The sequence below is a fragment of the Ruegeria sp. TASC047 genome (assembly GCF_059612445.1).
The window spans coordinates 1-56,041 of record NZ_JBXWQP010000001.1 but is presented as its reverse complement, the minus strand read 5'-3'; the positions used below and the strand labels follow the sequence as shown (position 1 = coordinate 56,041).

Below are 56,041 nucleotides of genomic sequence, written 5' to 3'. Positions count from 1 at the left end.
CCTTGCTGCGGCTGCGCCATGCGATCTGGCCGCAAATGGCCCCGGTCGTGGCTCGCGACACGATCTTTCGGTTCGAGTTGAACCTGCGAGAGTCGCTGATCCTTGGGGTCGTCGGGGCAGGTGGTATCGGGTTCTACATTCAGACCTATGTGCGCTCGTTCCAATACGACAAGGCGGCGAGCGTGACGATTGCAGTGGTCATCATGGTGATCGCCATTGAAGGGATCAATGTTGCGCTGCGCCGCCGATTTGCCTGATCCTGTTGAGGTCGGATGAGTTCATGGAGCTGCTAGGCATAGATATCGATGGGTGTCCCATCACGCACCATTGCGTAGACCTCTTCGACCTGCCGGTCGTTGACCGAGATACATCCAGCCGTCCAGTCCCGCTTGTCCATTGGATCGATACCCTTTCGGGGGCCTCCATGGATGAAGATATCACCGCCGGGCGACTTGCCCTGCGCCTCGGCAAAGGCAACGTCCGCCTCGTTCGGGTATGAAATTCCAACTGACAGATGAAACAGACTGTCCGGATTGCGGCGGTCGATGGTGTACGCACCTTCAGGCGTGCGTCCATCGCCCTCGAATTGCTTGTGTCCTTCCGGCGCGAATCCCAAGCCGACCGGATAGGTGCGCAACACGCCTTCCGCGCCATCAAGCACCAGCAGTCTTTGCGACTTGTAGAGGCGCACGCGCGTCACTTCTGGACCGTTGTACGAGCGGAATTTACTCGCACATCCTGCAAGGAATGCGCCCACACCGCCCAACAAGAACAGTCTTCTTGGAATTCTCGCTAACATCACTGCTCGATGCCTCTTTGCCGAGGTCTGCTATGGCGTCTTGATACAGCGGTTGTCGTCCCCGATCAATGTCCGTGAGCCAGTGCAGCCTTTGCCATTTCTTCGCCAACCTCTTCGCCACCACGCGGTCTGTCGTCGTTGTCGCGCGCCCGCAGCAACCGCAAGGCGTTGGCGACAACGAGAAGGGAAACGCCGACATCGGCCGCGATCGCGCCCCACATCGAGGCCATGCCGAAGGCTGTTGCCACCACGAATGCGGCCTTGGTCGCAAGAGACAGCCCGATGTTCTGCTTGATAATTGCCATGGTCCGGCGGGAATGCCCGATCAGCCATGGCACTTTGCCAATGTCGTCTGTCATCAGCGCGATATCGGCCGTTTCAATTGCGGCGTCCGATCCCACGGCTCCCATAGCGATGCCGTAATGCGCGCGCGCCATCGCCGGAGCGTCATTCACACCATCCCCGATCATCGCGACAGTGCCATATTGTGTCACCAGTTCCTCAATGGCGGTGACCTTGTCCTCGGGCAGGAGTTCGGCGCGCACCTCGTCGATCCCCACTTCAGCGGCAACCGCCTTTGCCGTTGCCGCGTTGTCGCCGGTCAACATCACGATCTTCTTGACCCCCTGCGCATGCAGACGGGCAACGATACCCTTGGCATCGGGCCGGATCCGGTCGCGCAGTTCCAGCACACCGCTCACTCCATTGGCATCGCCGATCGCAACCAGTGTGCTCCCCGCCCCTTCGATCCGATCGCGCAGGTCTGTCGGGATGTCCCCGCCAAGGCCCTTTTCCTCGGCAAATCGGTCCGAACCCAACCAGATTGATTGTCCATCAAGTTCGCCCTCAAGACCCCGCCCGGGCACTGTTCGGGTCTCATCGGCGGCAGTGATTTGCATCCCGTCCTGCTCCGCCCGGGCAAGGATGGCGTGCGCAAGCGGGTGCGAGGAGCGTGCCTCAAGGGCGATGGCCCTCGCCATCAGATCGCGCTCAGTTATTCCGCCAAGCGGGTATATGGCCGCAACTTCAGGTTCTCCCATGGTGATCGTGCCGGTCTTGTCCATGGCCAATGCCGTCGTGCGACCGGGCGCTTCGACATAGGCCCCGCCCTTGATCAGCACACCATTGCGCGCCGAGGCGGCAAGAGAGGCGACGATAGAGACCGGCGTGGAGATCACCAGGGCGCACGGGCAGGCGATGACCAGCAAAACCAGCGCATTGTAGAACCAGAAACCCCAGTCGCCGCCAACAACAAGCGGCGGAACCAATGCAATGAGAATGGCGAGCACCATCACGACCGGCGTGTAGATGCGCGCGAACTTGGCCACCCATTGTTCGACCTCAGCACGGCGTGAATGCGCATCACCCACCATGCGGATAATCTTGGACAAGACCGTGTCGGAGGCGGCTTTCGTTGCCCGCACAGTCAAGGTGCCTTCGCCATTGATCGTGCCGGCGTAGACGTCGTCGCCCGCCTCTTTCGGCACCAGGGCACTTTCGCCCGTAATGGGGGCCTGATCGACGGCCCCTGCCCCGTCGACAACTTCCCCGTCGAGGGGAATACGGTCGCCACCTCGCACGATGAACCGCGCACCAACAGCGACAGCTGCCGCGGGAACGTCGGCTTCAGAGCCATCGTCGTAGAGCACCCGGGCTGTCGGTGGTGCGAGATCGAGAAGCGCCGAGACGGCATTGCGAGCGCGCCCCACGCTCCAGCTTTCAAGATACAGCGAGAGCGAAAAGAAAAACGCCACCGTTGCGGCCTCGAAAAACTCGCCAAGCCCGATGGCACCGGCCACCGCCACGACCATCAACAGGTTCATATCCGGTGAAAAACGGCGCGCAGATGACCACGCCTTGGGTGCGACAAGCCAAACGCCAAACAGTATTGCGGTAGCAAAAAGAGCGACTTCGACCATCGGCATCGCTGACTCGCCGTGACCGGAAAAGATTCCGATCGCGCCAGCGATCCCGGTTTCGATGAGGTGGAACGCGAACCCGGCAGCCCAGAAGCTGCCGCTGAGCATCGTGAAAAGCTTCTGCTTCTTCAGATGAGCCGCCTGATCCGCACTGGCGTCTTCGGCATCCCAGGGTTTGGCAGTCATGCCCGTTGTCGCGACGATATCGATGATTTTGTCGGAACTTGGATTCGTTCCGCCGTCCAGAACTGTCATCCGCGCGTTGATGACGTCGAATGCGAGATACTCCCTGCCACCGACCTCGGGACCCACCACCCGGTTCAGAATTGAAACTTCTTCGGCGCAATCCAAGCCGCTGACATGAAAACTGCGGCCCTCGATCGCGTCGGCCTGCGCTAGCTGTGCGACGTTCCCGCTGCCGCAACTCCCGCAGGCATCGTCGTCTGAAGGCGGATGATCGTGAGCGTTTTTAGCGCCGTCATGTGGCATGAAATGTCCTCGGATTCGCAATAGTGCAGAGTGCATACGCCCTACAGTAACTAGAGGTTCAAGCAAAAAGTTCCGGTTGTGAGACAGTCGCACGATTCATGGGGCGAACGCAGCCGGTCTGGATCGAAACCACTGAGCGACCGCCACTTTTCTCAGAAAACCCGCCTATGTCCCTGCCTTTTCATTGCGCCGCATGCCGCTGGATGCGAGAAAGACGCATCAAGGAAATCCAACCAGCAGGTCTGTCGGTTTATGTACAAACAAAGCGCAATATTTCTCTTAACCGTTTTGGCGCTCGGGGCCTGCTCGGAGACTTTCTCGAATTCACAGGATGCGTCGTCACGTCCGCCCTTGCCGGAAAATATCGTAGAATTGGCAGCACCAAACCAGGACCTCGCGACCGCGTACTTGCGGCCCGAGGACAACTGCTATTGGTACATGCATGCGGGTCCGGTTGAAACAACACCTTTGCCGCTCAGGACTGCTGGCGGCAATCCGATCTGCATCAAGCCGGCAACCTAGCTGCGGGCGGTGACACTATCTTCGGCAGAGTAGAGGTAGGCCGTCGAACCGAACGCGACCTTGGGATAGAGCTCGTTGATATGCGCCATGACCATTCGGACACATCCCGAGCTGGCCCGCCCGCCAATTGACCTCGACTGCGGCGATCCATGGATCCGCAAGTACGTGTCGCGCTGGCCGACAAACAGATAGAGTGCACGCGAGCCTAGGGGGTTCGTTGGACCCGGCTCCTGCCCGTTTTCGAACTGGGCGTATTCCGGATTGCGTTCGATCATGGACTTGGTTGGCGTCCAATGCGGCCACTCGACCTTGCGTCGGATCGTGTAGGTCCCCGGCTCGTAAAGATTGCCGCGGGCAATTGCCACGCCATAGCGCATCGCTGTGCCGCCCTCTTCAATATGATAGAGATACCGCGCTACTGCATCGACATGGATGTCCCCGGGCGTCAGACCAGCCCGCGCTTCAACCCGACGCGGCAGGAAGCGCGGTTGCAGACCCCAGGGGTTCGAGGTCTCAAGATCGAAATTCGCAGGGGTTACCTGCGCATCCCAAGCCGCTCTTTGCGACGCTGTCGGCCAAGTACTCGCGAGCACGGGAGATGCGATCGGTGTCGAAAAGAGTGCCGCGCTGGTCGCTATGAAATGTCGTCTCGTAAGCATCGGTTCCAGTCTCAGTTGTCTTGGCCAGATGGCGCACCCCATACTACTGACAGTACATTCTACATATAATTGTATTTCAATAAGAAAGTCTGTTTCACACGCGCTTGTGTAACGTCGGCAGCATCTCGAAGCGCGCCATGCAGACATTTCCGGTGGACCACACGAACCCTGCCGGTCACCAGTGTTAACTGAACCTTTTCAAAGCCAGATGCATGCAGGTCGACTTGCTGTGATCGCTATGTCAGCCTAGCCGCATGGAACGATACTTCTCCACGGATATGCCAGGTGTTCATTTCGTGAGAAACGTCCTGTTGTTTAGTCTCGCAGCGCTGGTTCCAGTTCTCTGTCTCTATGTCTTCCTCGCCCCGGGTTTTGGTTCAGCATTGCTCGGAGGGGGTCCCGCGCTTGGACGGTTTCTCAGACAGGTTGCAACCAACGGTCTGCCGGTCGACTTTGTCATCAACTATGTGAGCTTCTTCCTATTTGCCGTTGCGCAACAGCGAACGGGACGTCACCGCGATCCAAGCATGTTTGTATTGGTGGATATCGGGGTTCGGGTCTTTCTGTTTCTCGCACTGCACGCCTTAATCTACACATTTTCGGCGGATTGGTTCGGGTCGTTTGGTGGTAGTCGCAAAACGGCCTTGAGCGTGGTTGCGCCGACGCTTGCGCGCTCTGCTTTCTTTGAAAACATCTCGGGTGTTTATCTCTACGCCACGATGGTGAGTGCGCTACCGCTGTACATCACAACAATCAAGCAGTCCCAGGTCCTACGGCCATACGTTAGACTTGGCCCACGGAATTTTGCCGTGACAATTCTTGCAATACTGAGCTTTGGGCTTTCGGTAGCGTTACTGACGGTCGTCGCCGAAACTATCGCATACTTGCAAGGCTAGGTGGCCGAATACGTGATCTGAGCCTGGCGATTTTGCCGTTCTCGAGCGAATGCGAGGAGCCATAGCCCGACGAGAGCAGCGCTCCACAAGGCGTTCCAACTGGCCATTGACAGAGTGAGAAATTCCCATGCGACCTCGTCACACATCACCAGAGTTGATGGACCTGATGATGCCGACGGAAGGAGGTCCGATCCGGAGAGGTTCGACAGATCCAATCCCGACCCCGTGCATGATGTCGGACCCTGCCACCAGTCTCGTTCGACACCGGTGTGATAAACGCCAATGGCGGACGTGGTAGCCGCGGCTGCAGCGCCGACGACCAGAAGACCTACAGTTGACAATCCGACGGCCAGGAGCGCGCCGACAGCAATTGCCACGCCATGCGGATATCTTTGCCAGATGCACATCGCGCAAGGTGCATAGCCAAGCGCCTGAAAAACAAATGCGGCAAGCAGGAGGATAGCGGATCCACCGGCAGCGAGCATGCCAAGTTGTTTACCGGTCACTTGTGCTACTTCCATTCAGTTGGATGTGGGACTCAGCCTGTTTGAGAGAGTGACGAGGTCTTCCCTCCCCGTTTTTCGCCCTGCGTGGCTATTTGTCGGTCAGCAGCTTTTTCCGGGCGGCATAGTCGTCTGCGTCGATCTCACCTTTGGCGAAACGCAGGTCGAGTTCGCTCAAGGCATCAGATTTTCCCAGTTTGTGGTCTCCGACGCTAGAGTTCCGAACGAACCAAATGACACCAGCGACCACCAGGCCCAGTACGATGATCCAGAGGATCGGACCGAACATCATACCCATTCCATATCCCCAACCCGACATGTGGCCATAGCCGTCCGGATCAGCCATGGCAGGTGTGGCGAACACCGCTGCCAGTATCCCAAGTCGATGCATTATCTCCTCCACGTGCACTGCTTATCGCTTGATAGCGATGCCAAAAGACATACCTGCCCAACCTCCTGATTTCACGATGAGAAATGTATCAGTTTGTAAAGTTGACCTGCGCCACGACTTAACGATACCCAATATGAGGTGTGGGCCAACTAAGGGCGTGGCATGGATTCCAAAAAGCGATCGACCCTTTTTACGCTCGGCGCGATTGTCGCGGGATATGCGGCCTTGCGCACCGTTCCCTCCCTTCTGCCAGAAAAGTTGGAACTCGAGCCGCTCGAAAACCCAACCGGATTCCGAAAGTATGTCGCGGGCGATACGTCGGGCGGGTTTGATCTCTTTGTGGGGCTGGAAACACCAGAGAGTGCCGCGATTGTCGCGCGTAAGGAAGCCGCTTTCCAACGTGTTTCAGACAATATCTGCGGCGCACTCTATGGTGAACTCGAAACAAACGTGGCCAGAGTGCCGATGGCGTCATTCTCAGACTACTACTGTCCATACTGCCGCGTTCAGACCAAGCGGCTGGCGGAGATGACAAATTCGAAGCCGAATGAAGTCGCGGTGGCCTGGCATGAGCTTCCTCTGCTGGGTGACGGCTCAAACCTCGCTGCCAAAGCAGCCTTGGCAGCGAAACGTCAAGGCGCATATGTCTCGTTTCACGAGAGACTGATGAAAACACCGTTCCAGGCATCGCCTGCATATCTGTCCCGCCTCGCCGACGATCTTGGTATCGATAAGGATCAATTGGTTTCGGACATGGAGAGTGCCGAGGTTGTCCGAGAATTGGAAGACAGCTCCGCTCTGGCGCGCCTGTTTACCTTTGTTGGCACACCGGCACTCGTCGTTGGCCGTACCGTCGTTCAAGGACAGATCAGCGATAGGATGCTCCGAGAAATTATCGATTTGGAACGCGAGGAGGGTTGGGATGCAGCCTGTATCTCAGTGTGATTACATCGACCACGAAAAGATTTTTTGCCGAGGGGAACGATGAGGATTGGAGACCACTTGAATAGAAGACATTTCCTGGCGCTTGTTGCGGGTATTAGTGTGATGCCCAGTCTTGCTCGGGCGGTGACCCGCGACATCTGGTCGGCTCAGGAGGTTGCTGACGCTCTTGAAGACGATGCCATTTCCCTGATCGATGTGCGTACACGCGCAGAATGGACCGAGACCGGGCTGGCGAAGGGTGCATGGCCTATCAGCATGCACGAGCGAGGTTTCGAGCAACGGCTATTTGCGGCCCGCGATCTTTCTGCTGAAAAACCCGTCGCTCTGATTTGTGCCACTGGGGGTCGCAGCGCGCGGCTGCTCGCGGCCCTCAAGCGCGCCGGATACCCGGGCTTTATCGACGTCTCGGAAGGCATGCTTGGGTCTCGCCGCGGCCCTGGATGGATCGCGCGCGGCTTGCCGATAACCGATCTTGAGACCGCTCTCGCTGCGCTCCCTGAAGCGCTACATTGAATGGGGACGCGCGCCAGAGCTTCCCGGTTTTCTTTGTGCATCCTAGCGCTTGTCGTCTCTTTTCTTGCTCTCACCCTTCCCGAGGGGGCTCGTGCCGCGGAGTCGAACATCTTTTCGAACCCGGCGGTCAACGCTCGACTTGCTTCGGCTGAAGACGGTGTCGCCCCGGACGCTGTCTCTGTCTCCCTTGGGTTGGTCCTTGAATATGGTGACGGTTGGAAAGGGTATTGGCGAACGCCTGGTGAAGTCGGGCTGGCTCCGGAAATCGACTGGGCGGGCTCATCCAATCTTGCTTCAGCGGAAATCCTCTGGCCCGCACCGGATCGGTTTGAAGCCTTCGGCATCGAGAATTTCGGGTATTCCGGCGAAGTGGTCCTGCCAATCCGGGTGATGCTGGAAGACCGAGGCGAGCCTTTAGAGTTGCGCGCCCGTGTGGAACTGTTGACTTGCTCCAACGTTTGCGTGCCTCATACCTTCGATCTCGCTTTGGATCTGCCCCGGGGCATTGGTATCGATCGCAAATCCGCCAACGCGATCGCAGCTTTCGTTTCTCAGGTGCCGGACGCGCCAGAAGAAAGCGATATCGAGATCGATACAGTCGCCCTGGATGCAAAGACCACCTCACTATTTGTGACCGCGCAGAGCAGCCAACCGTTTCAGACGGTCGATGTCTTTCCCGAGTTCGGACCGCTTGTGACTTTCGGCAAACCGGATGTCCGGCTCAGCCGTGACCGATTAGAGCTTTGGGCACGGGTTCCCCTGAATGCGTGGTCGGACGATCATGCAGCGCCCATCGTGACCGTCACGGACATTGGTCGAGCGGTCACGGCTCCCGTGGTGTTGAGTGCGGACATCCCTGCCCCGCCATATACCCGTGAGGCGTCTGGGAACGGCGCGCTTCAGTTGGTCTTGATTGCAGCGATAGCTTTCCTCGGAGGGCTGATCCTCAACGTAATGCCCTGCGTTCTTCCCGTCTTGTCGATCAAGCTCGCCTCGGTGCTGAAGACGTCGGAGCAGTCCCGGCGCGTGATCCGCAATGGCTTTCTGTTTTCAGCTCTTGGTGTTCTGACATTCGTCTGGATGCTCGCAGTGCTTGTTCTCGTTCTCAAATGGATCGGCGTTTCGGTCGGCTGGGGTATCCAGTTTCAGAACCCCATTTTTATCACCTTGATGTTCATCGTGGTCGCCGCTTTCGCCGCAAACCTGTTCGGCCTGTTCGAGATCGCCTTGCCAGTGGGCATTCAGGACCGCCTCGGAGCGGGGAGCGATCGCGCCGGCTATGCTGCCGATTTCGGGACCGGCTTGCTTGCGGCAATTCTTGCCACGCCATGCTCCGCTCCGTTTCTCGGGACGGCGATTACATTCGCTCTGGCCGGTAACGCGGTCGACGTGCTCGTCGTCTTCACGGCACTCGGCATCGGCCTGGCTTCGCCTTATATTCTGATCGCTGCGCGCCCTGCAATGATCGAACGTTTACCACGTCCCGGACGCTGGATGCTGTTTGTCAAGATGTTGCTCGGCGTTCTCTTGCTCGCGACCGCCGCCTGGCTTTTGTTCGTTCTCGTTGGTGTCGCTGGCTGGCGCGCGGCGGTGCTGGTGGCCGCCTCCGCCTGCGTGCTCATTCTTCTGGCCATGACGGAATGGTCATCCGTGTCTCTTCGGCGCATTTTGATGGCCGCCAGCCTCGCCATACCGCTTGTCGGTGTCGGACTGCTTTCTTCGCAGCAACGCTCCGTGGCTTCGACCGGGACCACCTATTGGCAGGCATTCATTCCGCAGGACATCGCTCGGCACGTAGCGGAGGGCCACACGGTTTTTGTGGATGTCACCGCTGATTGGTGCCTCACTTGCAAGGCCAACAAGACGTTGGTTCTGGATCGTGGATTGATTTCTGACCGGCTTGGCGACGAAGCGGTTATCGCGATGCAAGCCGACTGGACGAGACCTGACGCCGAGATTGCGAGATTCCTGGAACGTCATGGCCGGTACGCCATTCCGTTCAACATCGTGTTCGGGCCAGAAGCCCCATCCGGCATCTCTCTGCCGGAAATCCTGACCCAGACGCTGGTGCTCGACGCGCTCGACCGTGCATCGGCAAGAAGCGTCGCACGCGATTGAGGAGGCTATTTTGCTGCCTTGTTGGCAAGAGAAGAGACGGTGCGCCCGTCTGTTGGATCGCCCGCCAAGTCGCTGAGGATAGGACAATCCGGACGATGGTCGCCGTGGCAGGATTTTATCAGATGCGAGAGCGTCTCTCGCATCGACTGAAGCTGCGTGATTTTTTCGTCAATCGCGGTCAGATGTTCCTCTGCAATGGCCTTGACCTGCGCGCTTTCGCGGCTTTCGTCCTCATAGAGGCTGAGCAGGGTCCGGCAGTCCTCGATTGAAAACCCGAGGGCGCGGGCACGACCGAGAAATGCAAGCTTGTGCACATCCATCTCGCGAAAGGCCCGGTAGCCGTTACCACTACGTTGCGGGCGAACCAGACCGATATCCTCGTAGTAGCGAATGGTCTTGGGCGGGATACCAGAGCGTTCCGCGACTTCTCCAATATTCATGGGGCTCAATCTCCTATTCTGCCGGTTGGGTCTGGGCCTGCGTGAGTGGCGTCCCGGTCTTTGGCGTTTCGTTCATCGCGGGGGCAATACGGCGCAGGCGCAGCGCATTGGTTAGGACCGAAACCGACGACAGCGCCATCGCGCCCGCGGCGAAAACAGGGGACAGCAGCAACCCGAAGGCGGGGTAGAGTACACCCGCAGCAACCGGGATTAGCGCCACGTTGTACCCGAAGGCCCAGACGAGGTTCTGTCGGATATTCGACATCGTCCGCTTCGACACCTCGACCGCGTTCACCACGCCGCGCAGATCGCCTGACATCAGCACCACATCGGCGGACTCGATCGCCACGTCCGTGCCCGTGCCGATCGCGATGCCCACATCTGCATGCGCAAGTGCGGGCGCATCGTTAATACCGTCGCCCACGAAGGCGATCTTGCGCCCCCCTGCCCTGAGGTCTTCGAGTGCGGCAACCTTTCCGTCCGGCAACACGCCGGCGATGACCCGATCGATCCCGGTCTCGCGGGCGATGGCCTCGGCCGTCTCCTGCTTGTCACCGGTGATCATGGCGACCTGGAAGCCTCGGTCGTGGAGAGCGGCAATCGCGTCACGGCTCGCGGGTTTCACGGGATCGGCAACCGCGATGACGGCGGTCAACTTGCCGTCGACGGCCGCATAGAGCGCGGTACGACCCCGACTGGCCAAGTCTTTTTCGTTGTCGACAAGGGACGCGATGTCGACGTTCTCGCGGATCATGTAGCGATCCGCACCAACCAAAACCTCTTTGCCATCGACCATGGCCGTGACCCCGTATCCGGTAATGGACCGGAAGCCGGACGCGGTGGGAACAGCGATGCCTTCGCTGCGCGCGCCTCGGACGATGGCTTCGGCAATCGGATGCTCTGACTGCTCCTCCACTGCAGCGATCAGACCCAAGACAGATTCGCGGTCGAAGCTTTCTGCGACGACGACATCGGTCAGCGTTGGTTTGCCCTCTGTCACCGTCCCGGTCTTATCAAGCGCGATGACATTGACGGTTGAGAGTTCCTGAAGCGCGTCTCCCTTGCGAAACAGAACACCCATCTCGGCTGCGCGTCCTGTTCCCACCATGATCGAAGTCGGCGTGGCAAGCCCCATGGCACAGGGGCAGGCGATGATCAGCACTGACACTCCCGCCACCAGCGCAAAGGTCAATGCCGGGTCAGGGCCGACCAATAGCCAAACAACAACTGTCAGGGCTGCCAGGGCCATGACGGCGGGCACGAACCAAAGCGTTACCCGGTCCACCAGGCCTTGGATTGGCAGTTTGGCGCCCTGCGCCTCTTCGACCATTCGAATGATCTGCGCGAGCGTCGTGTCAGAGCCTACGCGTGACGCCCGGAAAGTAAGGCTGCCGGTGCCGTTTACCGTGCCGCCGGTGACGGTTGCGCCTGCGGCTTTCGTTACGGGCACAGGCTCGCCTGTTATCATGCTCTCGTCAACGTTGCTGGTCCCATCAACGACCTCACCATCGACGGGAATCCGCTCGCCAGGGCGCACGAGGATCGTGTCGCCAATGCCGAGCGCATCGACGTCAACCTCGACGGTCTCACCATCACGCAGGACGCGGGCGGCACGGACCTGAAGTCCCAAGAGCGACTGGATTGCCGCGCCAGTCCGTCCCTTCGCTCGGGCTTCGAGCCAGCGTCCGATCAGGATGAGCACGACAATAACAGCAGCGGCCTCGAAATATACTGCGCGCACGCCCACAGGCAGCACGCCGGGAAGGAAGGTTGCGACCACCGAATAGGTCCAAGCGGCCCCTGTGCCTACAGCGACAAGACTGTTCATGTCCGGGGCACCGCGAAGTAGCGCCGGAATACCCTTCAAAAAGAAGTGCCTGCCAGGGCCGAAGAGAACGATCGTCGCCAGAACGAACTGGATGACCCAGGATGTCTGGGTCCCGATGCTGTTCGCGATGGCCATATGAAAGGCCGGGACAAGGTGTGCGCCCATCTCCAAAACGAAGACCGGGAGTGTCAGAGCCGCCGCAAAGAGGACGTTGCGGCGGAGTTTATCCGCTTCTTCCGCCTTGCGTTCGACGCGCGACTGGCTGGCGTTCGCTTCCGCGACCTCGGCCGGGTAACCAATGGCCGCTGTCGCAGCCATTAGATCAGCAGTCGCGACTGCACCTTCAAGGAATTCAACGACGGCTGTCTCGGCGGCGAGGTTCACGGTCACGGACAAGACACCTGGCACGTCAGCCAGCGCCTTATCGACCCGTCCGACGCAGGAGGCGCAGGACATGGATGCGATGTTGAGGGTGACCCTGGCAGTCCGCGCAGGGTAGCCCAGCGTCTCCAGCGCCTGAGCAGCGTCTTGCAGACGGGCCGGGTCGTTGACGGACAGCCGTGCCGATTCAGACGCGAGGTTGACGGAGACATCGGAGATGCCTTCCAGCGCCGAAAGGGACTTTTCCACACGACCAACGCAAGACGCGCAGGTCATGCCTTCGATGCCAAGAGTGACTAGCGGGTTCTGGATCATGTCGGTTCGCCTCATCTGAGTTCACAACTGATATAGGGCTTCCAGTGACTGGAAGCTCAATAGGGCAGGTGAATTTTTTTTACGTTGCCCTACCCGTCGTCTTCCACTTGACCTTCCACCTGCTGGAACCTCTATCTTGAGCCCAAGTCAGGAAAGGACCTCATGTGAAATTCCACGTCCCAGACATGAGCTGCGGCCATTGGACCGCTGCAATCACCAAGGAAATCGCAGTTCTCGATCCTGCAGCTCAGGTTTCAACCGACCTCGACGCACGGACGGTTGAAGTCACAACATCACAAACCGACGGGGCCGTGATCGAAGCAATCAAGTCTGCGGGATACGAGGCGGCTCCGGTCTAAGATCACTGGCCTGCTGCGCGCGCTTCCTCTGCGAGACGAATCATCTGGTCTGCCTCGATGACACCGGGAACGAGGGCATCACCGATCACGAAGGATGGTGTTCCATTGAAACCGATCGCGCGGCTCAGTTCCATCGACGCTGCGATATGCGCATCAATCTCTGGAGACTCCATGTCGCGCCGCAATTGCGCAACATCCAGTCCAACCTGCTCGGCCACCTGAATGACTGAAGCTTCTTCCGCCCGTCCCGCCATTCCCATGAGCGCCCAGTGGAACTCTTCGTACTTGCCCTGCTCGCGTGCGGCGAGCGCTGCCCGTGCCGCAAAGACGGACCCGTCGCCCAGGATTGGCCACTCCCGATAGACCAGCCGGACATGCGGGTCTGCTTCCAACAAAGCTTCGATATGCGGCTTCACGCGGCGGCAATAAGGACAGTTGTAGTCGAAGAACTCGACAACTGTCACATCGCCTTCTGGATTGCCGAGCACCGGCGCATTCGGGTCGTTTTCCAGTAGATCGCGGTTCTCGGATAGAACGGTTGCAGCGGCTGTGGCCTGACGCTGCTGCTCGCGTTGCTCTATGATCTGAACCGCCTCCAATACAATCTCGGGGTTCTCGCGAATAGCCTCAAGCACGAGTTCCTTGACGCGATCCTCGCTCAGACCGTCGGCCTGAGCGGCGAGCGGGACAACGAGGGCCGCCGCCGTTATCAATGCCCATACCAACTTCATGTCAATTTCCCCTCTTCCGTGTCTCGCCTTCGGTCCGCACCGCTTGCATTTCCTGTATTCGGTCGGGCCAGGTCGACTTGATGTATCCAAGAATGTTCCAGATCTCCTGATCGGAAAGCTGATCCCCGAAGCCTGGCATACCGCTATCGAACTCCATGCCCTGAGCCGCCATCAGTGCGCGGCCACCAAGCTTGCTGTACTCAAAAAGAACCTGATCCCCGTGATGCCAGGTGTGTCCTGTCTCGTCATGCGGCGGGGCCGGTAAGCGACCGTCCTCGCCGGGGCTTTGCCAGTCCTCCTGTCCTTCGAGTCTTGCACCATGACAGGACGCACAATTCTCGGCGTAAAGAGTTTGGCCCGCCGTGAGATCCACGTCTCTCGGCATGACACCGTTATCGGAGCCTGCCGCATTGGCCATCCAGAAAAGGATCCCTGCTCCAATCACGGCGAAAGAAACAGCGCCGATAATGGCGATGCCCCGGTTCATGCCACGTCGATCCAGGTCATCATGCCCGAAGCTGCGTGCGACAGCATATGACAATGTAGCAGCCATTTGCCGGGGTTGTCGGCCACGAACGCGATGTCGCGGACCTCGCCACGATCCAACAGCGTTGTATCCCGAAGCGTCCCAAGACTCCCGTCAGGTGCAATCTCATGAAAATGCACCCCGTGCAGATGCATGGCGTGGGGGAACGCCGTGTCATTGGTGATCTTCAAACGCACCGTCTCACCGCGCGACAAGGCCGCGAGCGGTGCGCCGTCCATGCCGCCGACCGCTCCGTTGAACGCCCAGAAGTTGCCGGACTGCATCATGTCGCGCATGGACGACATCTGCCCGCCCATCATCGCACCCATCATGCCGCCCATGGCACCGCCCTGCATGAGCAATTCAAGTTTTGTGGCCTCGGCCAGATCGGGCATCGCATGGACATTCGGGGGCAGCGCGCGGGGAGCGTCCCGGCGCGCACGAGTAGCGTCTCCAGTCACTTCGAAAGCCACCTGCGAGAAACTCTCGTTGCGGTCGATCTGCACGATATGTCCGGCGCCACCAGTTTCCGCGGTCACATCTACAATCAGATCGACCCGCTGCGCGGGCGCCAGGACGATATTCCCATCGATCGGCCTTGGCTGGGCGAGGGGCATGCCATCGAGCGCAACAATCCAGCCTTCGAGACCATCGAGCGCCAGCTGAAAAACGCGCGCATTTGCAGCGTTGATCATGCGCAGGCGCAGACGTTCGTGCCGCTTGACCGGCAGTGCAAGGTTATAGGTTCCATTCGTGGTGATGTAGTTGCCAAGCCGCCCGGCATGGCTCAGATCGTGCATCGCCCCGAAGGTATCTGCGATCTGCGCGGTCTCAGGATCGACAAGCCAATCGTCAAGGATCAGAACCTCGTCACGGTCGATATCAATCGGCTCCGGCTCTTCGACGATCAGCGCGCCATGAAGGCCGCGTGCTACCTGTTCGAACGACCGGTTGTGTGCGTGGTACCAGTAGGTGCCCGCATCGGGTGCCACGAAGTCGTACTGAAACGATGAACCGGGTGCGATGGCGTCCTGGGTGAGACCTGCAACTCCATCCATCGCGTTGTCGATGCGGATACCGTGCCAATGGGTGGAGGTCGCGTCGGGCAAGTCATTGATCAGACGCCTTTGAACGCGCGCGCCTTGCGCCACCCTGATTTCCGGACCCGGCGCCGTTCCTTCAAAACCCCAGATGCGGGTCTGCCCATACTTCTGTGGTAGAAGCTGGACATCTGCGACCCGCGTGTGCAGGTCGATCGGGGTGGCTGCCCAGCCACGTCCTGCGCCAAGCGTTGCGAGCGCGGCACCTGCGGCGATAAACTTTCTGCGGCTAAGGTTCAGGGTCATCAATAACTCTCAATTTTCGGACAGGTCGTTGTCCAGGATGTAAGTGGCCATGGCGGCAAGGTCAGCATCGCTCAGAAACGCCGTTCCGTAGTTCACGACTTCCGCCATGCTCCCGCCGAACACATCACCCTCTGGCGTTATCCCGGTGCGAAATGCATAGGCCAAGCTGTCTGCGTCCCAACCAGCGGCCTGCAAATCGGTGGGCAGTATCGAGGGTGCGCTTTTGCCGCCCGGCAGGCTGTCGTTTCCGGCGAATATCCGGTCTGCGATCCGGGCCCCTGCAAAGTTTCGGTCCGTGTGACAAGCACCGCAATGCGCAGCCCCTCTCACCAGCCATTTGCCGCGGTTCCAGGCATCGCTGCGTTCTTCAACCGGATCGGTGTTCGGCTCCGACAAGTAGGCCGCCCGCCAAAGCTTCAGCCCCCAGCGTTGATCAAATGGAAAACTGGCCTCGTGCGCTGGTGACGGCTCCGGAACAGCCGGCACGGTCTGAAACGCCGCCCAGAGATCGGCGATGTCCTGATCTGAGAACTGCGCGTAAAACGGATATGTGAAGGTGGGGTAGTACGGCTCACCCTCCGGCGACACTCCTTGCCGGACCGCGCGAGCAAAGTCGGAGATCGTCCAAGCTCCCATCCCGTGATCGGGATCGGTTGTCAGGTTTGGTGGGTAGAAGGTCCCGAAGTCCGTCACAAGCGGAGCGCCCCCGGCCAGCGGTGCGACTCCTGCCTCGAAATTGGTATGGCAGGCAATGCATCCGGACGCGCGCGCCAGATATGCCCCCCGGTCCACGTCGCCTTCGAGGACCTCAAGTGAATCGGGCGGCTCGATCCCGATTGGCCAAGCAACGAGGGCTACACCTCCCGTTACGCCAACAGTCGCAGCCAGCAAGAGTCCTCGGAATAGTAACCGCACAGGTCAGTTATCCTCAGCCCGGAACTTCTGATGACAGGCCGAACACGTCTGCGTCACGGCCATGAATCCGGCATTGACCGGCATCTCCGCCAGCATTTCAGTGGTCATCATCTGTCCTGGTGCGCCACTCATCATGCCTTGGCCCGTTCCCATCATCCCCTGGCCGCCGCCCATCATGTTCTGACCGGTTCCCATCATTCCCTGGTCTGTACCCATCATGCCACTGCCGGGCATGTCCCCGGGGCCGGCAAGGCCATTGTCTGCGGCCAGCTTCATGCCCTCGGCACTGGTGCGCAGGGCTTCCGCCAGAGCAGCAAACTCTTCCCAATCCTCCCAGATCGCATCGAGCGCCTCCGACGGCGCTCCATTTGACCCTTCTGGAAACAGCTCGGTCATCTGGGTGCCCGCGTGACCGATCATCGTGTCAGCCGCATTGCGCACGACGTCCGGGTCATAGGCGGTCTGGCCACGCATCATGGGCGTAAGGCGCTTCATCGCGTCGCCCATTTCGCCCATTGCATCCATCCGCTCTTTCATCACCCCGGTCGCGCCGGAATGCGCGAGTGCCGCCAGTCCGACGGCCGAGATGGCAGCGGCCATTGCCCAAGTCTTCAATTGCATTTTCCTCTCCTCATTGTTCCTCAATTGATCCCGTTCGCGCGCTGCAATTCGCGCACATAGGCCACGATCATTTTCACATCGCCATCGGTCACGCCTTCGACTGGCGGCATGTTGCCAAAGCGCCAATGGTGCGCGCGGACGCCATTCTTGGCCGCAAGCAGAAAAGCCGCATCGCCGTGGTGGCTCGGTTCATAAATCTTGTGAACAAGGGGAGGTGCGACGCCATCCTGTCCGGCCGCATTCGCGCCATGACACTCCGCGCATTTCGCCTCGAAGGCCATTTTGCCGATTTCTGCATTCGCCGAAAGCGTTTCCGGCACTGCGACATCGACCATTGCTGGACCAGTTCTTTCCGTGCCCGCCGCAACATCCGGCTCATCGCCTTGTCCCGACCACCAAAAGCCCAAGCCCAGCAATGCTACCAGAGCAAACGCGATAAGAGTGTATCGTCCCATCAGATCAGCTTGACCTGAGCACCGACTGGTGTCCGGTCGTACACCTCGATGATATGCTCGTTGTACAGTCCAATGCATCCGCTAGAGGATCGCCGTCCGATCTTCCGCGTATCGTGGGTGCCGTGAATTCGATAGTACTGCCACGACAAATGCATCGCACGCGCCCCAAGCGGATTATCTGGCCCTGGGGGCATGTAGGCCGGCAGAGACGGATCGCGCGCTCGCATGGACGGCGTTGGTGTCCAATCGGGTGCGGGATCCTTGAAAGTGATCTCGGTATAGCCGCGCCGGGTGAGTTCGTCGGTCATCGGCACTGAGGTCGGATAGATGAACATCTCACCTTCCGTAGTCCATTGCTGTAGGACGCGAGAATTGGTGTCGGAAATAATGATGCCCTCGCCCAGCCGGTCGAAATGATCCTGCCAGTTGTGCGATCTAAATCCCGATGCATTGCGCCGGACCCCATCCGTGGCTTGAGCCGTTGCCAAGGCGGGCGTGAATAGCACCATTGCGCCCAAACTGCCCGCGAACGCGCGTCTGGACATCAGGAATCGGTTTCTTGCTTGCATGGTTCTGCCTCATTCCATGTCGAACGCCTTGTTTTCTATCGGACATGGAAGATTTCAGGAACGTTTGGCGCTTTGGTTTTTTGTAATGATATGTATCAACACCGCAGCTGGAAAGCTGGTCAGGTTCCGTGTCCTGGCACCTCCAATAGGTCTTGAGACCCCCGATCCAAGCGCTCCCCGACGTCGGACGTGTCGGTCAGAGGCAGCACCACGCGAGCGCGCAACCCGCCTGCATCGCGGTTCGACAAGTCTATGGCACCGCCATGCTCCAAAACGATACTGCGCGCGATAGAGAGCCCGAGGCCATGGCCGCCTGTTTCAAGAGATCGGGATTGCTCGATCCGCTGATAGGGCTGGAACACGTCTCTGATGCTATTGTCGGGGATCCCGGGTCCGCAATCGTCGACCCGTATTTCGACACCCGCATCAGACACATCCCACGAAAGAACAGGGTTGCGCCCATAACGTTGGGCGTTGTCGATCAGATTGCGCAGAGCGCGCCGCATGGCCAAAGGCTTGATCTGGACCGCCGCCTCGGGTCCCCTTTGCAGGTCGAGCTCGCCCTCTGTGGTCTTGTGGATTTCAGACAGGTATTCCGCCACGTCGAGACGCTGTAACTCTTCGCCCTGCCCCACGCCGCGGGCATAGGCGAGCGTGGCTTCGACCATCTCCTGCATTTCCTCGAGCGATGTCGCTATGCCATCCTTTGTCTCGGGATCGTCCACCATCTCGGCCCGGACCCGCAGCGCTGTCAGGGGCGTTCGCAGGTCATGCGCAAGTGCCGCAAGCATTTGGGTGCGGTCCATGACAAAACGCGCAAGGCGCGCCTGCATGTCGTTGAAGGCGATTGTCAGATCCCGAACTTCTGTCGGGCCGACAGGCGCAATCGGCCCCTGTCCTCCCCCCCGACCGAATTCCTCCGCAGACGCAGCAAGCTCGTTCAGAGGGCGCGTCAAGCGCGTCAGAACAAACCAGAATACGGCTAGGAGCAACACCACCGACGTCAGCACAAATGACAGCGTGGACGCCCAGGACCACTGTATCGGCGGACGCTCGAACCTTGTTGCGACGTTCAACCAGCGGCCACCCGCAATTGCGATCGATACCTCCATTTCGATGGCCGCCAAACGTCCTTGCATCATTTCGGCGTGCATCTCGGCCATTTCTGGCGACAGGTTCGGCAACGGGAGAAGCCCCTGTTCGATTTCATGGACCTCGACACGGATGTCCCGACTGTACCCATCGTTCAAAAGCGCGCGAATTCGGGCCTCCACGGCACCGTTCTCGTCATGGTGCGTATGCGTGACCGACGGTTCATCACCAAGTTCGAAGCGCACCAGCGGCGAGGTCGCCGCCGCGACAATTTCATCGCGTAAATCGGGTGGAGCGGCTTCGATGAGGCGGGCAACATTGGCCGCACGCCCCGCCGCCTCGCTCCCGATGGCCGCCTGTACTGCCAGAGAACGTTCATCCACGAAAAGCCAAAGCCCAACGACCTGGGCGACGAACAGGACCGACACAACGAGGATGGCGATCTGCGAGCGAAATCCCATGCGCATTAGCTCTCCAGATCCACGTCGCAATTAAGACAATAGCCGCCATTGCGCACGGTCGTGATGATCCGCGGCCGCAAGACATCCGGTTCGATCTTCCTGCGCAGTCTGGAGACCTGATTGTCTATTGTTCGATCGAAAGGTCCAGCGATGCGCCCGGCGCTCAACTCGAGCAGCTCATCCCGGCTGATGACGGCGCGTGGACGTTCCAGAAAGACCGACAGCAGCTTCGCTTCTGCAGTTGTCAGAGTGTTTGCCGTGCCGTCCTGTTTGGTTACCTGGCCGGCGTCATGGTCAAAGGTTACTCCGGCAAAGCTCGCGCGTTTTCCTGCAAGCGTGCCGCCGTGTGGTGCATCGCCCGCACGGCGCAGGATGGCATTGATCCTGGCCAGAAGCTCTCGCGGATTGAAAGGTTTTGCCAGATAGTCATCGGCCCCCGTATCGAGCCCATTGATGCGATCATCATCTTCGCCGAGCGCGGTGAGCATGAGTATAGGGGTCATCCGATGCTCGCGGCGCAACCTCGCACAGGCAGCCAGACCGTCTTCTCCGGGCATCATGATATCCAGCACGATCAGATCGATAGTTTCCTTGCCCAGATGGTCATCCATTTCGGACGTGTTGCTCGCGCCGGTGGCCTGCATCCCGTTTTTCTGAAGATAGCGCGTGACCGATTGCCGGATCTCGGCATGATCATCGACCACGAGGATATGCGGCGGGGCGGACATGATCAGTCGATCTCCGTCAGTCTGACCCGGCGCATGGCAATGCGGTCGCCCGTCTCGTCAGGCTGGGTCCAGGCGATGAAGATGTCACGGCCCAGCCGAGCCATGGTTGGGAAGTTCACGGACGCACCTGCCGAATTTGTCGCCAGCACCTCCTGTGCAACACATCCGGTTTCCTTTTCCGCACGGCACAACATGAGCGCTTCATTCCCGTCGGTCCATTCTACCCAGGACACCAACGCGGTCCCGTCCTCGAGCAGCTCGACATCGACCCGGCCGACTGGATTGCCGAGATCGACCCGGACAGGCGCGCCAAAGCTGCGGCCCGCGTCGTCAGAGAAGGCCACTTTGACAGCCGCAAGGCCGTTCGCGCCTGTAAACCATGCGACGGCCGCGTCATGGCCATCGGTAGCAATTGCCGGACCATTGACCGGGCATCCCGCCAACTCCCACCCATCATTGTGAACCGTCACGGGCCTTTGCCATCCATCAACCGTCAGCCGCGCGACGGAGATATCCCGAATTTCTCCATCCGTCCGGTCTCGATAGGCGGCGAGTATGGTGCCTTCCCCGGTCGCGGCGAGGCTTGTCTGGCAACAGGAGCAGGTCTGTAGATCGACGGCAACGTCGCCGCCAATCGCGCCATCGCTGGTCAGCGTCGTTGCCCGCAATTGCATGGCGTCAGACACTGTGGATGCTTCGTCGCGCCCAGCCCCATAGGCCCGTCCATCGAGCCAGATGACGGCCAGGCTGTCCGCACCCGCAGGCAGCATCGACACGAACCCGTGCTGCGCGAAAGACCTGTCTTCATGCGGGATCAGCGGTTCGCTCCAAGACGCGCCACCGTCGCGCGACAGCGCGATCTCGACTTGATAGTCAAAACTCGATGGGCCGATTTCACGCAGCCAGTGAACCGCGATCGTGCCATCGTCGAAGAGGGCGATGCCGGGAAAGTCGGCCCAGTTTACAAAGAGATCGGACCCCTGATTTACAAGGCGTGGTTCGGACCAGCCTTGCGCGAACCGGCGGCCCATCATGACTTTGGTTTGATCCCCTTCGTGCTCGAGCCAGCTCATGTAGAGCAGGCCATTGTGGCTCGCAAGAAACGGCTCATGCGCGCCCGGTTTCGACGGCAGACCGACGTCTTCAACCTGATCAAAAAGCGTAGCATGCGTCTGAGCCGTTCCGACTTGCGGCAGCACGAAGCCACTCGCCGCGATCACCAAACCAAGGAGCCCGCACAAAGCCTTCGCGCTTCGCAGGCCCTGCGAGCGTCTATGATCTCTGGTTTTCGTTCGGCATGTCATAACGCGCAGAATAGATTGATCTTTCCCAAATGACCCGAACTTCCTTTGTCGCAAAATGTATCAAACCGATTTTGAGCCTTGACCTTCCAGCGACTGGAAGCCCTATGTCACGTCTCATGATTTGCGCGATACATCAGAACCCTGACCAGGACGCCAGGCAACCGCGGGGTTGGCCGTGATGTTTCGTCTTGCCCTTCTGCTCCTTCTGGTGCTTGCGCTCTCCGTTTTAGCATTGCCGGATGTTCTGGGCTTTGACATCGATCTTCCCGAACGCGAGGATCTTGAGCGCTGGATTGATGCCGCGGGACTTCTAGGTCCTATACTAGTGGTCGCGCTCATGACTGCGGCAATCGTTGCAAGTCCGTTGCCCTCCGCTCCGATCGCACTCGCTGCTGGCGCCGCATATGGTCACACGTTCGGGACGCTACTTGTCGTTTTCGGAGCGGAACTCGGGGCACTCGCCGCCTTTTTGCTGGCGCGCGGGCTTGGTCGCCCCTTTGTCGAACGCCACTTCGGCCAAAAGACAGGCCCGCACTTTCTCGGGTCGCAGAACACCCTGACTTTTCTGGTGTTCGGAAGCCGGCTGCTGCCGTTCCTTTCCTTCGACATGATCAGTTATGCGGCCGGGCTGAGTAAACTGCAGCTGTGGCGCTTCGCGCTTGCGACCCTGGCCGGAATCATCCCAGCGAGTTTTCTTCTCGCGCATCTCGGCAGCGAGGCCATGAACGGGGATGCTCGCACCGCAACGTGGACGGCGGTCGCGCTCGGCGGGTTTACCGCATTGTCCCTGTTTGTCGCGATTTGGCGTGAACGCCGCCCTACAAGGAAAGAGAGCTGACATGGCATCCCATTCTCACACCGGACACATGCCCACATCAGGCAAGGCGCTTGTCATCTCCGCCTGGCTGACGGGTATCTATTTCGTCATCGAACTGGCCGTTGGCCTTTGGACTGGTTCAATTGCTGTCCTGTCCGATGCCTTTCACACACTTTCGGCGGTCGGTGGGGTTCTCGTAGCCATTGTTGCGCAGCGTATCGCTCGCAGGCCTGCTGATCCGGAACGCAGTTTCGGCTGGTATCGCGCCGAGATCATCGGTGCGCTCGTCAATGGCGGCTTTCTGTTGGGCATGGCCCTTCTCGTGATCTGGATGGGCGTCATGCGGCTCGGCAATCCGATCCATCTGCCGACGGGTCCCATGCTCTGGGTGGCCTTCGGTGGATTGGTCACCGAGATCATCTCGCTCGGCCTTATGTGGCAATCAAGTAAAGACGATCTGAATGCCCGTGGCGCGCTCTGGCATATCATCCAGACCTTCGTCGGCAGCCTTTTGATCATCGTGACCGCCGTGGTCATCAAGTTCACCGGTTATTTGGCAATCGACCCGATCCTCGGCGCTGCGTTCGGCGTCGTGCTCCTCTGGGCCTCCATCGGAGTGATCCGCGAAGCGGTTCACATCCTTATGGAAGGTACCCCGGAAGACACAGACCTTCCGGCCGTCATCGCCGATCTTCGCGAACAGGCGCACGTCCTCGATGTCCATCACGTGCATGCCTGGACCCTGACAAGTGGCAAACACGCGTTTTCCGCCCACCTGCGCCACGCAGATCCCGCTGACGCCGCGGAGATCCTCGAAAACGCCTACGACCGTCTCACCCACGCGCACGATTTTCACATGGTCACGCTGCAATTGGAGACCAATTGTCTCGACGAGGCGCATGCCCAAGATCTCGACATATCCAATACACACGAAGCAAGCGAAGAAGAGGCAACGCCTTCATCGTCAAACCCGCATGCGAGCCATGGTAAAGGGATGAAATCGCTGGAGCCTGAAAGGTGATTGACACCATCCTTGTTGCGGAACCCGAAATTCGCCTGACGGCCTTTCTGGGCGTATTGGCCGCCATGGCACTCTGGGAAATTGCCGCTCCGCGCCGGCGCCGGGACTTTCCGCGTGTGATCCGTTGGACCAATAATCTGGCGCTGGTCATCGTTGACACGGTGATCCTGCGTCTGACCTTCCCCATCCTTGCCGTCGGATTGGCCGTGACGGCCGAAGATCGTGGCTGGGGGTTGTTCAACAATCTCGACATCCCCGTCTGGGGCGCCGCGCTCGCCTCGATGCTGCTGCTCGATCTCGCCATCTATCTGCAGCATGTGATGTTTCACGCTGTCCCCGCTCTCTGGCGGCTGCACCGCATGCACCATGCCGACCTCGATTTCGATGTAACAACCGGGCTGCGCTTTCACCCGGTCGAGATAGCGATCTCGATGGCGATCAAGCTCGCAGTCGTCGCGGCACTTGGCCCACCAGCCTATGCGGTTCTGCTCTTCGAAGTGATCCTGAACGCCACTGCCCTCTTCAATCACGCCAACATCAATCTGCCTGTTTCGATTGATCGCTGGCTCAGATGGGTCCTTGTCACGCCGGACATGCACCGCGTGCACCACTCCGTGGACCCAAGAGAGACGAATTCGAACTACGGCTTCAATCTGCCCTGGTGGGATCGATTGCTCGGCACTTATGTCGCTCAGCCCGCCAAGGGTCATACCGAAATGCAGATTGGTATCGAGCAGTTTCGCACAAAGCGAGATCTATGGATCGACAGAATGCTGGTTCAGCCAATTCGGGGGCCAGCAAGCGGGCATGCGCTCGACATATCCAGTCAAACGTTGACGCATGAAGAGAACACTCTCGACGACAAGTCCGAAGAGGCTATTGTTCAGACCAACACTGAAAAGGATTGACGCATGAACAGACGAACTTTTCTGATGTCTGGTGCCGCCGTGGTACTGGCGCCCCCCGTATTCGCTGATGCGGCCTCCATCATCAGGGTTTTGAAGACCCCGACATGTGGGTGCTGCACAGCTTGGGTTGAACATGTTCGCCAGGCTGGGTTCGAAGTCGAAGCGCAGGATGTCGATCAGGATGCGCTTTTTGCGTTCAAAGACCGAATGCAAATCGCACCGGAACTCGCTGGATGTCACACTGCGATGGTAGGCGATTACTTCATTGAGGGCCACGTGCCCGCCTCGGACATCAAGCGGCTTCTGGCAGAACAACCGGTGGCGCGCGGGTTGACGGTCCCCGGCATGCCGATGAGTTCGCCCGGTATGGGCGGTCCCGGGGCCGGTGACGCTTTTGATACCTTGCTTGTGGGGTCCGACGGCGCGACCTCCGTCTTTGCCAGCCACAGCTAGGTGGCGGCCCGGAGGCGATATTCACCGCGTGACGGGTTGATGACGTGTCCTGCATCCACGAGCACACGAAGCGCGCGGTAAGCCGCTTCATGGCTGAGCTGCAATAAGGCCGCGAACTCCACAACGGTACTGTCGAGCAAACCGGCGACAAGACCAGCCAACACCCGGTCTTCGGCGCGCCGGATCCCGACGATTTCAAGTAGTTGCCGCTGCGCCTGTATATGCCGCGACGCCTGGCGCCCGTAGGACAGTGCAAAATCTGCGTCCGCAAATGCCGCCAGAACTGCTGCCTTGTCGATCCGAATGAGGTCGCCTGCCTCGATGACGACCGCGTCACAATGATACTTTTCCGAAAAAATGGACGCTTCGGCGAAACTCGTACCCGCTGTTGCGCGGTGGATGACGAAGCGCTCGCCGTTCGGCCCCACACGTTCAAGATGCACGCGTCCGCTCAGCACAACGAAAAGGCCTTTCGTGACCGATCCTTGCTGGAATAGCGTCTCGCGCGACACAGCGCTAACGCGATGCAGCGCGATATCCGGCAGACGATTGTATGGATCTGGTAGCATATGATTGAAATCATATCGGACGGCGGTCGCCTCTGCTAGACCTCGTGAAAATGCAATTGCACAACGGATCCGATCATGCGCTTTGTCCTCGTCCTACTGTCCCTCTCACTCGCGGGCCAGGTTTCCGCGCAACATGGCCATGGCCATACAGGACATGCGATGGCTGGCCCGCAGGAAACCGGCCAATCTACGTTTGCCGCCTTGGCCGAGATCGTGACGATCCTCAGAGAAGACCCCGAAACGGATTGGGACTCCGTCGATATTGCCAGTCTCAGACGCCACCTTGTCGACATGGATCTTTTGACGACCGAAGCCGAGGTCATCTCCGTGCCCCGTCCCGAGGGCGCTCGTTTCGAAATACGCGGAACTCCGCGCGTACTTGAAGCCGTCCGGTCCATGGTGCCCGCGCACGCACCTTTCCTGGCAACTAACACCGGCTGGGAGGTTTCAACCGAGGATCTCGGTGACCAAGTCATTCTCATTGTCGATGGCGATGCCGCACAGATTCAGGGACTTGGCTTTTTCGGGATGATGGCGATTGGTGCACATCATCAGGAACATCATCTGATGGTGGCCAGGGGTGCTGCACCTCATCGCTAGTTGGACGAGATCGCTCGTCTGCGCGTCCGCGAATGCGGGCCTCGCTTACAAAACGTTACACGTGCACCGTTGACCCTCCTGCGGAGTTGCCTCGTAGAATACGTGACATGAGCACCATGGCCGAGGACACCACACGCCGGGATTTTCTCTACTACGCCACAGCGGGAGCGGGCACCGTGGCTGCTGCGGCTGCCGTCTGGCCGCTCGTGGATCAAATGAACCCTTCCGCTGATGTCCGTGCGCTTGCAACGATTTCCGTGGATATCTCCGACCTTCCTCTCGGGACACAACTGACCGTCAATTGGCGTGGGAAACCGGTATTCATCCGGCATCGGACAGAAGCGGAAATTGCTGAGGCACGCTCGGAAACTGTGTCTGCACTTCCGGACACCGACGCTCGAAACCCCAATCTTCCGGCTGATACAACCGCGAATGACGATAACAGATCGATCCCCGGCCACGAAGCCCTTCTGGTCATGATCGGCGTCTGCACGCATCTGGGATGTGTGCCCCTGGGAGATGGTGCCGGGGACTTTGGCGGTTGGTTCTGTCCCTGCCATGGGTCGCATTACGACACCGCGGGAAGGATCCGCAAAGGTCCGGCACCCGAGAATCTCCACATTCCGCCGCTGTCGCTCTCAGGGGACATGGTGCTGACCCTCGGATAGTGGGCGCAGCGCGTTCACCCCTAAAAACAGTCCGGTCCAGACGCAATGCCGCCGAATGTATCGGCGGGCATTTAACAGACTTGCCGTCCCCATCCAGATTAGCGCGCCGACCCAAACCCAGGTCCAGATCGGATGCGGCACGCCAATACGCCAAGAGCATCGCCGCAATGGGCAGACCGCAGGCGATTAACACACTGGGAGGCAACGACAGGAAGTCTGATCTCGCGGTCGATGCTGTGGCGTTACCCCGCGCAGCAACTGAGTTTGGCCACATCCTTGTCAAAGGTCTGGGCCGCCAGTTTCAGTCCCTCTACCGTAGTCAGGTACGGGAAGATCGTTTCGCCAAGCGCCTTGGTGGTCATGCCGAACTTGAGCGCCATGGTCAAAGTCTGGATCGTATCGGAGCCCTCTGGTGCCGCGATCTGGCCGCCCAGCAGGCGGTCGGTCTTGGCGTCGGCCACCAGCTTGATCACGCCGCGGGTGTCGCGGGCCGCGGCGGCGCGCGGGACGTTGTCGAGCGTGATCACGCTGATCTTGACCTCGTAACCCGCCGCCTTTGCGTCGGCCTCGGTCAGGCCGACACCGGCCACTTGCGGGTCGGTGAACACGACCCATGGCATCGCCGCATTGTCATAGCGCATCGGCTCCAGTCCAAGGGCATTGTTGATTGCCACCTTGGCGCCATAGGCCGCCATGTAGACGAACTGGTCGCGGTCGGTGACATCGCCCGCGGCCCAAACGCCGGCCCGTGTGGTGGCCATGTCCCGACCGACCTTGATAGAGCCGCGTGCGTCGGTCTCTATCTCCAGGTCCTCCAGCCCGAGGTTCTCGGAATTGGCTATCCGGCCAGTGGTCATGACCAGCCGTTCGGCGGAAATAACCTCAGTCTTGCCATGCCGTTCGACAGTCAGGCTGACACTACCCGCAGCCTTCGTGACCGAGACGTAAGCAAGACCGGTCTCGACCGCGGTTCCTTCGGCCTTCAGCGCCTGCGTCAGCGCCTCGGCCACCTCTGGCTCTGCGCCGGGCAGAAGACGCGAGCGGGTCACTAGAATGACTTTCACCCCCAGCCTAGAGGCCATCTGCGCCAGTTCGCAGCCGATATAGCCGCCGCCCAGCACGATGATGCTTTCGGGCCGGTCGTGCAATGTCAGCAGGCCGGTGGAATCAAGCGTCTCCACGGTGTCGATACCCTGGATCGCTGGCATATGCGGGCGCGAGCCGGTGGCGATCAGAATGCGCGGGGCGGAAATGACCCGTCCGGCGACGGCGACGCCACCCTCGACCAATCGCGCCGGGCCGTCCTCGATATAGGTGACCTTCTCATAGGCGGGCAGCAGGTCGATGTATTTCTTGTGCCGCATCTCCGCGACCAGATCGGTGGTGCCTTTCACCACGGAGGGCCAGTCCACTGCGTGGGTGCAGGGCTCGATGCCCGGGAACCGGGCGGCGGACGCGCCGCTGTGCACCGCCTCGGCGGCGCGGATCATCGCCTTGGACGGCACGCAGCCGACGTTCACGCAGGTGCCGCCGATTGTGCCGTGCCCGACGAGTGCCACCCGCTTGCCGGCCTCGGCCGCGGTGATCGAGGCGGAGAACCCGGCCGAGCCGGCGCCAACGACGATCAGGTCATAGCTGTCGCTGCGGGCGTCTTTGGTCGAGCAGCAGTCATGCGCTTTGACGATCTGGTCCATTTTGATTTCCTTTTTCTGACAACCGCAGCCGTCCTCGTGGCCCGGTCAAAACTCGTTTCACACCATCGACCCGATGTCGGAGGCATAGCTGGGATAGGCGAAGATCATCGCCTTGATCTGATTTGCGGTCTGCCCGGCACCCATGGCCATGGCGAAGAGATTGATCTGCTCTTCGGCCCCTGGCCCGATCAGGTGCGCTCCGAGTATTTGCCCGCTGCCCTGTTCGACAAGAACCTTGAATCCGGTGTGTTTCGCGCCGACGCGCATGGATGAATACCAGCCCTCGGTCTTCTCGAAATGCACATCGAATTTCAGCCCCTGCTCCCTGGCCGCCGCTTCCGACAAGCCGACCGTGGCCACCATCGGCAGGGTGAAGACCACTGACGGGATCGGCGGGTATTTGATCTCCCTAGCGTCCTCTCCGGCGAGCAGATTTTTGCCTGCGATACGTCCCTCCGCCGCCGAAACGGGGGTGAGATTGAGGCCGCTATCAGCGCAATCGCCGGCCGCGAAAATGGCCGGGTTGGTTGTACGCATTGCGGCGTTCACCTTTATTCCACGGCGTGAGTATTCGACGCCGGCTGCCTCGAGGTTCAGACCGTCGATATTGGGCACCCTACCCGTGCCATGCACCACCAGATCGCAGGTGACGGTTTCGGTGCCGTCGGGACGTTCCACCGTGACGGTGAATTCGTCGCCCTGCTTTTCGATCTTCGCCATCTTCGCCTTTGTGCGCAGGTCGATGCCCAACTCTGCGGTCGCCTCGACCAGTATTGCGACCAAGTCGGGATCGAAAGGACCCAAGGGGCGGTCCATCATCTCCAGCACTGACACCTCGCGCGCACCCGCACGTTTGGCCACATGGGCGAATTCCATCGCGATGAACCCGCCGCCGACGAAGGCGATGCGGTCGGGACGCTCCCGCAGTTCCAGGAAATCGGTACTGGTGACGAGATACTCCTCGCCCGGGATGTTCAGCGTCATCGGCCGGGCACCAGTGGCGATGTGGAAATGCTTGGCGGTCAAGGTCTCGCCGTTCAACTCGATGGTATCGGGGCCAGTGAACCGCGCCTGCCCAAGCAAGACGTCGATCCCGGCCTTTTCCAGCCCGGCCTCGATGCGCGGTGGCATCGCGTCGGTGAACGTGCGCTTGAAGGCGATCATGTCGGACCAGTTGACCGACGTGCCCGCCTCCAGGCCCTTACCTTTCATGTTTTCCGCCCATTCAACGCCCTCGGTGACCGCGATCAGCATCTTCTTGGGATCACAACCGCGCAGGGCGCAGGTGCCGCCATGGGGCTCGCTGTCGATGCTGGCGACGCTCCAGCCGGCATTCGCCGCCATCCGGGCGACGCCATTGCCGCCGGTTCCGCCGCCGATCACGATAAGGTCGTAGCTCTTCGTCATAAGGTTTTTCTCTTCAATGCTGCGTCTCAGGCGTCATTTGCATGGATGTCAGCTCAGTTTCCCTCAGGATGCCGAACTGCGCGCGTTCTTCCGCCAGAGCGCGTAGATGGTCAGCAGGATAAAGATGCCCAGTGCCGGAAACAGCACGAGGTCCAGATATCCCACAACGGCGGCCAGGCCGACCGCGCCGAAGAGGATCACCAAAATTGGTGTAAAGCAGCAGAGCGCCACAATGATCGTGCCGATAATGCCCACCTTCAAAAGGCCGTTCGAAGATGTGTCGTCTGAAGGCATTGTAATTTGTTTCCTTATGTCGGGTAGATGATTTGCGTGGTGCCACCGGATCCGGGATTGTCCCGAACAGCCAAAAGACCTGTCTCGGTGCGTTGCTCTACTCGGCCGCGACATCGGCCGGGCGGGGGATGTTCTTGCCGGTGGCTTTGGTTTTGGTACAAGTCTCGTCCGGCGCGCCATCGATACCTGCTGATCCTCTGCGCCTGATCTCGCGAACAACCAGCGCCGCGCCAATTGCCGCGACGACAGCGGCTATTCCGCCGAGCCCCGTCAACCACCCGCCAATCCCGCCGAGAATGGCGGCAAGGATGACGCCACCGCCGCCACAGCAGATCACCATGATCGGCGCGGCAATGATGAAGGCCAGAAGCCCGCCCATATGTTTGTCATCCATGGCCCTACCCGTCCTTCCGTGCTCAGGAGTCCCCTGCCTGGAGCACCTCGGCCGGATAGCCATTGGACTGGACGGCTTCGATGATCATGTCGGGGCTGGTTGCCTGATCGTCGAAGGCCACGACGTAAGTGCCCGTGCCAAACTCCTCGCCGTCCTGGAAGTCGATAATTTCGACCGTGGGCACGCCGCGCATGGCCGCCGCGACGGTGAATGAACAGGTTGGGCAGGTGAGTTCGCCGACACCGACTTTGATGCGCTGTTCTTCGGCACTGGCAGGCATTGCGGCCAGAATTCCCAGGGTCGCGATGGCGAGTTGGATTGTTTTCATGGGTCAGACCTCTCAATAAGACAGGATGTAGGGTGTCAGGTATGGGAAGATCATCGCCACGGCGACGATCACGGTGGCAACCCAGAGAATGGATCGCATGAGTGTTCGGTTCATCGGACGCGCGCAGGTGCCGTCGGCGCAAGCTTCGGCCGGGATCGGGCTATACGCCCTGTAAAAGCCGTATCCGATGAAGGCGGCACTCAGCGCGAAAGTGATCCACTTGTATTGATAGAATGCACCCAACTGGGCGATGAACACGCCGGTGACGCCGAAACTCACCAGCACCAGCGGCAGGATGCAGCAGGAGGTCATGGCCAGCGCGCCCAGCACACCAAGCCCGGTTGTCGCCCATGCCTTTTTGTCGGCTGCCGGCGTTTCGCCCATTGCCGTCTGGCGGCCGGCGGATGTGGTTTCAGTCATGGTTCGAATCATCCTTGCCTCAGTGATGATCTCAATCTAAGGTCTGTAGCTGGTACAGGCTCAAGGGGGTTCAGCGTGAAAAATCATCACAGATCAGTGAAGGCCCTCAGGCGCGGCGATCTGGCCAAGCTGACCGGATGCAACCTCGAGACCATTCGCTATTACGAGAACATCGGCGTCATGCCCGAGCCGCCGCGCTCCAGCAAAAATTATCGCGTCTACGATGACAGGCATGTCGCACGCCTGCGCTTCATCATGCGCGCGCGCGAGCTCGGGTTCACGCTCGACGAGGTTCGCGATCTGCTCGCATTGGTCGATGGCGGGGCCCAAACCTGCGGCGAGGTGCAGGTGCTTGCGAAAGCGCATCTCGCCTCGGTCCGCGCCAAGATCGCGGATCTCAAACGCATCGAACACGTCCTGTCTTCCACCGTGGCGCAATGTACCGGAGACGACGTACCCGAATGCCCCGTCATCGATGCGCTGACGGAGGTGGCCTAAGAGGCGTGCTTCAGGAAATCTACGGCAATCAAACCGGTTAGCCCGTGGCTCCTGCGCCAGGGACACCGTGACCAATATCGTCGGCAGTGAAAACACCCCGCCCAAACCGGCAACCAGCCATTTGAAACCACCTCCACGAATCAGGCTGTGCCGGGCAGGCTGATCAACTCGTACAGGTGCACACTGCGAGATACCGCAAGATCCATCGCCCGACCCGGCGCGGCGCGGCTTTGCGGTGCTCACGCCTCTCCTGAAGGTCGGGTATTTCTCTGGAAACTGAATGTCTGAAAGCGCGCTTAGGCGTGTTCCAGTTCGCATTCGGGCAAATTCTAAATTGCTGTCCGCCACATTCGAAACCGTCCTTGCCCTGTTACCTCACGGACCAAACCCCTTTCCTCCATCCAGGTAAGGTTGCGCTGGACCGCCGCACGGCTGGCTCCGGTCAGAGTCTCGGCCATGGGGGCGGAAACCAGTGGCCATTCGGTCAGCATTTCACGCAAAGCCGGTGGAGTTTTGCCCGAGATCGAGATCATCTCGGCTTCTGTCCTCGCAGACCATGTCTCAATATCGTCCAAGTGCCGCATCGCGGTCAGGCAGGCAGACTCCATCCCTTCCAGCCAGCCGGCAAGACGCTCCGGTGTAAAGCCAGAGGCGCGCAACCCTCCTGCCCCGCCCATAGCGAGCGGTGCAAATATGGCACCGCTGCTGTCGCTGGCCGCAATCCTGGACGCGGTGACGGCGGCTTCGATCTGGTCTCCGTGTTGTCCGAGGCCCGCCGGGCTCCAGAGATGAAAGCCCATGCAAGCCCGCGTGATTGGGTGGAGATCGGCTGCGGCTGCCATTACGTCCAGCCATCCGCCCGCGCGATCCTCGAAACGCTCAGCGCTGTCTTCAATGTTCTCGGGATCGCGGCGATCCAGGAAGGCGGCCAAGTCAATCTTCGGTCCGGGACCACCTGTCAGGCGCCGAACAGCCCATCCAATCCGGGCCAAGGCATTTGGGTCATCCTGTGCGCCTGACAACCGCATCGATATCCAGAGTGCCAGACGATCAGAACTCACCCGATCACCTGCGAACCAGCTCAGGTCTGCCGCCTCGATCAGTGCCAGTCTGTGCCGCCACCCTTCAGGGCCGCGCAGCAACCGGTCATCCAGGGCACCTAGGCGTCCGGCCACCCTTGCCAGAAGCGCAGGGTAAGTCCCCTCTGCCTTTGCCCAGTCGTCGATGACAGAAGTTTCGGGCGGTTCCGCCCGTGGCCCGGGGGGCAAATCATCCGGTTCTTCTTCAAGCGGCCCAGGAAGGAACCAGAGATCGTCTTCCGAAACATCATCATCCCCCTCGGTAGTGATGAGGGGGTCGTCGAAATCATCAGTAAAATCAGGCTCGTGCGACTTCATGTGTGCAAAATACTAATATTATGCACATTACCCAAGCGATTTTGTGGCCATTGTCCATGCTCTTTATATGGTATGCTCGCGCGACTGCCGGTGGAACCCCTCAGATCGCGCTCAGCGCAAGGAAACCAAGGGATTGTGCACCAGCGCGACGAGAGAACACCTGCTTGCATTCGCTTACAAACGGTCGTTTAGTAGTGATACCTAAAATTGCAAACGGCCCGTTTTCATGCCCCTGATAGGCTACGCCCGCGTTTCCACAGAGGATCAGACCCCCCTGCCCCAGTCTGAGGCCCTGCAAACTGCGGGATGCGTCGAAATCCATGAAGAGCACGCCTCCGGTGGCAATCGCGCCCGGCCGGTGCTTGCCCGTGTGCTGGAGCGCATTGGCAAGGGCGACACGCTGGTTGTCGTGCGGATCGACCGGCTTGCGCGGTCTCTTTCGCACCTTCTCGAGGTAATCGAGCGTCTGGAGACAAAGGGTGCCTTCTTCCGCTCGCTCCAGGACCCGATCGACACGTCCTCCCCCCAAGGCAAGTTCACGTTGCAGGTTCTCGGCGCCGCGGCCGAGTTCGAGCGCGCCCTGATCCGCGAACGTACCAAGGCCGGGCTTGCCTCTGCGCGCGCCAAGGGTCGCGTGGGCGGCAACCCCGGGCTTCGCGCAAAGGACCCCGCCGCGCTGCGCAAAGTACGGCTGGCACGACAGGACGGCTATATGGAGCGCTTGAGCGAGACCGCGCAGGACTGGGTGCCCCATGTGCGCCGCCTGCGGCCCGATATGGCCTGGGAAGATGTGCTGCGGATCATCAACGGCCCCCTGCCCCATGATGGGCACTGGACTCAGAGCCGCCTTCTGCGCGCCGTGAAAGCCTATGTGCGCGACGGGTTCCTGCCCGCCGAGGTTCTGGGCCGCGCCGGACGTCGCGAAGCCGAAGACCGCCTGCCCGCTATCGTCGCTGGCATCAAGGGCGCAGACCCCGAAATCACATTGCAGGCGATCTGTGACCGGCTAGAGGCGATGCGCGAACGCACACCACGTGGACGCACGAGTTGGCAGCCGTCTTCGGTGAAAATGCTGCTTGAACGGGCGGAACGAATTGGCCTCATGCCGCACGAATCGAGCCAAGGTTAGGTGTAAGTTCTGACCCGAATTCAGAAAATCCACCGGAAGAGAACTCCACAGGAGGCAGAAAGTGCCATTAGTTGCTTGGGTTTAGCTGCTATTGTACCAACTCTACAGAATAGCAGCTCGATACGGCTATATCTGTATTTAATCTATCTATATCAATGGTTTGCTGAATTTTTCTCGCGGCGGCACTTATTGGTGCTGTGGATAACTTTCACACTACATTTAGATTTTTCTTGCCGGACTCGCTGGATCGTGGCATTCCCATTCTGACGGCAAAATGCGTCAGGCACGCTGTACACCGTCAGAATGACCAAGAGCCTTAGCAGGGGCCAAGAGTGGGCGGCAGGACATGGATGATCGTAACGTTAGATATCCGCAAGGCATAGGCTCTTCTGACATTGGAGCGTTTGCTGACAATCTGGCCGAGTCCTTGGATCGCCAGATGAAGATCGCATTCGAACCCGAAGAGCGGAAGTCCCTAAGACGCTTCAGTTCCACCGAAGTTGCCGGCCTACTGCGCGTAAGCCCTTCTAACCTGCGCAATCGGCACAAAGACGGCAGCTTCCCTGAAGTGCACACAGATAACCGCGGACACCGGTTCTACACCGCCGAAGAGGTCGACGAGTTGCGCGATATTTTGGGGCGCACGGGAAAGAACGCAGAAGCCTATCGCCCAGGTCGCCGCGATGGCGACCGTCTTCAGGTGATATCTGTCGTTAACTTCAAAGGCGGGTCATCAAAAACGACTGCAACGATTCATCTTGCGCAAAGGTATGCCTTGCGCGGTTATCGTGTGCTGGTCCTGGACCTCGATCCGCAAGCAAGTTTGACCACGTTTTTCGGCTTTCGGCCCGAGCTTGAGTTCGCCGATGGCGGCACAATCTATGATGCTCTGAGATATGAGGATCAAGTTCCACTCTCGGACGTCATCCAAAAGACCTACTTCCATAAACTCGACATGGTTCCAGCCGGTTTGATGCTCTCGGAGTACGAAACTGAGACCGCAAACGCCCTCGCCCGTCGCGTACAGCCCATCTTTGCGGAGCGCCTAGCATTGGCGCTTGAAGAGGTTGAGGCAAACTACGACATCGTCCTGATCGACTGCCCGCCGCAACTTGGCTTTCTAACCCTGACTGCGCTGGCAGCCTCGACGGGGCTATTGGTAACCGTCGTGCCTGGCATGCTTGACATCGCATCCATGAGCCAATTCCTGAAGCTTGCTTCAGAAACGGTAAAGGCCGTGGAAGAAGCCATCGGTCGGCGTGTTACCTGGGATTTTGTCAAGTTCCTGATTACCAGATATGAACCGTCGGACGGACCTCAGACCCAAATGGCAGGCTACCTGAGATCAATTCTCGCCGGTCAGGTCATGACAGAGCCAATGCTGAAGTCTACGGCGATCTCGGACGCGGGGATGACCCAGCAGACCGTCTACGAAGTTGATCCGAGCCAGTTCATCAGAAAGACAATTGATCGCGCCCTGACCAGCGTGAACGGCGTTGCCGATGAGCTGGAACAGACGCTCCAAATGGCATGGGGGCGTCGCTGATGGCCCGAAACATCTTCAACCAGCCTCCAAAGGATGAGACGGGGAGCGCAGTCCCCTCCCCTACCCCGCCAAAAGCGGCAAAGCTACCGGGATCTGTTGGCGGATTGCGCGACTCTTTGCGCGAGATCACAGCAAACTCGATCCGCGACATCGGGCCCGACCAGATTGACATGGATGGTCTGCGCGATCGGTTGGTGCTGGAAGATTCCAGCATCGATGAGTTGGCCGAGAGCATTCGCAAGCATGGCCAACAAGTGCCAATCATGGTCCGTCCATCAGCCCAACCGGACAGATACCGCATCATCTACGGCCGCCGCAGGCTTGCGGCGGTCCGTAAAGTCGGTGGAACGGTCAAGGCGATTGTTCGAACCTTGGATGACGACGCATCTCTGATCGCTCAGGGCCAGGAGAACAACCTCAGACTTGATCCGTCTTTCATAGAAAAATCCCTGTTTATCAAAGAGATGCAGGAATCAGGGTACAAACCCGGTGTCATACAGGATGCTCTGGGTCTGACCCGGCAAGGCGTATCCAACCACAGGGTCGTCATAGAGCAACTGCCTGACGGGCTTGTTCAACTCATCGGGCCAGCACATGGCATCGGACGACGGCAGTGGGGTGATCTGGCTGCCTTATCGGCGAAGGTAGATTTGGTGGACATCGCCAAAGAGGCAATCGCCGCCCTGCCCGACGACACTCCAAGTTCCGAAAAGTTCCAAGCGGTCTATTCGGCTTGCTCAAGCAAAGTTCGTAGCGACAAGAAGCCGCCCTATCGTGGCCTGACATCGGTCATCAAAGATGAGAACGGCAGTTCATTGGGCACGCTGACAATCGATGAGAAAGCGATCGCTATCAAGGTCGCCAAAAAGGACAATCCAGAATTCGGCCAGTGGCTCGAAGTGCGAGTGGAAGCCACGCTTTTGCAGCTCTTTGAACAATGGCGGGATGAGAGAGGCTCTGGGTCCTAACCCAGGCCATACAGAGGAACACGAGCAGAGGAGAAAAGCGAAGACCCGAAAGAAAAGAGCCCCCCAAAGTTTCCCCTGGAGAGCCCTCATCATCTGATTAGCACCTATGATGTAGCAACCTCCAGCATACCGGTCAAGAGTCACCGATTCGGTGGACCGATTTTTATTGCCTTTTTCCACGAGAAATCGAGGAAAAAGACGGGGAAGTTGTGGGCCGAATGGTCGTCGTGAACAAACCATGGCATTTATAAAACTGTCGATCGAAGCCGCAGGTGCTGATGCAGCCCCCGGCTCATTTCCCCCATCTGAAACCGACGTCTGGGCCATCTTCAGAGCCCTGAGAGACGCGCGCAGCGTGTTTGGTCTACGTCCTGGCCACATACAGACACTTCAAGCCATGCTCAGTTTTCTGAAGCCTGGCCATGGTGAAACGGTTTTTGCGTCGAACAATTCCATCTGCCAGCGCGTTGGCGGAATCGACGAACGGACACTCCGCAGGCACATCAACCGCTTCGTTGAACTCGGATTCATCAAGCGCAATGACAGCTCGAACCGAAAGCGCTACCGCGTTCGCTCATCCGGCGGGGAGTGCATCAGTTATGGATTGTCTCTCACCCCCCTGCTCCAACGTGCGAGCGAGCTTATAGCCATCGCGCAAGAGATGGAGAATAACCGGCGAGATCGGATATTTGTCCGCAAACAGATCCTTACAAAGCTCGCCCATTTGGAAGAGCACGATCCTAGCAACACATTCATCAACCACGCACGGAAAGCTCTACGCAGGAAGCTGAGCCTCCCCGAATACCACGCTCTGCTCGCCAATACAGATGCAGAATGCCAGAGTTTGTCTACCCCGGATGACCCGCCTGAAACTATGGAATTGCCCGCCAATGACGGACAAACTGTCCGGCATCAATCTAAGTCTGAAGAAGAAAAAAAAGATTTAGATAGCAACATAGGCGATGAGGTCCTGAAACCAGACTTGCTGACCTCAGTCTGCGATCAGGCGACATCGTTCTCCACAGAGAGACTTAGAAACTGGTTGGACATTGAAAACCATGCTCGAACACTTGCACCCATGATGGGCATTCACCCAGAGATTTTCGAGAAAGCCAAGAATGCTGTAGGAGCTCAGAAAGCGTCATGCGCGATCTTCATCATGCTACAGCTTGGAAAACGCATCAGGGATTTTGGAGCGTATTTTCACAGTATCACCCTGGGTCAAAGGCAAAACCAATTTGATCCATTAGCTTTGATCAAGCGACTGTCCGAAAACAATGAGCGAACTGTCTAATGTCCACCGCGGTGGACTTCGAACGAGAAGCGGCGCTTGTGGCAACCAAAACTGTCCAAACGCACCTAGCGGCGCGTGGTGGTTCTTCAGTTTATCTCAGACCAGCAGATGTCCACCGCGGTGGACAAGTGACACACGAGCAAGCCTTGATGAAAATCTGGCCGCCCATGGAAGAAATCGGCGGCCAGGCATTACACCCTAAATGCCTAAAGTTATTGTGGGAGGTCACCATCTCCAAACAGATTTGGAAAGAGCCGCTCTCGATAGTCCAACGGAAACGCCAACCGAACTGGCGTCTTCGGCGAGGCGGACGTCAGGTATCCGGCGGCGGTCAGTTTACTCAGCGTGTTGCGAGCAGTACGCTCGGACGTCTTGAGCACAATCTGCGCATCGCCTCGTTCCAGTGCCCCATGCCGAAGAACCGCCGAGATTAGTTCCGGCGCTCGCTTGTCATCGATGGTATCTGCAACAAGACGACGATACCGTTGGTCCAGTCCGCCGAGATCGAACAGCTTCGCGGAGAACGTGATCTGGTCGAGCGTCACTTTCAGGAACCATTCGCTGAACGTCTTCAGTGCCGCCTCTGACAGGTTGCCGCGCCCGTCTCGGTCTCCGCGGCGTGGGCTGTCGGCCAGATCCATCATCCGTTTGTACTCGCCCCGATCGGTTAGCCCGCGGGCCAGCCCACGTGATACGGACCAGAGCCCTTGGCCACCAATCCCCGCTGTGAGGGCGATGGCATGAGACATCAATCTGCTGACGCGGCCGTTACCATCCGGGAAAGGGTGGATGTAGTTGAGCCGGTGATGTGCAGACGCGATCGCGATGATCCGTCCGCTCGAAGATCGCGCCGCAATCTGAAACCGTCTGTCGAAATGGTCCATGAATGCCGCGACGCGCGACGATGAAGGAGGTAGGTGGCGCCCGACCGCAACTTCCCGATCGTCATCCTGGCGCATGCGTCCCGGAACGATGGGCTCTTGTGTGCCGTCGGGATGTTCGATGACCCGAAACTCATCCGGCATCTCGTCGTAGAAGCTCTTATGGACCCAAGTCAGGAATTCGACGGATGTGGGGCGGGGCAGGGTGCCCTTGCGATGCATCTCGTCGATGGTCCGTTGAACGATGACGTGCGCCCGGGCCTCAAGGGCGAGAGGGCGAGTTTCTTCCTCAAGCTCGGCGCCAGCTAGCGCCCTTTCGATGTCGCGGGGCCGTGTGTTGTGTCCTTCGATCAGGTTGGAGTAGTAGCAGTTCATCACGCGGACGAGATCGGCAAGCTCGGCTGCGCTGTCAGGATGCAGCCCTTGTCCCAGCCCGGTGGCTTCCCTCTGGATGTCGACCGAAAGGTCTGCCAATTCTGTAGGAATATGCTCCTCGAAGAAGCAGGGTTCGATTCTGGCGGGTGTTTCCAGCATTTTTGCCGATCTTCTATGTTTGCAAAGCAATTGAAAAATATACACATTTCGGGCTTAGAGGCAAGGTTTTGCCGATATGCGTTGCCGATCTTGCCTGCCGATCTGAATTTGCTGTTCCAAATCAAGGGCTTCTGGAGACGGCCCGGTATTGAGCCGTTTGTTGAGGACCCGTTGGTTTTTGAGAAGGACAGGGTCCGTACCCGGGAAAAGTGAAAGTGTCCTTCGGGTTTTGTGACTGACGGATGAGGGCCTTTGGGGCCCCTCAGATGGGTCCGGGCCGGATTCCGGTCTGTTTTTCCTGATGAAGGGCATTCCCATGCAAACAGGTGTCTTGCGCGTGTTGCGCGCGACCGCCGCCTCGTGGTGGCGACACAAGGAACTGCGCCGAACCGGCCAGACGGAGCTGGCGCAGCGGCTCGAACGCGAGACTGTGTTGCGCAATCTCGGATATCTCAGGCAGGCTGAAACATTGCCGAATGCCCATGTGATCTGTGGCGATGGCGGGACGTTTGTCCAGCTCGGCTGGACCACCGTGTCGACTTTCGCGCCAATCGAGCGCTTTCCCTTGGCCGCTCTAGCGGTCGCACGTGGGACGCCGTTCATCGATATCCGACCCGTCAACAATGTCATCGCATTCGCGAACCTGCCGCGCGTGACACGGGACGGATCGGTCGATCCTGAGCCATGGAGATTTGGCAGTTCCGTCTCTCTAACCACCTACATCGCCATGGTCGAAGAGCTTGGTGCCAGGATCGTCAACGATCCACGCGCCAGTCGGCCAGCCTGATCACTATCCCCTCACACCAACACTCGAAAGGAGGCCAGCCATGGCCCGTTCCCGCACGCCCAAATTCGATGCCTCCGAGGTCATCACGAACGAAATCATCCGTATCATCGAGCGCGGCGTCCTGCCGTGGCGCAAGCCCTGGACCGCCGGTGGCAGTTCCCGCCCGCTCCGTCACAACGGCGAGGCATATCAAGGCGTCAACAACTTCCTGCTGACCATGCGGACCGTGATGGCGGGCCACAGCTCGCCCTACTGGATGACCATCCCACAGGCCAATGCCCTGGGCGCCAAGGTCCGCAAGGGCGAGAAGTCCTCCGTGGTGGTCTATTACGGCCAGAGCCGGAAACAGGACGAGGCGTCTGGAGACGCCGACGAGGCCGATGGGGATGAGACCCGCGTCTTCCGTTTCCAGAAATCCTATCGCGTGTTCAATGCCTGCCAGATCGAGGGGTTGCCGGATAGCTTCCATCCCGAGCCGGACCGGGTGCCTGAGCATCCGCCCGCTGAAACCATTCCCCATATGCAGGCTTTTTTTGATGCCATCGATATCACCACCGTTTTCACGGGTAGCGATGCCTACTATCTGCCGCCGGTAGACAAGGTCTACATGCCGCCGATTACGCGGTTTCAAAATCCGCCAAATTTTTATGGGGTTTGGGCCCATGAACTGGGCCATGCCACAAAGGCGCGCCATCGCTTGAACCGCGACTACGGTCTTTCGCGGTTTGGCAACACAGCCTATGCGCGCGAGGAGATCGTGGCCGAGCTCACGTCCTGCTTTCTGGGGCAGGAACTTGGGTTCACGTCGCATACGCTCGAGATGAATGCCGCTTACCTCTACAACTGGCTACGCGTTCTGCGCTCGGACAAGACCGCGATTTTCAAGCACGCGGCCGATGCGCAGCGCGCCTGTGATTACCTTATCGCGCGATCGGAGGCGGGCAGGGCAGGGGAGGTCGACCAGGCCGCTTGAGGGGATGTGTGTCGGCAAAGGGAAAGCAGGCTTTGGGAAGGGTGTTTCAAACTTTTCAAAGGACAGACCCATGACCAACGCAGCACAGCCTCTGACAGACCGCCCAGACCCCGCCGTAATCGCCGCTCAGAATGACGCTTTCCGCGAGCTCGCCTGCCTCGGGATAGCACCAGAGGCGCCCATCCAAGGCCGGATGCATGTGACCCGCTCGCTCATGGAGGCGGGGGACGGTTTCATGGCCGAGGCGGTGAATGTCACAGGGGTGTTCGACACATTCGAACCCGAGAATGACCCGGAGGGCTGGCATGATTTCGGGGCCGTCGAGATCCAGGGTGAAACCGTATTCTGGAAAATCGATCTCTATGAGGCAGATTCTGACTTCCGCTACGGGGCCGAGGCCCCGGATAACCCCGAAACCACCATGCGTGTGCTGACCATCATGATGGCGCGCGACTGGTAGGGCAGGGGACGCCTCAAGACCCTCATGCCTGACACTCAAGGCCCGCCGACCCCTTAAAGGGAAAGCGGGCCTTTTGTCCTTTTGATCCCCGAAGCCGGGGATTGGACGCGCGTTTGAACGCGTGGGCCACACCATACCCATCGAGAAGGACATCCCATGACCGCAAGTTTCAAACCTACCACCGTTGCCATCGGTGATCTTGTCGCCCACCCCGCCAATGTGCGCAGCAATTCCCCGGACACCTATGGCTCCGAGAACATCGCGCATCTGAAGGCCAGCATCGCCGTTCTGGGCCTGCTCCAGCCGCTCCTGGTTCAGAAGCTCGACGGCAAATACGCCGTGCTTGCCGGTGGCCGGCGGCATGCTGCGCTGAAGGAGCTGGTCGCGGAGAAGGCCGCGAAGGGCTTCACCGCCAAGACCAAGATCGACTGCCGCCTCGTGCCAGAGGATTGCGACGTGACGACGGCGCTGTCCCTCGCCGAGAACATCACCCAGGCCCCCATGAATGCCATCGACGAGTTCGAGGCCTTCGCCCGGATGATGGAAGTCGACGGCCAGACGCCCGAGACCATCGCCAAAACCTTCGGCACCACTGTTTCCGCCGTGAAAGGCCGGTTGCGCTATGGCCTCATTCATCCGGATATCCGCGCTGCGGCCCGTGCCAAGGTGATCACGCTCGATACGATGAAGGCCTTTGCCGAGCATCCAAGCCAGGAAGTGCAGCGCGAGGTCTACGAGGCGCTGACCAAGGAAGACAGCTATCTGCAGGCCTACACCGTCCGACAGGCTCTCAAATCCCGCGGCGTGCAGATCAGCGACGATATCGGGGCCTTCGTGCGCGAGGACTATGAAGCGCGCGGCGGTGCTATCGCCGCCGATCTGCTGGAGGAGCATTCGGTGCTCGAAGATGCCGCGCTGGTCGAGACCATCCTGCTCGCGAAGCTCGGTGCCGCCGCCGAGGAAGCCCGTGCGAAACTGGGTCTTGCCTGGGCCGATGCGATGGTGCGCTATGATTACGCGACCATGGCCGACTACGGCCGCGTTTATCCCGGCCCGATCGAGCCTGATGAGGCCGCCCAGAAACGCGTGGATGAGATCACCGCGGAGCTCGAGCAGCTGCAGCTCGAGATGGAGGATGAGGGCCTCGAGGACGATGCCTACAATGCCCTCTACGAGCGTGTGGACGTCTTGGAAGTGGAAGCGTGCGATTTGCAGGAGGCCTACTGCGCTGAAGACCTTGCCCGCGCCGGCGTGATTGCGTCGTGGTCGGGCGGTCAGGTCACGCTCCATGTGGGCCTCGTGCGTCCTGAGGACAAGCAGGAGGCGTCTCGCAGCCCTTCCGGGAACCAGACCGGTAAGGACGAGCCCGACCCAGGCGAGATCACCTATCCGGCTTCGCTGGCCGAAGATCTCAAGACCGAACGTGCGATGGCCCTTGGCGCCGCGATGGCGTTGCACCCCGAGGTCACGCTCGATCTGACCCTCTTCAAGCTGGTCAGCGACGTTCTGGGCAGCGGCATGAATGTCACGCAGGCGATCAAGATCGATGCCCGCAAGGAATACCGCAGCCACGCCAAGATGGACGAAATCGACGGCACCTCGCTCGAGCAGGTGGCGGCGGCGCATCATGTGCTTGACCTTTCGTGGCTCGATGACACCCGCGCGCCCGCCGATCAGTTCGCGGCGTTTCGCGCGCTGGAGCCGGGCGAGAAAGCCAAGCTCGTCGCCTATGCCACAGCAAGCACCACGCAGTCCTGCTTTGCACGGGATCGCCAGCGCGACAGCCTGATGCATGACTTCGAGATCGAGATCATGCCCGACATCCGCGCGCATTGGACGCCGAACGCGGCGCTGTTCAACCGCTTCAAGAAGGCCTGGCTCCTCAAAATTCTGGGCGAGGATCTGGGCCTCGCTCAGGAGGCGGTGACGCTGGCCTCATCGAGCAAGAAGGAGATCGTCGCCTTCTGCGACAAGCTCTTTGCCGAGCCCTTCGCCACTCTGACGGACGCACAACGCGCTGCGGTAGCCGCCTGGTGCCCGCCGATGATGCAGACCGCCGGAAGCGCGACGGACGAAGCGCCCACGGTAGAAATCTCGGAGCCTGACACTGACGTCGCGAAAGCGGCCTGAGCGACCCTCTCGACCCGTGCAAGGCTCAAATACCGCGCGGGTCGACCCTTTCCCACACCGAACAGAAAGACATCCCCATGGCTATTCTCAAGTTCTCCGCGTCCGCTGTCGCGGCGCAGATCGCCCATGCGCGCGCCTGCAAGACCTTCTTGCCCAACTGGAACGGACCCGTGGACAGGCCCGCCCTGATCTTCATCGTAGGCAATGGCGTGCATCTGCGCTCGAACGGCATTGATGGCACGACCACCCGCATCGTCACCACCGAGCAGGCCGATCCCTCCTTCGCCTTCGCCGACGGCATGAACCCGTTTCGGGACACTGACTGGATGGCACAACGCCGCATGGCGTTCCGCGACCTGACAGGGCAGTTCTACACGGACATCCTGGACGACGTGCAGGTGCTCATCGACCGGGGGCAGGGGACAATCCGGCTCGCCACGGATGGTCACAGCATTCGCGTCTTCGTGCGCCGTGCCTCGGACTATCTCATCGGCGGGACGTACGAGGTACCCTCCGGCCTCGGCGGTACCTTCCGGGTCATCCTCAAAGATGCCTGCGACACCTTCGCGATCGTGCAGAACTGCGGCAATTGCGAGGATTTCGACGCGATGCAGCCCTACCGTGTGCCGCTCGATGCGCTCATGGAGCTCGATGATCGGAGGGCGGCATAGTGGGATGGCTTTTCTACACCGACCGCCGCATAAAATCCTACGCGGATGAGAAAGCGGAGATTGCCCGGCTTTGCACTTTCGAGGGCAACACGCGCAAAACCGAACTGGTGAAAGCCTGCAAGGTCGGCTCCACCTGGTATGCGGCGGCAAGGGTCACCAATCTCGACGGCACCGCTGTCGAAGACGCGACCTATGTGACCGATCCTGACGGCTCCATCACTTTCGGGGCTGTCTTCCTCACCCGATACGATGACGGCTGCTGGGGTTACAAGGATATGGAGGAAAGCGCTGGCCCGAACGAGTCGCGTGCCCCCCTTGGGTTGATCGAGCGCCTCTCCGACCTGAAAGACGAAGGCAGCTACGCCCATGCCTGGCGCCAGCGCTGCCGGGATTGGGCTGCGATCCCGGACTATGAGGAAGGCGACAAGATTAGGCTCGCCGCGCCCGTGACATTCACCGATGGCAGCACCTGCCAGATCGTCACCGCGACCCACTACAGGCGGGGTCGGCAAAAACGCCGCTGCTACCGCATTGAGGAAACCGGCGGGCTCGTGCGGCTTTCGAAGGCCTCGCTTGCGGGCTCGGAGCTGCTCAGCTCCGCGAAGGGCGCGGCCAGTCCGGTGCTGGCGGAGTATCTCGCGGGGCAGGAGGATTGAACGACTAGACCATCAAGCACCGGTGCTTCCTTCGAGCCCTCTCTGCTCTTACAAAGTGTAGAGGGGGCTTTTTGTCTTTTGGAACTCAGACCCTGATCCAAAGGACAAACCCCGTGGCCAAGCCAACCCCAACAAACCCAGTTCTTACCGTCTCCGATCCCGATCTTTCCACCGCTCTGAGGCAGATGGGAGCGGAGATTGATCATCAGCCCCTGCGCAGTTCGGCGCTTGCCCATATCATGCGGGAGGCGTTCGGCGGCAGCGATGCCAGTGGCGCGTGGGACTGGCGCATGGCCTATGACATGATGCAGGCTGCGGCTGTTCAGGTGCTGCTGCGTCGAGACGGCGCCGAGGGTGGTATTGCCGCTGCAAAGCTGCTCGCTTCGCGGCTCCTGACGGAAACCCGCCGCTCCGAGCAGCAGATCCGGTTGCAGCAGTTTTCCACGCCACTGCCATTTGCCGCCTTGGCCGTGCGGGCGGCTGCGGTCCGCAAGGGCGAGACCGTGCTCGAACCATCCGCCGGAACTGGCGCCCTGGCCGCTTTCGCCACCCGCGCCGGTGCCACTCTTCTGCTCAATGAGATCGACCCCTTTCGCCAGCGCCTCCTGCGGGCTGTCTTCGGGGGCGAGGTGACTGGTCACGATGGTGAGCATATCGACGATCTGCTGCAGACACCGGTCCTGCCCGAGGTCGTGGTGATGAACCCGCCCTTCGCCTCTTCGATCGATCGGTCTAGGGATAAGCACATCGCGGCCAAGCATCTCATCGCTGCCGCGAAGCGCCTCGCGCCCGGGGGGCGGCTGGTGGCGATTATGCCGCCGGGGTTCAGCGCCAAGCGTGATGCCGCGCATTGGACACGCGCCTGCGGGCTCCTAACCCCACGCCTCGCGCTGACGATCCCGGGGCAGGTGTATCGCAAGCTTGGCACCTCGGTGGAGACCCAGCTCTTGGTCTTCGACAAGGTGCAGGAAGAGGATGAGCTGATCCGCACCGAAGTGCACGATCTCCAAGAGGCCTTGCCATATGTCGACGCCGTGGCTGCGAGCCGGCCCGCGGCGCGTCTCGCCCAAAGGGCGGCGACGAGCCCTCACGCGGGGAGGGTCGGTCCAGTGCCTGTTAATCGCAAGCATCCATTTGCAGCAGTCGCTGCATCCAAGACCAAAACCAACGCCGCCGTTCCGCTCGCCTTCACCAGCCTTGAGACCCCACGGGACAACACGCCGGTCTCGGACATCTATGCCCGCTACCGCCCGCAGCGGATCGAGATCGCAGGGGCGCAGGAACATCCCACGCCGCTCGTCGAAAGCATCGCCATGGCCTCTGTGGCGCCGCTCGTGCCTTCGAGTACGGCCAGTGCGGAATTGCGCCTGCCCGCCAAGCTGATCGAAGAGGGACATCTCTCCGAGGCGCAGCTGGAAACCATCCTCATGGCGAACGATGCCCACGCGCGGGATTTGCCGGGCAGGTTCACGATCGATGACGACCAGACCAAGCTGACACGTGCCGATCATGACCCGGATGCGCGCGCCTATCGCCTCGGCTACTTTCTTGGCGACGGCACCGGTTGCGGCAAGGGTCGGGAATGTGCGGGGCTGATCCTTGCGGGATGGCTCGCCGGACGCCGTAAGGCGATCTGGGTCTCCAAATCCGCGACGCTCATCGAGGACGCCATCCGCGACTGGACCGATCTCGGCGGCTCGCCCGCCGACATTCAGCCGCTGTCGAAATGGAAGCCGGATCAGCCCATCCCCATGGGCGACGGCATCCTCTTCGTCACCTACGCCACGCTGCGTTCCGCTGGCAAATGTGGCACGACCCGCCTCAGCCAGGTCCTCGACTGGATGGGCGAGGGGTTCGACGGCGTGTTGGCCTTCGACGAGGCTCATGCCATGCAGAACGCCGCCGGCTCGGTAGAGGGCAGGGGGGTCAAACCCTCCCAGCAGGGTCTCGCCGGGCTGAGGCTGCAACTCGCCGCCCCCAGGGCCCGAGTTTTCTATGTCTCGGCAACCGGCGCGTCCAGCGTGCACAATCTCGCCTATGCCTCCCGTCTCGGGCTCTGGGGCCAGGGGCCCGAATATCCGTTTCCGAGCCGGGAGAGCTTCGTCTCCGCGATGGAGGCCGGCGGGGTGGCAGCGATGGAGGTGGTCGCGCGCGATCTGAAGACGCTCGGGCTCTACACGGCCCGCGCGCTCAGCTTCGATGGGGTGGAATACGACGTGCTGGAACATGCACTGACCACGGCCCAAACCGAGATCTACGACGCCTATGCGGGTGCGTTTCGCACGATCCACCACAATCTCGAGGCGGCACTCACAGCAACTGGCGTCAATGACGCTTCCGGCGAGACCAATGCCTCCGCCGCTCGTGCCTCGGCCAAGTCCCGCTTCGAGAGCACGAAACAGCGGTTTTTCAATCATCTCCTGATGGGCATGAAGGCCCCGACCATCATCCGTGCGATCGAGGAAGATCTGTCGGCAGGTTATGCCTGCGTCATCCAGGTGGTTTCGACAGGCGAAAGCCTGCTGAAGCGTAGGCTTGAGACGATGGACCCAGAGGATGAGCTCGTCGAGGGCGCGCTGACGCCGCGCGACTATGTTCTCGGCTACCTCGAACAGGCCTTCCCGATCCACGCGCAGAAGCTCGTCGAGATCGACGGCAACATGGTGGCTGAGCCTTTGCGGGATGACACCGGGGCGGTGGTCGTCTCGCGCGAGGCGCTCGCCCTGCGCGATGCGGCAATGATGGAACTGATGACGCTGGCGCCGATCCCCTCGGCGCTCGATCAGATCCTCTGGGAGCTCAGTGATGAGGCCGTGGCCGAAGTCACCGGGCGCTCCATCCGCCCTTTGAAGGCCGAGGATGGTCATCTCTTCATCGAGAAGCGCGCCGCCAGCAGCAATTCCTCCGAGACCCAAGCCTTCATGGACGGCGAGAAGGATGTCCTGATCTTCTCCGATGCGGGCGGCACGGGCCGGTCCTATCATGCAGCTCAGACCGCGAAGAACCAGAAGCGGCGACGGCACTACCTGCTGGAGCCAGGCTGGCGCGCGGACGCGGCCATCCAGGGGCTGGGCCGCACGCATCGCTCGGCCCAGGTCAGCGCGCCCTTCTTCCGGGTCTGCACCTCGGATGTGCATGGCGAGAAGCGTTTTACTTCGACGATCAGCAAACGGCTCGACCAGCTAGGCGCGCTCACCAAGGGCCAGCGAGAAACCGGTTCGCAGGGGATGTTCCGCGAGGAGGACAATCTCGAAAGCCCGATCGCGCGAGCGGCGCTGCGCGGCTACTACGCCGATCTTGCCGCCGGACGCGCCGCCGCGATGAGCTACGAGAGCTTCACCGACTGGACAGCCCTGCGGCTGATCGACAAGGACGGCGTTCTGCTCGAAGAGCTTCCCCCGATCCAGCGGTTCCTCAACCGGGTGCTGGCATTGCCGATCCACATGCAGAACGCGCTCTTTGCGGAGTTCATGAGGCGGATCGCCGATCAGACCGAACGGGCGCGCGCGGCAGGCACCCTCGATCTCGGCGTCGAAACCCTGCGTGGCGAAAAGATCGAACAGGTCTCCACCGAGGATCTCTGGACTTGCCCGAAATCCGGCGCCGTAACGCGGATCATCGGGCTCGAGGTGACGGACCCGGTGCATGTGCTGTCCGCGGATGAAGCGCTCTCGCGCAATCCGGACAAACAGCCGATGGTCAACCGCGCGTCCGGTCGTGCTGCGCTGATCTCGGCGCGGCCGATGCAGATGTATGACGAGGATGTCGTGACGCTGATGCGTAGGGCGGTGCGGCCCAATGGGTCCAGCTATCTCGAGGAGACCCAGTTTGAAGCCTCCGCCTGGGAAGAGATGGGGAGAGCAGAGTTCATCCGGCTCTGGGATGATGAAGCCGCTGCCCTGCCGAAAACCACCAAGACCAAGCTCTACCTGTTGATCGGGCTGCTATTACCGATCTGGAAGGACATTCCGACCACCAATGAGCGCATCTACCGGGTCACGCCCGATGGTGGCACCAGCATGATCGGACGTACGCTGAGCGAGGAAGGGGCGGCAGCGCTGCGCGCGCGCTTCCTCGTTTCCAACCCACAAACCCCAGAAGAAATGCTGACCGCCGCCCTAGGCACCACTACCCAGGTCGATCTGGGCCGCGGCCTGACCCTGACCCGCCGCAGGGTGGCAGGCGAGGTGCGCCTCGAGCTGTGCGGCGCCGACAAGGGCATGATCGAGGGTCTCAAGGCCATGGGGTGTTTCACGGAGATCATCGCCTTCCAGCTTCGTGTGTTCCTGCCGCATGGGGACGATGTCGACACATTGGGCATCCTCTCCCGGATTGTTGGAACCGGACCAGGCGCCACGCGGGACGTAACTTCAGTGGCGGCTGAATAGTCAAGGAGGCGATCATGACACTCGAAGAGATCAAATCCGCCGCCGATGCAGGCCAAACCGTTCATTGGGCCAGCACCGGCTACCGCGTGCACAAGGACAGCCTCGGCCAATACCTGATTACGTTTGAGCCGAACGGTAACACCATCGGGCTGACCGACCGGAGCGGGCTGCGGCTGAACGGGGATGAGGCAGAGTTCTTCATCGCGGAATCGGAGGAGGGCGACGAGAAGAGCCAGGACAGCCATCTGAGGCCAGACGGGCAGGGGAGGGGCGTCGTACACGGCGGGGAGGTGGCACAGTCTCTCAGGCACCAGTGCTGAACTGAAGGTTGGGAAGAAAGGAAAGCGAGCTTTCTGGTTTGTGATCCCAGGAGGGGTCGAAAAAGCAATCCCGGATGCCCTGGCAAGGACGTCAGGCACCGGACATATCAGAAGGAACCATCCCATGTTCGCAGGAACCCTGACCCGCAATGCCGAGACCGCAGCCGCTCAATACTCTGGCATGATCCATTCGACGCGTTTCGATATCGCCATCCAGCTTGAAACCCGCCCGAAGATGTCCGAGCGCAGCCCGGATTACGACGTGACCGCGGTCAACAAGTCTGGCCGCAAGGTGCGCATCGGAACCGCATGGAACGAGACCGGCAATACAAGCGGCAACCCCTACATCTCGATGCAGATCGATGTCGGTCTCGGCCCGTTCCGCGTCAACGCCGTGCAGACGAAAGAAGCGCGCGCAGCCAAGAGCGGCGAATTCGAGATCATCCCGATGGTCTCCAACGGCCTCATGAAATCCGGCTCGATCTCGGGCGAGCTAACCGCGATGGACGCTGACAACGCCTTCGCAGGCTACATCGCAAACATGATGTTCGACCTCGACTTCATGCTGATCGAGAACGAGTTCAAATCCGAGGACACCCACCCCGACTACCGCATCGAGGTCAGTTCGCCCCGCGGCAAGCCGATCCGTGTGGGCTCGGCCTGGATGGCCAAGAGCAGCCGCACGGGCAACGACTACCTGTCGCTGCTGATCAACACGCCCGATGGCGACCTGCGCGTCAACGCCGTGCAGAACGAAGAGCAGCGCGGCGGCCAGACCTTCTCGATCATTCCGTTCATCGACAGCGGGGAACAGCCGCAGGATGCAGGCACGGGCCTGTCGCTGGTTGCCTGATCAGCGCGCGAGGCTTGAACATCTGAACAGCAAGGGGAGCCGTGGGATCACGGTTCCCCTATTCAGTCGAGTGATCGAATGGCGATTGCATGGGGCGGTCCGATGTAGATGCGTTGTCTAGATTGGAAGCGCCGCACAGCGTCTCCAATAGAGTCAAACTTGCACAACCGCTTGAGCGGCAATTAGGGCTTCGACAGCTACTTGAACCTCGGCATAAAGTTCGGTGTCCAACTCTTCCGCATCGATTTCCACGATCAATGCATAGCGCACAGAAGGCAAACCTTCAGCGAGAAGCTTTTTGGATTTCCACCATCCGGTAACTGGGTGAACGGCCAACAAGTTTCGCCTTGCGAGATCTGATGCCTTACATGTCAGTTGATCGATGTGCAGCGATCCGACATGACGCCGATTGCTTCCGTATTCCCAAAGATCATCCTCTTCACTTCCGGGGCCATCCGGTTTTTCGGCCGCTTTGCTGATCCGCGCTAGAAATTGCGCTTCATTCTCGTCAGCACGATTGAGTTGGAACCGCAGATTGTGCGAGGCGTAGCGATACCGAACGCCACGAGAAGCTTCTGATGGGTTCGGGGCGACGAAGCTGCTGAGAGTCACCCGCAAGGTCACATCAGAATTGCCAAGCGCACGCAGGGCCTCAACGGGCCAGGGAAGGGGGAAAAGCTTCAACTCGTTGTGGACATCACCGCCCGTCTTTTCTGAGATCCCATAGGGTGTGATCGTATCTTCTACGATGAGTGTTAGCGCATTTGACGCACTGCGGCGGGCGCGGGCCATGTCGGGAACGCCATATCCATAGCGCTGGAAGAGCGGCGTGTAGTGCCCCTTGTTCGCTTGGGCAGGTAGATGTGCTCGCATCTGCTGTGACCATCGTGCTGAAGACACGTAAAGCCCGCGAACCGTTTCGGGCCAAAGCGTCGGGTAGTCCGACCAGAGCTCGGTCGCATCCTTGGCTGCAAGAGCCGTCGCAGCGCTAGTATCGAAGGTGAATGTGAAGGACCGCACCGGATAATTGTGGTGCGTCGAAAGGAGAGACAGCCATCCATGCCGCATCGGCGGTGGCATGGCGCTTAATGCCCAGTTTCCGCCCTCAAGCACAACGTCCGGCTTGTTGGGCCAATGGGACGACCAGGATGCCGTTCGCGACGCAGGCGATAGATCCCCGAATGGTGCAAGCGCTTGGGCTGGTTCGCCGACAGGTAGCACGGTCTTCTCGGTAAAGGCACCGACAGACAGCGCGTTCCAAGCCTGCGCCGGCGACTCGATCTCGTTGTCTTCGTGATCGCATCGGTCGAGGTAGTTTCCGGCACCGAAAGTGAAGTTGTCGGTGTTCCCGGCCGAGACAAGCACCAGGCGTTGCTGTTTCACCTCACCTGAAACACCGGCGGCAAGTTGATCGAGCTCCGTCGACCACGAGGTCGGGGCCCCGTCATGCGGGGTGTCCTCACCCGTCGTCGTTGTCATTGTGAAAGTACGGCGCCGGGGGCCGACCTGTTCGACCACGTTGATCGCTTGTCTGGTCACCGCGCCGAGGAGATGATGCGGGTTTATCCCGGCATCAGGCAAGAGCTTCACGGATTCCAGACGGTTCGCGACAGAAACTGGGTTCGCCTGATGCAGTTTTGGCGCCAGATCTCCGAAGAGCGCGAGACCACCCATTTCTGTGCCGTGGCCTTTCACATCCTCTAGTCCCCAAGCCGGGTTGGCGGCATGCCGATCCTGAGCGCTCAGCGCAGGCTGAAGGAGAGGATGAGCCCGACTGACGCCGGTATCCATAAGCGTAACGTAACCAGGATCGGGATTGTCGCTATATGTTGTCCGGCCCGTAAGCTCATCGACCCACTGCGCCTGTTCGTCCACCGGCAGGCCGTCAAAGAAATCTGCGGTGATGGTTGGAGCAGCAAGGGCGCGCACGCCGCCGAGTCGGCGGACGGCCTGGGCGAGCTGATTGCGATCGGCTTGCACGACCAGGATGGTATCTTCGGGAAACTCCAACCGATCCGCGCCCACAGCCACGCCATAGTTGGGCGCCGCAGCAACGAAGTCTTCAGTCATCTCCGGTTCGAGCCAAACTTCCCAGACAGTCGCAAGATCCGCCGCTGGAAATTTGTCTGGCGGGCTGCGCCAGAGGGCACGAAGGCCAGCTTCGGTAACTGCCGCCACGCTCTGGACTAGGTCCGCGTTTCTTGGGCGACCGGGAACGACCTCACCATCCTTCTCTCGATCGGGTGTATCCTCCGTTCGGAACTGCTCAACTTTCTTGCGCAGCTTTTCGATACCTTTGGCAGTCGCAAAGACCGTTGCCCGCTCTTGAGCAACACCCGGATCAGGCGTCTCGGCGACGCGAAGGAGCGTCAGGCCACTGGCGTCTAGGCTGTCCCTTTTCAGGCGCTCGTCGACACGGGAGCTGACTTCCAGATAAACGCCGGGAAGGTCAGTGGCCGGAATATCCGGCAGCGCATCAATAGCCTGAAGCAGCGCTTGAGCGTGCGCGGCGCGATTGGGGACATCACTTGGTCTTTTGGACCCGCCCCCGCCCTTTGCTTGGAATGGGCGAGGTTGTCCGAGATTGCGAAGGTGGAAGTGTCGAAGATCTCGTGCCATTGTCGTCCGTCCCTAATTCTTGGAGCGACCGTCGGCGTTCGAGGGCATCAAGCAAATCCTGTGTCGCAATCTTGTCGGTATCTTTCAGCACAGCACGTCGGGCGGCATCTTCCGCCGCCGCCACGACATCGGCCGTCGAGAGGCCTTCGGCGACATCCGTCACCCGCTTCCATCCCATGCGAGCGAGCGAGAAACCGATCAGACGGCGTTCGAGCGCCTGCCGGATCGCAGGGCCGTCGGGCATCACATATGGCAACACGAGATCGAAGCGGCGCAGTACAGCTCGGTCGAGAATTCCTGGTAGGTTCGTAGTGGCGATGACGATCGAAGGTCCTGTGTCCTCATCGAGGAATTGCAAGAATGAGTTCAGGACCCGCCGGGCTTCGCCGACATCATTCTCGCCACCCCGGGCTGCCGCTAGAGCGTCAATCTCATCGAAAAGATAAACACCGCGAGTGGTCTTGATCGCATCGAAGACCATTTTCAGCTTCTGTGCTGTTTCACCCATGAACTTCGTGATCAGCCCGTGGAGCATGACCGAAAAGAGGGGGTATTGCAGCTCCCCGGCAAGCGCTGATGCACTCAGGGTCTTGCCGGTCCCGGGAGGGCCGGAGAGAAGAACGCGCCGCCGTGGCTTTAGCCCCTTTTCTTCGAGCTTCTCGCGCATGCGTGTCTCGACAACGAGATGGGCAAGTTCGCTCTCGATCCTGTCCGGCAAGATTACATCGACGAGCCGCTCGGTCGGATAGCTCGCGGCAAGAAACTCCGCTAGATCGCCGCGAGGTGTCGCCATTGGGGTGACGGCAGGAGTACGCTTCGCCGGCGGTTTTTGTCCCGCTTCGGCCCATTGCCGCAACTGTTCGGCCAGCCGGGTGTGCCCCTTCTGTTCTTCGGCTGCAGAGAGTTGCATCGCCAGATCGAAAAAACGATCAGCGTCCCCTTCTGCGTGGCTCTTAACGAGACCGATGAGTTGTTGGGCGGAAGCCAAGGTCGAACTGCTCTTTCTGATTGATCATTTTCAGCGTTGATAGGGTCTTTTCTACATCCGAACCCTTTAACAGACCAGACAATTTGCGCGGTTTGCACGCGGAGTGTGTCGGTTTTGTGCACTCGACCATCGACCTGAGACTTTGCCTTCCGGCCTCCCTTGCTCGGCTTCGCGTGTCGCAGGTGAGAACGGCCCTGCGGTCCGTCGCGCATTCGGCCATTCGGCCTCACCGCGGCGTAGCGCTTGGCATCCCGGTTTGCCCGTCTCGCGAGCACGTCGCTCCCCGGCCGCTCCGCCGGATTGCGCTCTGGTCTGTTTTGCGGGGCAAAACGATCCCGCCGCTCCATCCGTCTTCCGCGTCCGGTCACGCCGTTTGCCTGCTCGGGTCGGGCAAACCTACCGTCAAAACACACACACATGAGCGTGGAATCATATCCTCCGGATGGCCCCCAAATCAGCCCGCCTCAAGGATCGCAAAACTTTTCGGCAAGGGAGGCGCGGGTGGGGAGGACGGTCCAGTGCGTGAGAGTGCACGTGTTTTGAGCGATCCGCTCGGAAAACTTTTGCGCCCGGCAAGCCGGCGGCTGCGCCGTCCCTGACCCGGGCAGATTCGGAAACCAGACATTCGGCCATGCCACCACATTCACGTGGTGGTCGAACCCAATATCTGGAGACAAGACCATGGCTTACGATCAAGCGAACACCTACGAGACCATCGAGCTTTTCGGGCTGACCGAGAAAGACGCCCATCTGCCGATCCCGGAAGATCACATCCTGAAGGACAGCATCATCCGCGAAACCTTCGAGACCCTGCTCGGGCAATTGCGCGGGACCGGCCTCGAGGCGGAAATCGAATCGCTCGCACATGGCCTCGCGACGATCCTGCAACGGCGCAAGGTGACGCTCGGCAAGGAGGTCGATCGCACCGCCGACAAGATCGGCGCCCTGGCGAAGTCCCACGACGGATCGGAAATCGCCGAGACCGCCCTGGAAGAGGCGCAGACCCGCTTCCTGCACCTGCGCGAGATCGTCGGCGCCATCGAGGTGATGAGCGAGGCAGCGGCGGAATGCTACGAGATCGAGACCGGCCATGCCTTCATCCCGGCGGCAGGGTCACGCGCCAGTGGTCGGGCGCAGGAGACCGGGGCCGTCTTCGAGGCCCGGCAGCTTCTGGAGCAGCATGATCGCGAGACGGCCGCGAAGTCCAAGGTCGAAGGCGTGCCGCTGATTGTCTCCGGCGCAACCGACTGGACCGATATCGACGTCATCTTCAATACGCTCGACAAGGTTCGGGAGCGGATCAAACAAAACCGCAATCAGGAGATCTTCCTCTGCCACAAGGGTGGCAAGCACGGGGCCGAGATGATCGCGGCCCGCTGGGCGCGGGCGCGCGGGGTCTCGCAGGCGCGGTTCGATCCGCGCTGGTCCGCCCATGGGCGGGCGGCTCCGTTCAAGTGCAACGATGAGATGCTGGACGACAAGTTTGCCGCGACGGGGGTTGTTCTCTTCGGCGGCAATGGCGTGGCGCTGAACCTCGGACAGAAGGCCGAG

Annotated in this window: 55 protein-coding genes (1 of these 55 cut by a window edge); 27 read left to right on the top strand and 28 right to left on the bottom strand. The window is 60.0% G+C overall.

Translation table 11 applies throughout. The annotated features are described in order from the left end of the window. Positions 1 to 257, top strand: partial view of a phosphonate ABC transporter, permease protein PhnE gene (phnE, locus tag AC2FLO_RS00275; protein ID WP_496811561.1) — the end only. 502 nt of this gene lie to the left of the window's left edge; only the last 257 of its 759 coding nucleotides appear in the window; the start codon falls outside the window, past its left edge; the stop codon is at positions 255 to 257. A gap of 32 nt (positions 258 to 289) precedes the next feature. On the opposite strand, the gene AC2FLO_RS00270 is transcribed toward phnE, so the two are convergent. From AC2FLO_RS00270 to AC2FLO_RS00260, 3 genes are all read right to left on the bottom strand, one after another. Continuing rightward, positions 290 to 799 carry a L,D-transpeptidase family protein gene (locus tag AC2FLO_RS00270; RefSeq protein WP_496811560.1) on the bottom strand — a complete coding sequence of 170 codons (510 nt, stop codon included), beginning with the start codon at positions 797 to 799 and terminating at the stop codon, positions 290 to 292. A 65-nt stretch (positions 800 to 864) separates the two neighbouring features. Further along, positions 865 to 3,207, bottom strand: a complete 2,343-nt coding sequence (locus AC2FLO_RS00265) for a heavy metal translocating P-type ATPase (RefSeq protein WP_496811559.1) — start codon at positions 3,205 to 3,207, stop codon at positions 865 to 867. Positions 3,208 to 3,725: 518 nt separating this feature from the next. After that, a complete protein-coding gene (locus tag AC2FLO_RS00260) occupies positions 3,726 to 4,388 on the bottom strand; it encodes a L,D-transpeptidase (protein ID WP_496811558.1) in 663 nt (220 codons plus the stop codon). Between the two features lie 254 nt (positions 4,389 to 4,642). Here AC2FLO_RS00260 and AC2FLO_RS00255 point away from each other — a divergent pair, with 254 nt between their 5' ends. After that, a complete protein-coding gene (locus tag AC2FLO_RS00255; protein WP_496811557.1) occupies positions 4,643 to 5,284 on the top strand; it encodes a hypothetical protein in 642 nt (213 codons plus the stop codon). Here the strand turns inward: AC2FLO_RS00255 and AC2FLO_RS00250 are convergent. Together AC2FLO_RS00250 and AC2FLO_RS00245 are read right to left on the bottom strand one after the other, a co-directional pair. Continuing rightward, on the bottom strand, positions 5,281 to 5,790 hold the full coding sequence (locus AC2FLO_RS00250; protein ID WP_496811556.1) for a disulfide bond formation protein B: 510 nt from the start codon (positions 5,788 to 5,790) through the stop codon (positions 5,281 to 5,283). The two genes, AC2FLO_RS00255 and AC2FLO_RS00250, sit on opposite strands and share 4 nt — an antisense overlap. 88 nt (positions 5,791 to 5,878) lie before the next feature. Then, entirely contained in the window at positions 5,879 to 6,178 is a 300-nt protein-coding gene (locus AC2FLO_RS00245) for an SHOCT domain-containing protein (protein ID WP_496811555.1), read from the bottom strand. A gap of 162 nt (positions 6,179 to 6,340) precedes the next feature. Between AC2FLO_RS00245 and AC2FLO_RS00240 the strand changes: the two genes are divergently transcribed. The 3 genes from AC2FLO_RS00240 to AC2FLO_RS00230 are packed head-to-tail and all read left to right on the top strand — an operon-like array spanning position 6,341 to position 9,754. Further along, positions 6,341 to 7,123, top strand: coding sequence for a DsbA family protein (locus AC2FLO_RS00240; protein WP_496811554.1), 783 nt, complete (start codon positions 6,341 to 6,343; stop codon positions 7,121 to 7,123). Between the two features lie 57 nt (positions 7,124 to 7,180). Beyond that, entirely contained in the window at positions 7,181 to 7,636 is a 456-nt protein-coding gene (locus AC2FLO_RS00235; RefSeq protein ID WP_496811553.1) for a rhodanese-like domain-containing protein, read from the top strand. Continuing rightward, positions 7,637 to 9,754: a protein-disulfide reductase DsbD family protein gene (locus AC2FLO_RS00230; RefSeq protein ID WP_496811552.1), complete on the top strand. Its 2,118-nt coding sequence runs from the start codon at positions 7,637 to 7,639 to the stop codon at positions 9,752 to 9,754. 5 nt (positions 9,755 to 9,759) lie between these two features. Here AC2FLO_RS00230 and cueR read toward each other — a convergent pair whose 3' ends face one another. Both cueR and AC2FLO_RS00220 read right to left on the bottom strand, forming a co-directional pair. Further along, entirely contained in the window at positions 9,760 to 10,194 is a 435-nt protein-coding gene (gene cueR / locus AC2FLO_RS00225; protein ID WP_496811551.1) for a Cu(I)-responsive transcriptional regulator, read from the bottom strand. Between the two features lie 13 nt (positions 10,195 to 10,207). After that, positions 10,208 to 12,718, bottom strand: coding sequence for a heavy metal translocating P-type ATPase (locus AC2FLO_RS00220; RefSeq protein ID WP_496811550.1), 2,511 nt, complete (start codon positions 12,716 to 12,718; stop codon positions 10,208 to 10,210). Between the two features lie 164 nt (positions 12,719 to 12,882). Between AC2FLO_RS00220 and AC2FLO_RS00215 the strand changes: the two genes are divergently transcribed. Further along, a complete protein-coding gene (locus tag AC2FLO_RS00215; RefSeq protein ID WP_496811549.1) occupies positions 12,883 to 13,077 on the top strand; it encodes a heavy-metal-associated domain-containing protein in 195 nt (64 codons plus the stop codon). 2 nt (positions 13,078 to 13,079) lie between these two features. On the opposite strand, the gene AC2FLO_RS00210 is transcribed toward AC2FLO_RS00215, so the two are convergent. From AC2FLO_RS00210 to AC2FLO_RS00165, 10 genes are all read right to left on the bottom strand, one after another. After that, complete coding sequence (locus AC2FLO_RS00210; protein WP_496811548.1) at positions 13,080 to 13,808, bottom strand: DsbA family protein; 729 nt, start codon at positions 13,806 to 13,808, stop codon at positions 13,080 to 13,082. A gap of 1 nt (position 13,809) precedes the next feature. After that, a complete protein-coding gene (locus tag AC2FLO_RS00205; RefSeq protein WP_496811547.1) occupies positions 13,810 to 14,295 on the bottom strand; it encodes a c-type cytochrome in 486 nt (161 codons plus the stop codon). Then, positions 14,292 to 15,680: a multicopper oxidase family protein gene (locus tag AC2FLO_RS00200; RefSeq protein WP_496811546.1), complete on the bottom strand. Its 1,389-nt coding sequence runs from the start codon at positions 15,678 to 15,680 to the stop codon at positions 14,292 to 14,294. Before AC2FLO_RS00200 ends, AC2FLO_RS00205 begins: the two co-directional genes overlap by 4 nt. A 9-nt stretch (positions 15,681 to 15,689) precedes the next feature. After that, positions 15,690 to 16,571 (bottom strand): c-type cytochrome, encoded by an 882-nt coding sequence (locus tag AC2FLO_RS00195; protein ID WP_496811545.1) that lies wholly within the window; start codon positions 16,569 to 16,571, stop codon positions 15,690 to 15,692. A 27-nt stretch (positions 16,572 to 16,598) separates the two neighbouring features. Further along, the gene (locus AC2FLO_RS00190; protein ID WP_496811544.1) at positions 16,599 to 17,216 is read right to left on the bottom strand and encodes a c-type cytochrome; all 618 of its coding nucleotides are present in this window, start codon (positions 17,214 to 17,216) and stop codon (positions 16,599 to 16,601) included. Positions 17,217 to 17,236: 20 nt separating this feature from the next. Beyond that, positions 17,237 to 17,551, bottom strand: coding sequence for a c-type cytochrome (locus AC2FLO_RS00185; protein ID WP_496811600.1), 315 nt, complete (start codon positions 17,549 to 17,551; stop codon positions 17,237 to 17,239). A 119-nt stretch (positions 17,552 to 17,670) separates the two neighbouring features. After that, positions 17,671 to 18,180 (bottom strand): L,D-transpeptidase, encoded by a 510-nt coding sequence (locus AC2FLO_RS00180; RefSeq protein ID WP_496811599.1) that lies wholly within the window; start codon positions 18,178 to 18,180, stop codon positions 17,671 to 17,673. 179 nt (positions 18,181 to 18,359) lie between these two features. Beyond that, positions 18,360 to 19,799 (bottom strand): ATP-binding protein, encoded by a 1,440-nt coding sequence (locus tag AC2FLO_RS00175; RefSeq protein ID WP_496811543.1) that lies wholly within the window; start codon positions 19,797 to 19,799, stop codon positions 18,360 to 18,362. Beyond that, positions 19,799 to 20,521, bottom strand: coding sequence for a response regulator (locus AC2FLO_RS00170; protein ID WP_496811542.1), 723 nt, complete (start codon positions 20,519 to 20,521; stop codon positions 19,799 to 19,801). The genes AC2FLO_RS00175 and AC2FLO_RS00170 overlap by 1 nt, the downstream gene beginning before the upstream one ends. A 2-nt stretch (positions 20,522 to 20,523) precedes the next feature. Beyond that, the gene (locus AC2FLO_RS00165; RefSeq protein ID WP_496811541.1) at positions 20,524 to 21,720 is read right to left on the bottom strand and encodes an exo-alpha-sialidase; all 1,197 of its coding nucleotides are present in this window, start codon (positions 21,718 to 21,720) and stop codon (positions 20,524 to 20,526) included. A gap of 280 nt (positions 21,721 to 22,000) precedes the next feature. On the opposite strand from AC2FLO_RS00165, the gene AC2FLO_RS00160 reads away from it, so the two are divergent. Genes AC2FLO_RS00160 through AC2FLO_RS00145 form a run of 4 tightly spaced genes read left to right on the top strand, consistent with a single transcriptional unit; the run spans position 22,001 to position 25,024 of the window. After that, positions 22,001 to 22,663: a TVP38/TMEM64 family protein gene (locus tag AC2FLO_RS00160; protein WP_496811540.1), complete on the top strand. Its 663-nt coding sequence runs from the start codon at positions 22,001 to 22,003 to the stop codon at positions 22,661 to 22,663. A gap of 28 nt (positions 22,664 to 22,691) precedes the next feature. Continuing rightward, complete coding sequence (locus AC2FLO_RS00155; RefSeq protein WP_496811539.1) at positions 22,692 to 23,663, top strand: cation diffusion facilitator family transporter; 972 nt, start codon at positions 22,692 to 22,694, stop codon at positions 23,661 to 23,663. Then, positions 23,663 to 24,571 carry a sterol desaturase family protein gene (locus AC2FLO_RS00150; RefSeq protein ID WP_496811598.1) on the top strand — a complete coding sequence of 303 codons (909 nt, stop codon included), beginning with the start codon at positions 23,663 to 23,665 and terminating at the stop codon, positions 24,569 to 24,571. Before AC2FLO_RS00155 ends, AC2FLO_RS00150 begins: the two co-directional genes overlap by 1 nt. A 3-nt stretch (positions 24,572 to 24,574) precedes the next feature. Then, positions 24,575 to 25,024, top strand: coding sequence for a DUF411 domain-containing protein (locus tag AC2FLO_RS00145; protein WP_496811538.1), 450 nt, complete (start codon positions 24,575 to 24,577; stop codon positions 25,022 to 25,024). Here AC2FLO_RS00145 and AC2FLO_RS00140 read toward each other — a convergent pair. Then, entirely contained in the window at positions 25,021 to 25,593 is a 573-nt protein-coding gene (locus AC2FLO_RS00140) for a Crp/Fnr family transcriptional regulator (RefSeq protein WP_323804445.1), read from the bottom strand. The two genes, AC2FLO_RS00145 and AC2FLO_RS00140, sit on opposite strands and share 4 nt — an antisense overlap. 75 nt (positions 25,594 to 25,668) lie before the next feature. On the opposite strand from AC2FLO_RS00140, the gene AC2FLO_RS00135 reads away from it, so the two are divergent. After that, on the top strand, positions 25,669 to 26,193 hold the full coding sequence (locus AC2FLO_RS00135) for a hypothetical protein (protein ID WP_496811537.1): 525 nt from the start codon (positions 25,669 to 25,671) through the stop codon (positions 26,191 to 26,193). 107 nt (positions 26,194 to 26,300) lie between these two features. After that, a complete protein-coding gene (gene petA, locus AC2FLO_RS00130) occupies positions 26,301 to 26,861 on the top strand; it encodes a ubiquinol-cytochrome c reductase iron-sulfur subunit (RefSeq protein WP_496811536.1) in 561 nt (186 codons plus the stop codon). A gap of 242 nt (positions 26,862 to 27,103) precedes the next feature. Here petA and merA read toward each other — a convergent pair whose 3' ends face one another. From merA to AC2FLO_RS00100, 6 genes are all read right to left on the bottom strand, one after another. After that, entirely contained in the window at positions 27,104 to 28,555 is a 1,452-nt protein-coding gene (gene merA, locus AC2FLO_RS00125; RefSeq protein ID WP_496811535.1) for a mercury(II) reductase, read from the bottom strand. Between the two features lie 57 nt (positions 28,556 to 28,612). Then, positions 28,613 to 29,962: a dihydrolipoyl dehydrogenase family protein gene (locus tag AC2FLO_RS00120; protein ID WP_496811534.1), complete on the bottom strand. Its 1,350-nt coding sequence runs from the start codon at positions 29,960 to 29,962 to the stop codon at positions 28,613 to 28,615. A gap of 63 nt (positions 29,963 to 30,025) precedes the next feature. Beyond that, the gene (gene merF / locus AC2FLO_RS00115; protein ID WP_323804450.1) at positions 30,026 to 30,256 is read right to left on the bottom strand and encodes a mercury resistance system transport protein MerF; all 231 of its coding nucleotides are present in this window, start codon (positions 30,254 to 30,256) and stop codon (positions 30,026 to 30,028) included. Positions 30,257 to 30,353: 97 nt separating this feature from the next. After that, entirely contained in the window at positions 30,354 to 30,650 is a 297-nt protein-coding gene (gene merT, locus AC2FLO_RS00110) for a mercuric ion transporter MerT (RefSeq protein ID WP_323804451.1), read from the bottom strand. Positions 30,651 to 30,672: 22 nt separating this feature from the next. After that, complete coding sequence (locus AC2FLO_RS00105; protein WP_323804452.1) at positions 30,673 to 30,978, bottom strand: heavy-metal-associated domain-containing protein; 306 nt, start codon at positions 30,976 to 30,978, stop codon at positions 30,673 to 30,675. Between the two features lie 12 nt (positions 30,979 to 30,990). Next, complete coding sequence (locus tag AC2FLO_RS00100; protein ID WP_496811533.1) at positions 30,991 to 31,398, bottom strand: mercuric transporter MerT family protein; 408 nt, start codon at positions 31,396 to 31,398, stop codon at positions 30,991 to 30,993. Positions 31,399 to 31,494: 96 nt separating this feature from the next. On the opposite strand from AC2FLO_RS00100, the gene AC2FLO_RS00095 reads away from it, so the two are divergent. Continuing rightward, entirely contained in the window at positions 31,495 to 31,896 is a 402-nt protein-coding gene (locus AC2FLO_RS00095) for a MerR family transcriptional regulator (RefSeq protein WP_323804468.1), read from the top strand. A 329-nt stretch (positions 31,897 to 32,225) separates the two neighbouring features. Here AC2FLO_RS00095 and AC2FLO_RS00090 read toward each other — a convergent pair whose 3' ends face one another. Beyond that, complete coding sequence (locus AC2FLO_RS00090) at positions 32,226 to 33,293, bottom strand: helix-turn-helix domain-containing protein (protein WP_323804454.1); 1,068 nt, start codon at positions 33,291 to 33,293, stop codon at positions 32,226 to 32,228. A 226-nt stretch (positions 33,294 to 33,519) separates the two neighbouring features. Here AC2FLO_RS00090 and AC2FLO_RS00085 point away from each other — a divergent pair, with 226 nt between their 5' ends. The 4 genes from AC2FLO_RS00085 to repC all read left to right on the top strand — a co-directional run bounded on the left by AC2FLO_RS00085 (position 33,520) and on the right by repC (position 38,230). Next, complete coding sequence (locus AC2FLO_RS00085) at positions 33,520 to 34,422, top strand: recombinase family protein (protein ID WP_496811532.1); 903 nt, start codon at positions 33,520 to 33,522, stop codon at positions 34,420 to 34,422. Between the two features lie 346 nt (positions 34,423 to 34,768). Then, on the top strand, positions 34,769 to 35,968 hold the full coding sequence (repA, locus tag AC2FLO_RS00080) for a plasmid partitioning protein RepA (protein WP_496811531.1): 1,200 nt from the start codon (positions 34,769 to 34,771) through the stop codon (positions 35,966 to 35,968). Further along, positions 35,953 to 36,936, top strand: a complete 984-nt coding sequence (gene repB / locus AC2FLO_RS00075) for a plasmid partitioning protein RepB (RefSeq protein WP_496811530.1) — start codon at positions 35,953 to 35,955, stop codon at positions 36,934 to 36,936. Before repA ends, repB begins: the two co-directional genes overlap by 16 nt. Before the next feature lie 238 nt (positions 36,937 to 37,174). Next, positions 37,175 to 38,230: a plasmid replication protein RepC gene (gene repC, locus AC2FLO_RS00070; protein ID WP_496811529.1), complete on the top strand. Its 1,056-nt coding sequence runs from the start codon at positions 37,175 to 37,177 to the stop codon at positions 38,228 to 38,230. A 212-nt stretch (positions 38,231 to 38,442) separates the two neighbouring features. On the opposite strand, the gene AC2FLO_RS00065 is transcribed toward repC, so the two are convergent. Further along, positions 38,443 to 39,645, bottom strand: a complete 1,203-nt coding sequence (locus AC2FLO_RS00065) for a Fic family protein (protein WP_496811528.1) — start codon at positions 39,643 to 39,645, stop codon at positions 38,443 to 38,445. 301 nt (positions 39,646 to 39,946) lie between these two features. Here AC2FLO_RS00065 and AC2FLO_RS00060 point away from each other — a divergent pair, with 301 nt between their 5' ends. The 9 genes from AC2FLO_RS00060 (at position 39,947) to AC2FLO_RS00020 (ending at position 50,883) form a co-directional block, all read left to right on the top strand. Further along, a complete protein-coding gene (locus tag AC2FLO_RS00060) occupies positions 39,947 to 40,432 on the top strand; it encodes a hypothetical protein (protein ID WP_496811527.1) in 486 nt (161 codons plus the stop codon). A gap of 40 nt (positions 40,433 to 40,472) precedes the next feature. Continuing rightward, positions 40,473 to 41,405: an ArdC family protein gene (locus tag AC2FLO_RS00055; protein WP_496811526.1), complete on the top strand. Its 933-nt coding sequence runs from the start codon at positions 40,473 to 40,475 to the stop codon at positions 41,403 to 41,405. Positions 41,406 to 41,475: 70 nt separating this feature from the next. Next, the gene (locus AC2FLO_RS00050) at positions 41,476 to 41,865 is read left to right on the top strand and encodes a DUF3768 domain-containing protein (RefSeq protein WP_496811525.1); all 390 of its coding nucleotides are present in this window, start codon (positions 41,476 to 41,478) and stop codon (positions 41,863 to 41,865) included. 156 nt (positions 41,866 to 42,021) lie between these two features. Beyond that, positions 42,022 to 43,995 carry a ParB/RepB/Spo0J family partition protein gene (locus AC2FLO_RS00045; protein ID WP_496811524.1) on the top strand — a complete coding sequence of 658 codons (1,974 nt, stop codon included), beginning with the start codon at positions 42,022 to 42,024 and terminating at the stop codon, positions 43,993 to 43,995. Positions 43,996 to 44,072: 77 nt separating this feature from the next. Next, a complete protein-coding gene (locus tag AC2FLO_RS00040; RefSeq protein WP_496811523.1) occupies positions 44,073 to 44,666 on the top strand; it encodes a regulator in 594 nt (197 codons plus the stop codon). Continuing rightward, positions 44,666 to 45,322 carry a DUF6927 domain-containing protein gene (locus AC2FLO_RS00035; RefSeq protein WP_496811522.1) on the top strand — a complete coding sequence of 219 codons (657 nt, stop codon included), beginning with the start codon at positions 44,666 to 44,668 and terminating at the stop codon, positions 45,320 to 45,322. Before AC2FLO_RS00040 ends, AC2FLO_RS00035 begins: the two co-directional genes overlap by 1 nt. A gap of 113 nt (positions 45,323 to 45,435) precedes the next feature. Then, the gene (locus tag AC2FLO_RS00030; RefSeq protein WP_496811521.1) at positions 45,436 to 49,710 is read left to right on the top strand and encodes a strawberry notch-like NTP hydrolase domain-containing protein; all 4,275 of its coding nucleotides are present in this window, start codon (positions 45,436 to 45,438) and stop codon (positions 49,708 to 49,710) included. 14 nt (positions 49,711 to 49,724) lie between these two features. Then, complete coding sequence (locus tag AC2FLO_RS00025) at positions 49,725 to 50,030, top strand: hypothetical protein (protein WP_496811520.1); 306 nt, start codon at positions 49,725 to 49,727, stop codon at positions 50,028 to 50,030. Between the two features lie 124 nt (positions 50,031 to 50,154). Continuing rightward, positions 50,155 to 50,883: a DUF736 family protein gene (locus tag AC2FLO_RS00020; RefSeq protein ID WP_496811519.1), complete on the top strand. Its 729-nt coding sequence runs from the start codon at positions 50,155 to 50,157 to the stop codon at positions 50,881 to 50,883. 153 nt (positions 50,884 to 51,036) lie between these two features. Here the strand turns inward: AC2FLO_RS00020 and AC2FLO_RS00015 are convergent, their stop codons facing one another. Further along, complete coding sequence (locus tag AC2FLO_RS00015) at positions 51,037 to 53,502, bottom strand: S8 family peptidase (protein WP_496811518.1); 2,466 nt, start codon at positions 53,500 to 53,502, stop codon at positions 51,037 to 51,039. After that, complete coding sequence (locus AC2FLO_RS00010; protein WP_496811517.1) at positions 53,408 to 54,490, bottom strand: AAA family ATPase; 1,083 nt, start codon at positions 54,488 to 54,490, stop codon at positions 53,408 to 53,410. The genes AC2FLO_RS00015 and AC2FLO_RS00010 overlap by 95 nt, the downstream gene beginning before the upstream one ends. A gap of 681 nt (positions 54,491 to 55,171) precedes the next feature. Here AC2FLO_RS00010 and AC2FLO_RS00005 point away from each other — a divergent pair. Further along, positions 55,172 to 56,041: DUF2493 domain-containing protein (locus AC2FLO_RS00005; protein WP_496811516.1), on the top strand; the 870-nt coding region annotated here is incomplete at its 3' end.

What these genes read in the sequence shown, in the direction of transcription:
- AC2FLO_RS00140 (WP_323804445.1), bottom strand. Translation starts at nt 25,593, where the DNA reads ATGCTACCAGATCCATACAATCGTCTGCCGGATATCGCGCTGCATCGC.
- AC2FLO_RS00270 (WP_496811560.1), bottom strand. Translation starts at nt 799, where the DNA reads ATGTTAGCGAGAATTCCAAGAAGACTGTTCTTGTTGGGCGGTGTGGGC.
- AC2FLO_RS00050 (WP_496811525.1), top strand. Translation starts at nt 41,476, where the DNA reads ATGACCAACGCAGCACAGCCTCTGACAGACCGCCCAGACCCCGCCGTA.
- AC2FLO_RS00245 (WP_496811555.1), bottom strand. Translation starts at nt 6,178, where the DNA reads ATGCATCGACTTGGGATACTGGCAGCGGTGTTCGCCACACCTGCCATG.
- AC2FLO_RS00265 (WP_496811559.1), bottom strand. Translation starts at nt 3,207, where the DNA reads ATGCCACATGACGGCGCTAAAAACGCTCACGATCATCCGCCTTCAGAC.
- AC2FLO_RS00020 (WP_496811519.1), top strand. Translation starts at nt 50,155, where the DNA reads ATGTTCGCAGGAACCCTGACCCGCAATGCCGAGACCGCAGCCGCTCAA.
- AC2FLO_RS00120 (WP_496811534.1), bottom strand. Translation starts at nt 29,962, where the DNA reads ATGACGAAGAGCTACGACCTTATCGTGATCGGCGGCGGAACCGGCGGC.
- AC2FLO_RS00230 (WP_496811552.1), top strand. Translation starts at nt 7,637, where the DNA reads ATGGGGACGCGCGCCAGAGCTTCCCGGTTTTCTTTGTGCATCCTAGCG.
- AC2FLO_RS00065 (WP_496811528.1), bottom strand. Translation starts at nt 39,645, where the DNA reads ATGCTGGAAACACCCGCCAGAATCGAACCCTGCTTCTTCGAGGAGCAT.
- AC2FLO_RS00100 (WP_496811533.1), bottom strand. Translation starts at nt 31,398, where the DNA reads ATGACTGAAACCACATCCGCCGGCCGCCAGACGGCAATGGGCGAAACG.
- AC2FLO_RS00175 (WP_496811543.1), bottom strand. Translation starts at nt 19,799, where the DNA reads ATGCGCATGGGATTTCGCTCGCAGATCGCCATCCTCGTTGTGTCGGTC.
- AC2FLO_RS00145 (WP_496811538.1), top strand. Translation starts at nt 24,575, where the DNA reads ATGAACAGACGAACTTTTCTGATGTCTGGTGCCGCCGTGGTACTGGCG.
- merT (WP_323804451.1), bottom strand. Translation starts at nt 30,650, where the DNA reads ATGGATGACAAACATATGGGCGGGCTTCTGGCCTTCATCATTGCCGCG.
- AC2FLO_RS00055 (WP_496811526.1), top strand. Translation starts at nt 40,473, where the DNA reads ATGGCCCGTTCCCGCACGCCCAAATTCGATGCCTCCGAGGTCATCACG.
- AC2FLO_RS00040 (WP_496811523.1), top strand. Translation starts at nt 44,073, where the DNA reads ATGGCTATTCTCAAGTTCTCCGCGTCCGCTGTCGCGGCGCAGATCGCC.
- AC2FLO_RS00060 (WP_496811527.1), top strand. Translation starts at nt 39,947, where the DNA reads ATGAAGGGCATTCCCATGCAAACAGGTGTCTTGCGCGTGTTGCGCGCG.
- merA (WP_496811535.1), bottom strand. Translation starts at nt 28,555, where the DNA reads ATGGACCAGATCGTCAAAGCGCATGACTGCTGCTCGACCAAAGACGCC.
- AC2FLO_RS00190 (WP_496811544.1), bottom strand. Translation starts at nt 17,216, where the DNA reads ATGCAATTGAAGACTTGGGCAATGGCCGCTGCCATCTCGGCCGTCGGA.
- AC2FLO_RS00135 (WP_496811537.1), top strand. Translation starts at nt 25,669, where the DNA reads ATGCGCTTTGTCCTCGTCCTACTGTCCCTCTCACTCGCGGGCCAGGTT.
- AC2FLO_RS00045 (WP_496811524.1), top strand. Translation starts at nt 42,022, where the DNA reads ATGACCGCAAGTTTCAAACCTACCACCGTTGCCATCGGTGATCTTGTC.
- cueR (WP_496811551.1), bottom strand. Translation starts at nt 10,194, where the DNA reads ATGAATATTGGAGAAGTCGCGGAACGCTCTGGTATCCCGCCCAAGACC.
- AC2FLO_RS00105 (WP_323804452.1), bottom strand. Translation starts at nt 30,978, where the DNA reads ATGAAAACAATCCAACTCGCCATCGCGACCCTGGGAATTCTGGCCGCA.
- AC2FLO_RS00015 (WP_496811518.1), bottom strand. Translation starts at nt 53,502, where the DNA reads ATGGCACGAGATCTTCGACACTTCCACCTTCGCAATCTCGGACAACCT.
- merF (WP_323804450.1), bottom strand. Translation starts at nt 30,256, where the DNA reads ATGCCTTCAGACGACACATCTTCGAACGGCCTTTTGAAGGTGGGCATT.
- AC2FLO_RS00220 (WP_496811550.1), bottom strand. Translation starts at nt 12,718, where the DNA reads ATGATCCAGAACCCGCTAGTCACTCTTGGCATCGAAGGCATGACCTGC.
- AC2FLO_RS00170 (WP_496811542.1), bottom strand. Translation starts at nt 20,521, where the DNA reads ATGTCCGCCCCGCCGCATATCCTCGTGGTCGATGATCATGCCGAGATC.
- AC2FLO_RS00180 (WP_496811599.1), bottom strand. Translation starts at nt 18,180, where the DNA reads ATGGTGCTATTCACGCCCGCCTTGGCAACGGCTCAAGCCACGGATGGG.
- AC2FLO_RS00090 (WP_323804454.1), bottom strand. Translation starts at nt 33,293, where the DNA reads ATGAAGTCGCACGAGCCTGATTTTACTGATGATTTCGACGACCCCCTC.
- repA (WP_496811531.1), top strand. Translation starts at nt 34,769, where the DNA reads ATGGATGATCGTAACGTTAGATATCCGCAAGGCATAGGCTCTTCTGAC.
- repB (WP_496811530.1), top strand. Translation starts at nt 35,953, where the DNA reads ATGGGGGCGTCGCTGATGGCCCGAAACATCTTCAACCAGCCTCCAAAG.
- AC2FLO_RS00200 (WP_496811546.1), bottom strand. Translation starts at nt 15,680, where the DNA reads ATGACCCTGAACCTTAGCCGCAGAAAGTTTATCGCCGCAGGTGCCGCG.
- AC2FLO_RS00155 (WP_496811539.1), top strand. Translation starts at nt 22,692, where the DNA reads ATGCCCACATCAGGCAAGGCGCTTGTCATCTCCGCCTGGCTGACGGGT.
- AC2FLO_RS00025 (WP_496811520.1), top strand. Translation starts at nt 49,725, where the DNA reads ATGACACTCGAAGAGATCAAATCCGCCGCCGATGCAGGCCAAACCGTT.
- AC2FLO_RS00240 (WP_496811554.1), top strand. Translation starts at nt 6,341, where the DNA reads ATGGATTCCAAAAAGCGATCGACCCTTTTTACGCTCGGCGCGATTGTC.
- AC2FLO_RS00255 (WP_496811557.1), top strand. Translation starts at nt 4,643, where the DNA reads ATGGAACGATACTTCTCCACGGATATGCCAGGTGTTCATTTCGTGAGA.
- AC2FLO_RS00260 (WP_496811558.1), bottom strand. Translation starts at nt 4,388, where the DNA reads ATGCTTACGAGACGACATTTCATAGCGACCAGCGCGGCACTCTTTTCG.
- AC2FLO_RS00085 (WP_496811532.1), top strand. Translation starts at nt 33,520, where the DNA reads ATGCCCCTGATAGGCTACGCCCGCGTTTCCACAGAGGATCAGACCCCC.
- AC2FLO_RS00210 (WP_496811548.1), bottom strand. Translation starts at nt 13,808, where the DNA reads ATGAAGTTGGTATGGGCATTGATAACGGCGGCGGCCCTCGTTGTCCCG.
- repC (WP_496811529.1), top strand. Translation starts at nt 37,175, where the DNA reads ATGGCATTTATAAAACTGTCGATCGAAGCCGCAGGTGCTGATGCAGCC.
- petA (WP_496811536.1), top strand. Translation starts at nt 26,301, where the DNA reads ATGAGCACCATGGCCGAGGACACCACACGCCGGGATTTTCTCTACTAC.
- AC2FLO_RS00185 (WP_496811600.1), bottom strand. Translation starts at nt 17,551, where the DNA reads ATGGTCGATGTCGCAGTGCCGGAAACGCTTTCGGCGAATGCAGAAATC.
- AC2FLO_RS00205 (WP_496811547.1), bottom strand. Translation starts at nt 14,295, where the DNA reads ATGAACCGGGGCATCGCCATTATCGGCGCTGTTTCTTTCGCCGTGATT.